We start from the raw sequence: 43,574 nt of genomic DNA on the forward strand, positions 1-43,574 counted from the left end.
TGGGGGGATGGGGGGAAAGAAGAATTATTCTCCTTGTCTCCTTGTCCCCCTTGTCCCCCCCGGACCCACTCCCCCACTCCCCCACCCCTCAAACGTCGTGCCTTTTGATACGGTGCAGCGGCTCTTAAGGTGGCATCTATGGCGATACGTCGCACTTTTCCTTTGGGTAGCATCGGCTTAATGTAGCGTCCCCGGTCTTCAGAGAGAATTAAGCTGCGACTGCCAGATTTACCCATACGCTGCGCCATTTGAGCAAAATAAAGCACGCTGGGATCAAGAATTACACCTTCAGGATCAAAGATGAATTCTTCGGGAATGCTGGGTGGTTCTTGTTCTTGTTGATTTTCTTCTTTTTCGTCTTCTTCCTTCTCTTCTTGTTCCGACTCGTCTTGATTTTCTGGTGGTGCTGGTGGTGGTGGGGGTGGAGGTGGTTGTTGTTCTGGTGGTGTCTGCAACACCGTTGCTCGTGGTACAATTACCATCTCTACTGCACGGCGTAAATCTTCGGCATTTACTGTGGTGCGTCCATCTAAAGCCGCAGATGCTTTAGCCACACGCATGGCGAATAATTCAGCGCGATGTCCTTGCACTGCCCCACGAATTGCTTCATCTACTAGGTAGGCGATTTGTTCGTGGGTGATGGTAACTTCTTTGAGCCATTCTCGTGCGAGGAGGATTTGAGTTTTTAGGTTATCGATGTCTTCGTTATATTGCTTTATAAATTCTTGGGGAGATTTAGAATAGGCGATCGCTTGTTCTACCGCTTCGACTCTTTGATCTAATCCGAGTACCCCATCAGCCGAAAGTGCGATCGCTATTCTATCAAGCAAATGTTCTCGCAGCGTTCCTTCTTCTGGGTTATAAGTCGCAATAAACAGCGGTTTGCTCGGATGCTGAAAACTAATACCTTCCCGCTCAATTCGGTTGCGTCCGTCAGATAATACTGTTAAAAGCTGGTTGCTGATTTGGTCATCTAATAAGTTAATTTCATCCACATACAGCACACCTCGGTTTGCGGCAGCGAGCAAACCTGGCTGAAACACCGTTTCTCCTTGTTTTACCGACTGTTCCACATCCACAGAACCCAAAAGTCGGTCTTCAGTCACTCCTAGAGGAATTTGCACAAAGGGTGCGGGGATGACTTCGGTTTCTATTGTCTCCCCGACTTCGGCGATAAGCTTATCATCCCATTCTTGTGGGCGATTGGGATCGCAATTGCTCAATCCACCTTTAACCACTTCAATGGGTGGAATTATAGCATGAATAGCACGAGCCATCACAGATTTTGCCGTACCCCGACGACCTGCGATCGCTACTCCTCCTAACTCCGGATCGACCGCAGCTAGCAGCAATGCTAGTTTAATTGCTTCTTGACCGACGACAGCGGACAGCGGAAAGGCAGTAATTGTAGGCGCAGGCATGATTTGCACATTTTAGCTTGTCTCGGCTTTTAGCATATCAATTTCTGGCACATTTATAATAAGTATTATCGCAACTTTGTTTTCGGAGCAAAATGTATGAGTATCGCTCAGGCTAAACGCTTCACATTGGATGAATACCACAAACTCGCAGAATTAGGCTTTTTTCATGAAGATGACCGAATTGAATTAATCAATGGAGAACTTATTGAAATGGTCTCGAAAGGTGTAGCGCACGAAACTTGTTTGCGAAACTTGTTGCGAGAACTCCCAAAGCTGGTAGGAAACAGAGCAACTTTGCAATGTCAAGCACCGATTGTTATACCACCTAAAAGTGAACCAGAACCAGATTTTGCCATTCTTCAAAACCGAGGTGATAATTATTTTTCTGCTCACCCCAATCCTGCTGATGTCCTGCTGGTGATGGAAGTTTCAGATTCTTCTTTAGATTATGACCAAGATGTCAAAATACCTCTTTATGCTCAAGCAGGTATTTCTGATTATTGGATATTTAATTTATTTGATAATTATCTAGAATCTTATAATGAACCGTATCAGAATACTCAAGGTAAATATGGCTATTTGAATAAGCGAATTATCTTACCCAATCAAGTAATAGCGCTACCTTGTTTTCCTGAACTGTCTGTTGATTTAGGCAAAGTATTTCCACCAAAGGTGAGTTTTTAAGGTTTGTGAATGTTAGGCGATCGCGTTGGCGAAGCCGGATAGTAGAGAAGTGACTCCGTAGGAGTATCGCATGAAGCAATTTTTAACAAATAAGGGCATTGACTTAAATCTGATACCATGCGAAACTATAGGTAGACAGCATAATATCCGTAATCTAAAGCGCAGATTTTTTTGTATTGTCTCAGCGGCAGGATTCCTAGTTTTCTGCCAAATTTCGGGTCATCCCGTTTGCTGAATATTCAGCCTGATGTCACGTCAGGTCATTGACATTGATATTCAGTGGGAAGGCAAGATATTTGGATGAATGTTCAGGAAATGGGTTGACTCGGAGTTTGGCAGAAAGCCAGGATTCCTACCGCTGAGACTAGAATAAAAAATGTGCAAGTAGAGAGTTTGGTGACAGAGATGTACTCATTGAGTATATGTTTCTGGCATAAAACTTTAGTACAGCTAGATGCATGATTGACTGATGCTGTCCAGTAAATCAAATCTAAATCTGGACATACTTCAATGACAGACATTCATCTTGGTTCAAGTGGAAAAACAAACCAGCAGAAACGTTTAGTTTCCATTTATTGGGATTATCAGAACGTGTCTTTAAGTCAAGAATTAGCAAGTTTATTGCTAGCTTTTGCCAATTCAAAGGGACGTGTGATTGGCAAAAAAGTCTACTATAATTCACTGTTTGAAAACCAAGCTTCTGCAAAGGATAGCCTACAAAGTATTGGTTTTTGCTGTTATGATGTTACGTGCGTTTTAAAAAACAGTGCAGATAATCAGCTTAAATCTGATTTAATTGATGATGTTTATAACAATCAGTCTCCGAACATAGTTATTCTTGTATCAGGAGATGGAGACTTTGCCAATCCAGTTAAATTTTTGCAAGATAGGGGTAAAAATATCATAGTTTTTGCAAAAAAAGGTAATGTAAAGAAAAAGTTGAAAGAGCTTGCTCATGAATTTTACTTTGTAGATGATTTACCTCAGTTAATTGTAGAAACAAATCAGTCTCAAATAACGTTCATTAATTCCCAAATTAATTATAATGAGGCTATAGAGTACCTTGTCAAAGCTATCAAGATTGCGTTAAGCCAAGGGAAGTCTACAGTATTGGGTTACATTAACAGCCTGATGCGTGAACATTTTTCCAATTATCAGGGAGTTTCGTGTATTTGTACACCTGATGGAAAGAAATTTTCACGCTTTAGTAAGTTTGTTGATGTTGCTGTGAAAGAAGGGAAAGTCCGAATGCAAAATCAGGAGTTGCTTTTAATAGAGTAATATAAATTGGCAGCCTGAAGTTGTTTCCCGGAAATACACTATAGCTTTTGCAAACCCAGTTTATTTAAACAGCTGGGTTTTTTTAAGTTCGCTGCTATTTGCAGTTTTACAACCTTCAATTTTGAACACAATAATACTTGGAAAATTTCCATGCAATTAAGTTCCGCAAACAAAAACGAGATAAACATGCACAAAGTTCTGACATTTCGTGATGAAAAACTTTTACGCAAAGCTTTAACCCATCGTTCTTATGTTAATGAAAATCCAGGAGAAGGAGAACATAACGAACGCTTAGAATTTCTCGGTGATGCGTTGCTCAATTTTTTAAGTGGTGAATATCTCTTTTGTCATCACCCAGAAAGAGGAGAAGATGAATTAACTCGTCGTCGTTCAGCATTAGTAGATGAAAAACAATTAGCAAAGTTCGCTATTGAAGTAGGTTTAGACTTTAGAATGCGGTTAGGAAAAGGTGCAATTCGAGATGGAGGCTTTCAAAATCCCAACTTACTTAGTAGTACTTTTGAAGCGGTTATTGCTGCTTATTATTTAGATAATAATTCAGATATTGAAGCGGTTAGAGCTATTGTTGAACCATTATTTGATTCTGTACCTGAAAATATTGTTGTATCTCGCTCTAATGTAGATTCAAAAAATCGTCTTCAGGAATGGGTACAACGTAATGTAACTCCAAATCCCCCTAAATATGACGCAGTTCAAATAGGTGGTTTATCTCACGCACCAGAGTATCTTGCCAAAGTCTTTGTCGGTGAAAAAGAGTATGGACAAGGTAAAGGACGCAATAAAAAAGATGCGGAAAAAGCTGCGGCAGAAGATGCGATCGCCCTTTTGAAAAAACAAGGTTTGTTGTTAAGTTGAATCATGAAACTTTGACTGACAAAGGCAAAATGACAGTAAAAGTAGGATTAACTCCTGCTTTTTGAATCTAGCTTAATTTTGCCTTTCCCTGCTCGGTCTAGCTTTGAAAACAGCGAGCGATCGCTATTTGGATTTTCTAGCTATTTATCTATATTTCATCTGTCTAAAGACATAATCTGATGATTTATTATTTTGCTTGTTTTCTATGGAAAATATAAGAAATATTTAATTTAAATATTTTAAGATAAATATAATATTTACCAAAGAACCATGTTACGATTTATATTCAAATTGAGTAAGTCAGCTTAATCTAGCAAATTTCATTACCCAAAGTGTTTAGGTGGGAGATGATGCTAGAGCGGAGGAACCATATTTTGGGGCGTATTTTCTAGAAAGTTAAGAGTGAGGAGTGAAAAGTGAGGAGTTTTGAACTCATAACTTTCGTAGAGACGTTCCGGCAAAACGTCTCTACATAACTCATAACTCATAACTCATAACTCATAACTTTCTTAAAAAGGGTATTTCTCAACCCTAGCCCGTCAGCTAACTTCGTAGGCATTGAGAAGAGACTGAAGAGGCAGCCAACATTCTTATATAATGTTATGACCTCATCAGTGTCCAAGGCTGGTGCTGCTCAGATTTTTTGTACCTGCACTTAAATCTGTTGAGGTGAAAATGATATTTCAATTAAATTTGGCTGCAATTGTTGCAGTTGCGGGACAGACTATATGGAAACAGGCAAAACCTACGATTTTCAAAGATGTAGTTCTGTTACCTGTGTTTGGGTTCTTGGGGATAATCTTATTGTGGTGGGTTATTGCCCTTGCCAACCATGAATTGATGCCCACCCCGCCTGAGGCATTAGCAGCGAATATGGACTACATATTACACCCTTTTTACCAACGCGGACCGGGCAACTTGGGAATTGGTTGGTTATTGCTAGCAAGTCTGCGTCGGGTAATACTTGGCTTTTTATTAGGTGCTGTAGTCGCAATTCCTTTGGGTTTTTTGATTGGCATGTCGAAATCGGCAATGTTAGCTTTTAATCCGATCATTCAGATTTTTAAACCCGTATCACCTCTAGCGTGGTTGCCTATTTCCTTAGCCATATTCAACTTAGCAGATCCGTCAGCGATTTTTGTTATATTCATTACTTCATTGTGGCCGACAATTATTAACACCGCTCTGGGAGTTTCTAGCGTTTCCAAAGATTATTTAGATGTAGCGCGGGTGTTAGAAATGCCTCGTTGGAGACGGATTACAAAAATTATCTTGCCCGCCAGTTTGCCGTATATTTTTACAGGTTTGCGAATTAGTTTAGGCATTGCTTGGCTAGTAATTGTTGCTGTAGAAATGCTCACAGGTGGTATTGGAATCGGCTTTTTTGTCTGGGATGAATGGAGCCGTTTAAACCTGAGTTCAGTGTTTTTAGCTGTGTTCGTAATTGGCATAACTGGACTACTACTTGACTTCGCCGTCGGCAAAGTCCAAGAATTAGTAACTCATCGTCCAACAGCTTCAAATTAGCAATTGGATAGTGGATAGTTGATGGTGGATAGTGGTTAGTCGTTAGTGGGTCGTTGATAGTGGTTATACCAATTTTATGTGAGGCTGCATATAATGCCCTCAGGCTGAAGCCTGGGGCTACACAAACAAAGCCTGTCTTGTCTACGACACGCTACGCGAACACAGGCTAATAATATGCATCTTTAAATAAAATTGGTATTAGTGGTTAGTTGTTGGGTATCAACCATCAACCATCAACCATCAACCATCAACCATCAACTATCAACTATCAACTATCAACTATCAACTATCAACTATCAACTATCAACTATCAACCATCAACCATCAACTATCAACGAACAACGAACAACCATCGGTGAAAATGACATATGAGTAACACCGACAATAACAACTGGACTCGACGAGACTTTATATTAGGAATCGGAGCAACCACAGCGGGAACTCTGCTGTCTTCGTGTGCAATTTCAGGCGATCGCTCGGCTAAAGGACTGACTGAAGAAGCTTTAGCGATAAAACCAGTAGTTAGATCCCAAGACTTAGAAAAACCGGATATCACCGTTGGTTATGTGCCGGTAAATGATTGTGCACCATTTGCGATCGCCTGGAAAAAAGGCTTCTTCCACAAATATGGCTTGAACGTCAAACTCAACCGCGAAGCTAGTTGGGCAACCTCCCGCGACGGCTTAATTTTTGGTCGTCTTGATGCCTCACCCGTGGTATCCGGTGCCGTCACCAACGCCAGAATCGGTGCTGAAGGGGCACGTCACGCTCCCTTGTGTGCGGCAATGACCATTCACCGTCACGGCAACGCCATGACCATGAACAAAGCCATGTGGGATTTCGGGTTGCGTCCGTGGTATGAATACAACGGCGATTTAGAAGCATTTGGCAAACAATTCCGGGCATACTTTGACAGCCAACCCCCAGAACGCAAAGTTTGGGCTGTGGTGCTAAGTTCCGCCATTTACGAATACTTTGTCCGCTACGTATCCGCTGCCGCAGGTGTCGATCCCCTGAAAGAGTTTCGCGTCATCATCGTTCCACCCCCGCAGATGGTAACAAACATGCGGATTGGGGCAATGCAAGCTTACATGGTTGCGGAACCTTGGAATACACGGGCAATTAAAGGCAACGAGGGTGTTGGCTTTACCTTCGCACAAGGCAAAGAAATTTGGCAGGGACACCCAGATAGGCTTTTAGGGGTAATGCAATCATTCATCGACCAATACCCGAAAACCTATCGTTCTCTGGTGAAAGCGATGATTGAAGCCTGCCAATATTGCAGCAAACCAGAAAACCGCCAAGAAGTTGCCGAACTGATTACAGATCGCTCCTTTACCGGTGCAAAACCGAAAAAGAAAGGTGCAGCGATCGCGCTTTTTACCAGCCCCGGAATTGTCGGCAACTACAACTATGGTGGATTTGATGGCAAAGACCGCATCATCAAAGCTGCCGATACTACGATTTTCTACGATATTCCTGACAACATTCCCAAACAGCCTGGAGAACACTCGACATTTTTATGGAGATCCAGAAGTCTTTGGTTGATGACACAAGCAGCACGTTGGGGACAAATTAAGGAATTTCCCAAAAATGCTGAGAAACTGGCTCAACAAGGCTGGAGAACCGATTTATATCGAGAAATTGCCGCAGAAATGGGTATCGATTGTCCCAAGGATGATTACAAAGTAGAACCTCCCGAAGTATTCATCGACAAAAAAGGCTTTGACCCTAGCGATCCTGTGCGCTATCTCAACAGTTTTGAGATTAGGGCAAATGCACCCAACCGTTTTTATTTGGGTTAAAAAAGTGGTGTTGCATAATACGTATTGTAAAGACGTTCCACCGGAACGTCTCTACGATTCATCCCACGGTTATGCAACGCGAAAAATCATTCTTCATCTGGTGAAAAATAGACGTTCCATCGGAATAAATAGACGTTCCATCGGAATAAATAGACGTTCCATCGGAATAAATAGACGTTCCATCGGAATAAATAGACGTTCCATCGGAACGTCTCTACAAGGGTTCGGATAACGCATAATTAATTTCCACATCGTTGTCTATTAGCCATCAGTATTATTTCAGGAGTTAATCGAGATGAAATCTACCTCTTTTTCGGAAAATAACTACAATATCGCTACACCCCGCACTGGATTTTTAGAAGTTGAAAATTTAGTGAAAGCTTATCCTTCACCTGATGGGAAAAAATCTGTCGTTTTAGATAATGTGAATCTCAGTATTGGTGAGGACGAATATGTTTCTATAATTGGTCACTCCGGTTGTGGTAAATCTACTTTATTAAAAATAGTAGCCGGTTTAGAAAAAGCAACTTCTGGCTCAGTGCGGCTTGATGGGAAAGAAATTAACAAGCCGGGAGCCGAGAGAATGATGGTGTTTCAAAACTACTCGTTACTACCTTGGTTAACGGTACGAGAAAACATTCGTCTGGCTGTGGATGAAGTGTTAAAGGGTGCATCTCGTGCCGAGAAAATTAGCATTGTTAACGAGCACCTAGCAATGGTAAATTTAAATGCAGCGGCTGAAAAATATCCCGATGAAATTTCTGGAGGAATGAAACAGCGTGTTGGGATTGCCAGAGCGATCGCCATTCGTCCGAAAATGTTGCTGATGGATGAACCTTTTGGAGCGTTAGATGCTTTAACTCGCGGGAAATTGCAGCGTCAGGTATTAGATATCTGGGAAAATCACCGACAAGCGGTAATGATGATTACTCATGATGTGGATGAAGCAATTTATATGAGCGATCGCATTGTCTTGATGACCAACGGTCCAGCGGCTAATATTGGAGAAATATTACCAGTCATGTTTGAACATCCACGCGATCGCGCAGCCATGCGAAACTCAAAAGAATATTTTGAACTTCGCAACCACGCTTTAAATTTCTTAGACCGCTATTTTACTCAAGACGAGTAAAATACACTATCATTTATCCTAGTGGGTAGCCTAATTCAAATTCATCAAATCTAGATTTGAAGCGGAGGAACCATCTTATGGGGCGTATCTTTTAGTAAGTTAATTAGGAGTTAAGAGTTAATAGTTACTACTATTTAACTCAGTACTGAAAACTCATAACTTTTGGAGAAAGACACCTTCCAGTCTTAGCCCGTCAGCTAACTCCGTCGGCAATGGAAGGAACCCCCAAAACTTTGGCTGTTATAACAGTTGTTATTGGGGTTTCCTTAAATATAAAGATGAATAACAAAGGATGAAGGATTAAAAATATACTTGATTAATTTATACTTCATCCTTCTGCTCCGGAGACGTTCCGCGAATACAATTCAGCCTTTACTTACCCTGCTTCTCGTTCATCGTTCATTTTAGTAGAGAGAAGTTAAAGCTGTGAAAATCAAGCCAATGTTAGTTCGTCTTCAAAGCGCAATAGGTCGTGATGACTTAATTGAGCAAATGGTATTGTTATCACCAAAAACATCTTGTACTGAAAAATCTCACCCAGCAAAATCAATTAACTTAATCGTTGGCTACAACAGTTCTCCCAACAGCCATACCGCACTAGATATTGCCTTTTGGATTACCCATCAAACACGTTTAGCCACTAACGTAGAAGTTATAGTTCAAGCTGTTTATGTAGTAGAGGATAATCAAAAAAATCAGTATTTAGATGTCTTTAATTCCGAAATGCATGAGCCATCATTGGCATGTCCAGTCAACTATGCATCCAAGTCTATTACATCGGTATTATCTGAACCCAAACTCAGATTAAATGCACTTTCTTTAGAAACAAAATTGGTAGACACCCTCACACAAGCAGACCGAATTCTTTGGCAAGCACGGAGTTTGGCTGAAGAATGGCAAGGTTCTTTTAAAGCTCATTTGCGGTTTGGCTGCGTTGCTGAAGAACTTCAGAAAGTAGTTAAATTAGAAGCTGCTGATATCCTGTTTCTGGGTTGTCAGTCTATAAATCATCCGATTATCCAGACACTAGACTCTAATTTACCCTGTGTTGTTCTGGGTATTCCCAATTGTATAAACATTTAAGGCGTTGGATAAATGCGGGATGAATGATATAGGACTACTATTTGATTTTTGAACAAATACGTAGGAGACCTTATTGGGGGATTTTCCACACCCCAATCGGGTCCCCGACAATACCTAACCTTGTTCAAAAATCAAACCGGATTCCTAGAGAAACACGGGTATTTCCCTATACTTCAATTAGGGCTTTTTCGTTAGCGACAACAAGACAATCTTCTCCCTTCGCAAAATAACTTTTCAAATTTATCTGCCATTTTGGCAAGAGATGTCAGATTGTAATTGTTAAAATTAGCATAAATATAAACAACGTAGTCATCCTGAATGATAGAATACTTCCCACTTAAAGAAGAATTCTGACTGCTGAATTCAGCTTGGGCAATCAGTAGGGGATTCAGACTTGCTTACTACTTAAAGCAAGGGTTTTAAGCGATCGCTCCGCCTACTACGTTATCTAAGGTTTATTCAAGTAAAAATTAACACTGTCGTTAATTAATTTACAGACAGCATATTTTTTTCCAGGAATCTTAAACGCGTGTTGTGGCGTCATCAATTTAGTAAAATTAATATTCCAAAAGTTTTCTTGCTCAACATCTGTGGAGATTAAAGGACTTTAATAGTGGCTAATACTGGTCTGAATCAGGGACAATTAATTACTACTTCCCCACAAAGCACAGTTGACATCAGACAATTATCAACTATTTTGTTTCGCCGACGCTTTCTCATTCTTGGTGTTTCTGGTTTAGTTATGTCCCTGGCGATTTTTCTGGCAACAATTGCCAAACCAAAATACCAAAGCTCTATGCAATTATTGGTAAGTTCCAATTTGTATGAAGGCTTACAATCTAGAAATATCCAAGGAAATACAGATAGCCAATTTACCGACCCAAATTTTCAAGTTGTTGATTACACTGCTCAGTTAAGGCTAATGCTGAGTACTAAGTTAATCCAAAAAGCTGTAGATTTAATGCGTCCGGAATATCCAGATATTAAAGTAGAAGATATTTTAGGTAAGAAAGGTAAACAAGCTAAACCAGGTTCTTTAGTTGTGTCCCAACTAGAAGGAGGGACAGGAGTGAATAAAGTTCCTAGTCAAGTATTTGAAATCACCTTCAAAGACGAAGATGCAATTAAAGCCGAAAAAGTACTGCAAGCATTAAAAAAAGTTTATCAAGATTACAACATAGAGCAACAAAAGCAACGTCTGAATAAAGGACTTTCTTTTGTTAACGATCGCCTACCAACAATTAAACAAGAGGTGATTAAATCTGAGAATAATTTAGAACAGTTTCGGCGCAAACATAACTTACTCGATCCCGAAGCACAAAGTAAAATTATCCTCGGTTCTCTAGCCGATACGCAAAAGCAGCTACAAAGCACTCGTGCACAGCTTGAAGATGTCCGCGCTCGCTACAATAACTTGGAGCGAAAAATGGCAGCGTCACCGCAGAATGCCCTTATTTCCTCTCGTTTGAGTCAATCAACTCGCTATCAAGCGCTATTAAACGAGATTCAAAAAACAGAATTAGCTTTGGGTCAAGAACGATTGCGCTATACAGATACCTCGCCGGCGATCGCCAAATTGACCCAGCAACGCTCCAATCAAGTATCATTATTACGACAAGAAATTGGGCGATCGCTCGGAGACAGAGCACCCACCACACCTGCTACCAGCAAATCACTTTTGACACAAGGACAAATGGGAGAAGTTGATGTCAGGTTGCTGGAAGAATTAATACAGGTGCAAACAGCTTCTCTGGGATTAGTTGCCAATGAACAAAGTTTAGCTCAGTCAGAACAGCAACTTCGCTCAGAGTTAAGCAGATACCCCACCTTAATCGCACAGTACAATCGGCTGTTGCCAGAAGTAGAAACTAATCGCAAAACACTCGAACAACTTCTACAAGCGCAACAATCTTTAGGAATGCAAATTGCTCAGGGAGGGTTTGATTGGCAAGTTTTGGAAGAACCCCAAGCGGGAATTTATATCGGTAGCGGGAGAGTATTACGTTTAGCTGGGGGAGCAGTAATTGGACCGATTTTAGGTATTGCGATCGCCCTGATTTGGGAAATGTCTAAAGATGCAATTTATTCTTCACAAGAGTTAGAAAATTTAACAAATCTGCGTTTACTCGGCAGAGTCCCAAAATTATCTTTACCGCTGAAGAAAAAGCGTCTTTCATCGCTGAGAAAGCAAAAGGGCAGCTTCACTTCTGCGTATCGTGACAAACAACTTAATATCTACACTCGGTTGCCCAGCCACGAAACTTTGGATATGAGCTACCAAAACATTCAAATATCAAATCCCTACGCCTTCAAGTCATTGATGGTCACCTCAGCACTACCTGGAGAAGGTAAGACAACTGTAGCACAGGGACTGGCGTTGAGTGCGGCAAGAATGCATCGGCGAGTTTTACTGATTGATGCCAACATGCGGCAGCCTCACCTGCACAACATTTTGGAACTTTCTAACGACTGGGGACTATCTCTGCTATTACTTGATGAGACAAATACCCCAGTTCCCGATTACATCCAGCCAATTCACCCCGCGATCGATGTTTTGACCGCAGGACCGACACCAGAAGATACAGTTAAACTACTGAGTTCTCGACGGATGAAAGAACTAATCCAGGTCTTTGAGCAAACCTATGATTTAGTGTTGATAGATGCCCCAGCAATTTTAGGCACAGTTGATGCCAGGATTTTAGCAACCTACTGTCATCAGATTGTATTGGTGGAAAAAATGGGTCAAGTGACTAGAACTGAATTGATTCAAGCTATAGACATTTTAGGCAAGTTGAATGTAGTTGGCATCATCGCTAATGAAGCGAATAATTGAGCAAATTTACTCCTAATATTTTCCCTCATGAATTTTGCGGAAATGGAAAATCTGAATATTTGTAGTAGACATCTCCATAAATGAACTATACGTTGCCCGAAACCCTTGATTAGACTACCAAGTGCTACGTCTCTACGTCTTTTATGGAGATGCCTAGTGAATGTTTTTAATTCGAGTTCACTTGACCTAATTCATGCTGCATCTGGTGATATTCCCAGAACTTGCCACCTTGGGTGATTAATTCTTGATATCCTCCTTGTTCGACAATGCGACCTTGCTCAAGTACGACGATTTTATCTGCCCGAAAAATGGTGGATAGTCGATGAGCGATCGCAATCACTGTTCGTCCAACTGCTAATTTTTCTAAAGACTGCTGAACTAAGCGTTCGGAAATTGAGTCAAGAGCGCTGGTTGCTTCATCAAGAATCAAAATTTTGGGGTTGCGTAGTAGCGCTCTTGCGATGGCAATTCGCTGACGTTGACCACCAGATAAACGCACTCCGCGATCCCCTAATTGAGTCGCAAATTTTTCGGGCATATCTAAAATAAATTCCAAAGCATTGGCAAGTCTTGCTGCTTCTTCAATTGCGGTGTCGTCCACACCTTCTAACCCATAAGCAATGTTATCGTGAACAGAGGTGTTAAAAATAAAAGTATCTTGACTGACTACCGCAAGTTGAGAACGCAGTGAAGCTAGCTGATATTGCCGCAGGTCAACTCCATCAATCAAAATCTTACCAGCGGTGGGATCGTAAAAGCGCACCAGCAAGTCTGCCATAGTTGTTTTACCTGAACCAGAAGCTCCCACCAGTGCCACCATCTGACCGCGTTCGATTCTCAGCGTAATATTTTGTAATACTAATTTTTCGTCATAGCCAAAGTCTACATCAACGAAGGCGATCGCCTCTTTTAAACTAGAAAACTTCGCTTCTCCATCTCTCAAATAAGTCTTGTCATCAGTCCGCAACATCTCGTGGACATTTTTCACCGACCCATAATGCATCGCAATTATGCCCCAAGAACTATTCATGTGAGCAATAATTGGCAGCAAGCGGAACAGCGCAAACAAAAAAGCTAATAATGAGATTACATGCAGGCTGCCATTAGATACAAGAGTCGAGACTGCCACCAAAATCATCGCAATTAAAATTGTCGTCGCAACTGCCTCAACAAATGGTTGGACAATTCCACTAATTGCGGAAGCTTTCAGCCAAGCTTTTGCGAAGCGTTCAGCTACTTTATGAAAACGTTTGTTTTCAAAATCTTGAGTCCAAAAAGCTTGGATGGTGCGAACTCCCCCGATAAATTCTATCGCTTTTGAGGTCAACTCTCCACCTGCGGATGTCATTTCAAAGCTAGTTTCCCGAACTCGTCGAACTAAAGAAGCTGCGACTACCGCAAGCAAGCTGAATAAAAGTACTGTGAACAGCGTCAGTTGCCAAGAGATGACAAACATGGCGATCGCATATGCGAGAATAACGCAGGCTTTAGTGACAAAATTAATTATTTCATTAAAAGCATAACTAATATAAGTCACTTCATTAGAAAACGTATTAATTAGTTCTCCAGAACGGCTTTGCGTATAATAACTCAAACTAAGTCTTTGAAATTGCTCAAACAGCCGTTTGCGAAGACTGTCTATTAAATTAACTTCACACACTTTGGCAAAATAACGCCCGAAATAGCTGAAGACAGCGCGTAACCAAACCGTGACTAAAATCAACCCAGATATGCGATATATTCGCTCAGGTGCAGCCGCATTTGTTCCTAATAACCAAACATCCAAAAAGTCAATTCCTGTATGCACAGGTGGCTGGTTGGGATTTGTTAATCCTTGTAGTAAAGATGCAATCAGACCAATTCCACCAGCTTCTAGAACCGCTCCCAATAAAGTGAAGATTACAGCTAGAATTGCCGTTTTCGCATAAGGTTTGAACGCACGTAAAATTAAATAGTTTTCCTGCCAAAATTTTGTCGTTAAGAACAGTCTGCGGATAAAAGTTGGTACATGCATTGGCATAAAATTCTCTAATTTTTTGAGGTTTTATTATCAACTATTCAGCAGAAAAAATCATAGTAGTTTTTAACTTATTCGCTTGACAGAAACAAAGTTACTTTCTCGACTGTGAGGTATTGCTGATGTCTGGAATTGCAGTGCTGATTTGAATTTTGAATTAAAATTTAGCAACCAGATAACTACCTGCCACCGTTTTTTATATGGTCTGTATTTGGCAAAAAACTTAAGTGCTGAAATCATGTGCAGCAGCGTTAAGTAGTTCAACTTTGAATTAGTGCTTACCCGCTGGTACAAATGTAGTGCGATCGCTTGGGGTTCAAATAAAACTCTATACCCATTTTGCCATGCATCTACACACAAACTCACATCTTCAAAATATAAGAAAAACCGTTCATCAAACAAACCATACCGCGCTACATACTCTCCCGATACCACCAGAAATGCTCCTATTGCCCAGTTGATTTCTACAACTTTTTCAGGTGCAGGCATTTTCGCATAGTAGTAATCAAAGGGATGCAGTAAACTTTGCAATTCCCCCCCCAATAAATGCTTGAGTAATAAGTAGGTAAAAGTGGGAAATCGCCGAATCGAGGGTTGAACTGAACGGTCGAGATAAAGTAGTTTTGGACAAACAATCGCAATATCTTTAGCTGAACTCAAAGTTGCCGATAGTTGAGTAATTACCTCAGGTTTAAATGTCACGTCAGGATTAACTAAAACATACATATTGCTTGGTGAAGCTTCTACTGCTCTATTGTTAGCTTTACCAAACCCCAAGTTTTGCTCACCCTTAATACCGATAAACGTCTTTGGATATCTTTTGGCAAAATCATCGATAATTTGCAAAGAGCTATCCTCAGAAGCGTTATCGTAGACTACAACTTTCCCTGTATCGGGATAGTACGTCTCAACTGCTGTTAAGCAAGATTCAATTGCACCCCGCAAACTTTTGCCAGAGTTGTAAGAAACTATTACAAACGTTACATCAGTTTTAATCATCCTAGAAACCCCCCTTTATGTGAACCCGATTATATGTCTCAACAACAATTATTTTCTCAATTATTTCTACAGCCAATATGCAAAAACTTTCTTGGTTAAATTCTCATTTAAAAAGCACAAATTCAATTTTACTTTAGCTAAAAATTCTAACATTAATTACCAGTACATCCAACCTGAGAATATAGCCTCTATCTGAACATATACTCAAAAAATATCAGTGCGTTTAGCAATAAATAATACAATAAATCTCAGTTGTTTTTGGTAAAAAGTATTTTTAATTAATATTAAAATTTAATAATTTGAGTATATCTTTAGGTGTCATTATTAGCAAATTATCTACTAGTTATATTATGATTTTTTATACAATGTCAATCAAATATTTTTTGGATCGTAATTTTTGTGTAGTACAAACTTTCGCAGAAAAACGATACAGGTATAAAACATAACTATAATAAAAAAAGGGATATTGTTAGCTGATAGCGATCGCTACTGAATTATTACCACCCCTTCCTCTGACACAGCAAAAGTTAAACATCTACTGTTGAATAACAAAGTAAAAATTGACTTAATAATTACAAGTAGTAGCTACAAGTTAATTGAATTATTTTTATACACTAAATTTAAGTAAAACAACTTGAATAACCTTCTTGAGTCTCTGACAAAAATAAAGATTTTGTAAATTTTGCGAGAATTTACGGAACACGAGTTGACTTCTTCGTATATATGAACTTATTATTTTTTAAAGATATATTTTGTATCTCCATCATCCAAGTGACTCTGTAATCACTCTAATCTGCGTTGCAAGAAAAATTTTCTGAGTTGACTAGGCAGATTTTTGGGGTTTTTCAACTGGGGACTGGGAGTTGAAAAAAAGTTGTCCACTCATTTGCCGGAATTTTTTGAATGTGTGTGCTGATATCTTTGCTTTGACTTCAAAGCAGGCATTTTTGTCACCAGATTGAGTGATATACCATCAAAAACAACTTGTGTATCTAGGCTCATTTAAAATGACACCAGATGTCAACAACTTACTCACCAAATTATGGCTAATTTCCATCAAGAAAACGTACCTTAATACATAGTACTTAACTATACAGACTGTGAATGAAAAACTTTTAGAATCGGATTACCAAGTTATTAGTGCCGAAGGATATGTTTCTAAGCATTCAAGACAAATTTATCCGAGCTACAAAATCAAATTGCGACTTGGGCAACTGCTAGTTAGACAAGGAAGTATAGCTCAAGAACTTCATCTGCTGTCTTCTCGAAACGAACAGTTTTTAGCTGAGTGGTTGCAATATTGTCCCGCACATTTGGTTCGGATAGATCCAGTTTTCGGTGAATGCAAACTGAAAACATGGGCAAAGCTTTGCTATGCTGTTGACAAAAAGATATTTTTGTGGATACCACGACATCGGGAACTACCTGAATATCGTCATCCGATTCTTTGGTTGCTGAAGCGATCGCTCGATTGGATTATTGCCTTTGTATTGTTGATTATACTCAGTCCTGTTTTAGGAGCGATCGCACTAAAAAGTCTCTACTTAAAAAAACCCATCTTTGCCGAAGAATGGTGCGTCGGCAAACAAGGCAAACTTTTCCTTCTTTATAACTTTCAAGATTTGCAACAGCCTGATTATAGCAGTAAGCAATTGTCCCGAAAATTTGGGATGCGTAAGTATAATTTAAAAAAGTTGCCCCAGTTATTTAATGTACTCAAAGGTGATATGAGCTTAGTGGGACGACAGCCAATAATGTTGCATGATGCTATTAAAATTGGCTCAGAAAGCAAGAATTTGTTGAATGCCTTGCCTGGTATCACAGGAGCGTGGCAATTGAAAGAGAAAATTGATAACTGCGATCAAAGCTACATAAAATATTGGTCTTTATCGCAAGATTTAAAGATTTTACTGCTGACGATATTTTAAAGCGGGAATTTTTCGGGTGCATTTTCTTTTATTGATAGTATCGAAGTATTATGGGAGATAAATTATGTCAGTGTCTTTTCTACCACATCAAACCAAAGATATTAATAATTATTACGAAGAGTATGGATATGTTGTTGTCAAAAACGTAATATCAAATGAGCAAATTGACTTCTTCGCTAAAGGCTACCACACTTTAAAAAACTCTAAAAATTATTATTTTCTCTCTCAAGATACGAACCGAATAGAAAAGTTGGTAGTTAACGAACAAAATTTTATAGAACACTCTATTCTCGATCCAATCGACTTAAGTTTTCCAAAATATTTTCAACAATCCGCATTAAATATAGTAGCTTCTAATTCTGTTTCTCAGTTGTTAAATATCTTGACATGTCGCAAAAAACATACTATATGGCAGACCATGTTTTTTGATAAATCTACTGGTACTGTTCCTCACCACGATCATTACTATCTTGACACCGATCCACCGGGTAATTTAATAGCCTGCTGGTTTGCACTTGAGACAATTCACGCAGATGCAGGACCTTTTTTTGTGATTCCCAAAAGTCATAAAGTACTTTTAATTCCCAGAAATTCGGATGTTTCCGAGTTCAGCGATCACGAAGATTTTGTCAACAACATACAAGAATTAATTCAAGAGCAAAATTACTCTTTACAACCAATGTTATTAGAAAAAGGCTCTGTTTTATTCTGGCATCCTTTTTTAATTCATGGGGCTTTCAAAAATATTAACCCAGAATATTCAAGAAAGTCTTTTACTGCACATTATTTGCCAGAAGGTTATGGGAGATTAGGAAAAAATTTGCCTGCAACTGTAAGTTCATTCAATCCAGAAATTCTAGTTTGGGAAAAAAGTTTGCTGGATCGTGCGAAAGCTAGAGTTAGACATATACGTTACTGGGCAAAATTCAAGTTAAGACTCAGCGACAAGCGTCCGAAAATGGAAATGCGTTCATCTCAATATTCAGATTTGTAAGTATTTTATTCAGAACATCAACAATGAAACTAATCGATGTCGCAAAAAAAGCTCTGAAAAATTTCGGATATCATAAATTAGGTAAATGCAATATATGCGGCAACATCACAATTTTTGTTTGTATTGATTCAAATAATGCTCGCAACAATATGTACTGTCTTTTTTGTCGGAGTTCATCACGCAAAAGACACGTAATTAAAGTACTTCTTAAAGAAGTTATTAAAACTGACTCAACCCTTGCCAATATTTTTAAGACACAGGAAATAAATATTTATAATGCTGATGTAAATGACGCTATTTCTCAAGTATTACAAAACTATCCCTTATACACTTGTTCTAGCTTTTCTCCAGACATTAAACCCGGAACTGAAATTAGGAAAGGTGTATTTTGTCAAGATTTAGAAAATTTAACCTTTGCAAATGAGTCATTTGATGCTGTCATGACTGAAGATGTATTTGAACATGTCAGACATCATGAAAAGGGATTTCGTGAAGTTCATCGGATTTTAAAATTGGGTGGTTATCATATTTTTACGATTCCTTGCAACTTCGATCAAACTACTATTGTTCGTGTAGATACTTCGGGTGAAAAAGATGTTCATATTTTACCACCTGAGTATCATGGGGATAAAATTCGCGGTCAGATTTTGGCATATAGAACATTTGGAATTGATATTTTTGATTTTTTGAAATCGATTGGATTTCAAACCAGAGTAGATTTCTCTAGCTATCTTGATAAAGATATGGGAATATTTGATAGCTACGTTTTCTGTTCTCAAAAAGTATTGAACAATATAAATGAAGGTATTTGGCAATGAATCCTTTAATTATTAGTACTTTTGATGTGAATGGGGGAGCTGCTCGTGCCGCATTTCGTCTACACAAAGGTCTAAGGGGGATGAATGTTGATTCCCGAATGTTAGTTCAGTACAAATCTAACGACGATCAAACAGTAATTGGTTCACAAAATAAATTAGAAAAGTGGATTAATCAAATGCGACCCACTTTAGATAACTTACCACTTGCTTTTTATCCTAAAGATAATTATGCTACTTTTTCGCCACAATGGTTTCCTGACTTAATTGATGATAAAATAAAGCAAATATCTCCAGATATCATTAATATTCATTGGATTTGTGGCTACCTTCAAATTGAGAGCATTACCAAATTTACTCAGCCGTTAATTTGGACTCTTCATGATATGTGGGCTTTTACAGGAGGATGCCAATATAGTTTAGATTGCGATCGCTATCTCAATTCTTGTGGTGCATGTATTCAACTTCACTCTCAAAAAGAGCAGGATCTATCCCGATGGGTGTGGGAACGCAAAGCTAAAGCATGGAAGCATCTCAACTTGACAATTGTCACACCGAGTCAATGGTTAGCTGACTGTGTTCGCAAAAGTTTTTTATTACAAAACTATCCCGTAGAAGTCATCCCCAACGGTATTGATATTCAAAGGTATAAACCAATTAACCGTTCCATAGCAAGAGAATGGCTGAATCTTCCTCAAGATAAGCAATTAATTCTTTTTGGTGCTGCGTCAACTAGTCAACCAAGAAAGGGGTTTCACTTACTAAAGTTAGCTTTACAAAGCTTAAGTCAAACTGGGCTACAAGACAATCTAGAATTAGTTGTATTTGGGGCTTCCCAACCAACGGAGCAAAGCAACTTTGGCTTTAAGTGTCACTATTTGGGAAACTTCAACGATGATGTCTCCCTGGCTCTGGTATACGCAGCTGCGGATGTTTTTGTTGCACCGTCAACTCAAGATAATTTGCCGAATACTGTGATGGAAGCGCTAGCTTGCGGTACTCCCTGCGTCGGCTTTGATATTGGCGGGATGCCTGATATGATTGAACATCAGCGCAACGGTTATTTGGCTAAACCAATTGATGTGGAAAGTTTAGCTGCTGGTATCGACTGGGTGCTGTCAGATAGCGATCGCTCTTTATGTTTGCAACAACGTGCTCGTGAAAAAGTCGAACAAGAATTCTCTTTAGAACTGCAAGCTCAACGTTACTCCAAACTATTTGCAAAAGTTCTCAGCACACTCTCAATTAAATAGTAGAGGCAACAAAGTGAATCTTAACGCAAACATCATAAAAGGAGAAAAAAATTACTTTTTTTATGGACTCATCCTCTACAGCATAGTTGCAATATATATCATTCCTTACGAACTACAACTGCCACATGTAAAAGTCGCTCTACCTTTGTTAACGATAATTTTACTTTGGCAACTCTATTATTACAGAAGCAAGCTGCGAAATATCGATATTCTCGCTGTTTGCTTGATAATTATAGAAACTTTTCTCAATTTTTCCAGCTATCACTTATTTAGATATAGTTTGCCAATTTGTCTGATGGCAATAGGCTTTAGTGGTTCTCCACCTATTAAAATTAAAAGAAGCTATCTAGTAGGCTTGTGTTGGTTTACAAATGCAGCAATGATTTATCAAATGGCTGTATATAGATTAGTCCAGTTTGATGGAAGTAAAAGAATAACTTTAAGTGTTGGAGATCCAAATATCTCCGGATTATTCATGCTGCTCTTCTTTTTCCTTTGCGTTAAAATCAAGTTTAAGCCGGGTATCATTATCGCTTTAGTTTCTACGTTACTTTTTGCTAGCAGAAATTATTTCTTCACTCTGATATTTTTCTTTTTAATTAGAATTTTTGAAAAAGGATTTACAAAAATAGCCAGTCGGATGAATTTTGTTATATTATTTATTATATCTAATTTTATTGGTATTTTCGTCGGAGAATACTTTTTAAACAATGTCGAAGTTGGCATTGGCTATAATACAGATTCAAGTCGGTTATTTTCTTTTAATGATAAATCTAATTTACTCAGATTTGAAGCCAATAGATTGTTAATTCAATCTTATTCTAATAATTTGGATTTAGCTTTAAAAGGCTATGGGGCTGATTATGAATCTGTCTTTAGACCGATTGGTGCTATTATCCATAATTCCTTTCTGGAGGTGATTGCATATACTGGTCTTCCCCTTGGTATTCTTTATTTCTTTGTTATTTTAAGAGTAGTTAGCGGATACTACAAACCAGAAAATTTTAAATTTATTTTCCCATATTTATTTTTCTGTCTTTTCCTGCACACCGGACTACAAGGACTTAGCCCTTTTCTTTTCGTCAGCATTCTAGCGATGTCAGTTGAAGATGATACTAGAAGTATATTTTAGATTGCCCTCAGACTGGAAGTCTGGGGCTACACAAGCCAAGTCCACCTGCGCGGACTATGGAAAATTAAGGGTTTCAGCCCACAGAGGTGGGCTTTGTTTGTATAGCCTCACCCTTCCAGGGTGTAGGTGCAAAATATTAGTTAATATACTTTTATATATACTATGTCAATACCTCTAAAAATATCTATCATTTCACCAAGTTTTAACTCAGAAAAAACTATTGAAAAAACAATATTAAGTGTTGTTTCTCAGCAAAAAAACTGTCATCTGGAATATATTATTATTGATGGTGGTTCTACAGATAGAACCTGTGAAATTATCAACAAATATATCAACTCTATAAATCTATTTATTTCTGAGGCAGATGCAGGTGCTTACGATGCTATAAATAAAGGAATTAGCCTTGCAACCGGAGACATAATAGGTATTATAAATTCTGACGATTGGTATCAAAATGACGCAATTAAGATAGTAGAGCAAATATTTAGCAACTACTTAGATATTGATGTACTTTACTCTCCTATAGACAACTACTTTGAAGGAGAATATGTTGCCACTTTTTCACCTGGGGACTTAGATAAATTACCAATCAGATTTACATTAAACCATCCATCATGCTTTATCAAAAAATCGGCATATGATTTGGTTGGTTTATATGACTTACAATATAAAATTGCTGCGGATTATGATTTGATTCTGCGTTTATTTATTTCGGGTTTTAAGTTTCATTATATTGATACTCCCCTTGCAGCTTACTCTCTGAATGGGATGAGTTCTGCTGCTAATTTCTTGGAGAGAGCAAAGTTAATTAAAGAGTGCTGGAGAATAAGTAAGCAAACTACAAGATATCAGGGAGAAAATTTAGATTATCAACGTAATCAAGCTTATCTAAGATGGGTTTTAAATGAAGTATTTGCTATTCCTGCGAGGTATTTTCTTAAACCACCAACGGCAAGAAAAGTAAAAACTTTTATTAACAAATATATCAAAAAGCCAGTTTCGGATGACTACGGTAAGTGGTAATGATATCATATTAAATTGCCTATATTGTTGTAGAGACGTAGCAATGCTACGTCTCTACAAAGTTTGAGAATTTTTTATTATGGTTGATTTGCGCTCCCATCATATGATTCTATGTCAAAGATTTTATTTATTTCGGCTCATGCACCCACAAATGAGTACCCGCAAGCTGGGCAAAAAATAGCGTTTAAAAATCTCGAAGAGTATGCGAGTTATGGTATAGTTGATGTAGTAGTTATAGCTAATCAAGCCGAAATAATTGCGGGAAAAGATTTAAGAGAAAAATATAGCGATCGCCTTTACACTCATCCCCTTTTCAAACTAAACAAAATTAGCGCTTGCTTAACTTATTTTCAGATACCTTTTAAGTTCTCTTCACGTCGGCAAACAGCAGTTATCAAAAAGCTGCAAGAATTACTCAAACAAAATACATACGATATAATTCACTTTGAATATTCTCATGCTGCGGTGTATCTAGACTTGATCGAGCCGCAAATTAATTCAAAGCAAACTAAAACTATAATCAGTATACATGATGTTGTCTCTCAATCCTTTTTAAGAAAGGCAGAGAATAACTTGATTTTAGGTATTGAAGTAGCAAGAATTTTTCATTATGAAAAAACTCTTTACTCCACAGCAAATGAGTTATGGGTTCTATCTCAAAAAGACCGCGATATTTTGACTTCTTTGTTTAGTATTCCTCAAGAAAGAATTATTGTCAAACCTCCCCAACTTAGTAACTTTATTTATCAAGTCAAGCGTCATCCAGAAAAAATCGAGAAAAAAAGCTTATTATTTTGGGCAGCGATGAGTAGACCAGAAAATGAACAAGCTATTCTCACATTTGTGGAGAATTGCTTTTCTAAATTGCGGCAAAAAGACCCAGAATTTAAACTTTATATTGTCGGTTCTAGTCCAACTAAGAAAGTTTTGGCACTGAAGAGTGATAATATTATAGTAACTGGATTTGCCCTTGACCCTACCGCATTTTTTGAGAAAGCTGAGATAGGTATTGTTCCTTTACTAAAAGGGGCTGGAATTAAACTAAAAACTCTGGAAATGTTAGAAGCGGGTTTACCTGTTATTAGCACTAGTGTAGGCGCAGAAGGTGTATACTTGACAGGAAAAAAATTGGTGGTCAATGATAACTTTGATGAATGGGTTAATTTGATATCATGTCCCCTTAATTAACATTAATAAAAACATTTTAACCGTCGTAAAGACGTTCCGCCGGAACGTCTCTACAACATGTGTGATTATGCCTGATTGATATGATTTGATAAATTCAAACTCCTGCCTTAATTAACTCTACTTCCCGGCGTCTGGGTACTTGATAGGTGAAAAAATCATAAGCCATGTCTGTCTTCGGAAAAATAGCACGGGCTTCTAGAAGCAGATCCTTTAACTCTACGGAATTTCCCGGAGCGTAGCGGGGACTAAAATGAGTCATAATCAGTCGATGTGCCCCTGCACCTAAAGCTGTTTGCGCTGCCATTGTAGTTGTCGAGTGCAACCGTTGAAAAGCCATGTCTGCGTCTTGATGGGCAAAAGTAGCTTCATGAATTAACACATCTGCATCGTGTGCTAATTCCACCGCACCATCACAAAAAACTGTGTCAGTACAATAAGCAATTTTGCGTCCAATTTCTGTCGGTCCACACAATTGATTGCCGTCAATAACTCGTCCATCGCTCAGGGTAACAGTTTCACCCCGCTTGAGTTGACCGTAAATTCGACCGGCAGGAATTTGCAATTCTTTCGCTTTTTCGATATCAAAGCGTCCGGAACGGTCTTTTTCGACGACGCGGTAGCCGAAAGCGGGAATGCGGTGTTGCAAAAGACCGCAGCTAACGGTAAATTCATCGTCTTCGTAAATTATCCCCGGACGGACAACGTGAACTTTTAAGGGGTAAGAAAAGTGAGTGTGAGAGTAGCGGGAGGCAGCTTGCAAATATTCATTCAATCCCGGTGGACCATAAATATCAATTCGGTCTACATTGCCGGCTAAACCGCAAGTAGCCAGAAGACCCATTAAACCAAAAATGTGATCCCCGTGCATGTGAGTGATAAAAATTCGGGAGAGTTGGCTGATTTTTAACTCACTCCGTATAATTTGATGCTGAGTACCTTCACCACAATCAAATAACCACATTTCCGCCCTTTGTGGTAATCTCAGAGCAACGCTAGAAACATTGCGCGATCGCGTGGGTACACCAGAACTCGTCCCTAAAAATGTTATCTGCACTACGTTATGCCTGCCTTCCTATTACTGAATTTGGTTGGCGCTACATATCCTATAGTGGCACGTTTCACTCAAATATGTTAATTGTGACTGGGGATTGGGGACTAGGGACTGGGAAAAATAAGTCAGGAATGAGCGCAAAAACTCTCTAAAACTCTTATCCCTTGGCGTCCTTGGCGCCCTTGGCGGTTCGTTATTTTTTCTCGCACAACATGGGGCGCCGCAACCTGCAAACTCATCTCCTCGCACCTCACCGTTAAAAAAGGCTGACCTAAATTAATCCCCGCAAAAGGACTTTCAGCAGGAACTTCTAACCTAGAGCCAATCAAACCCAAGCGAGACTCAAATTGGGCGCCAAACATCAACAAATCATGACCCATCGTACTAAAAGCAGAACCGCCTAACCACTGTCGCCAAGCCAAGCTTTGTTGCTTATATTCAAGACTACATAAAATCTTCTTACCCTGACGAACAATAACACGTTTATGATCTTCCCAGGTAAACTCAGCCATTTCCTTTGGAAGTCCCCAAATCTCTCGACCACCAGCCACAGAATCAGGATTATCTACATAAATATGCGAAACCCAACCACCGAATTTACCTTGATAACTAACCATTGCGGGGGCGACAATTAACTCACTGTATTCCAACACCGAACCCGCACCGTAATCAGATACATATACCACACTTAAAGTTTTCCCAGGCAATACAGAAATAATATTTAACTCAGAGGGGATAAGCGATCGCACTTTGTCAACATCGACTAAATGCACAGTTGAGATAGCGTAGCCTTTTAGCATCCAAGGTGCTTGTGGATATCCCACTTTTTCTCTCCTTCTTTCCTTTGCGTCTCTGCGGCTTTGCGTGAGCTTTTCATACTTCTAACCATGAATTAATTAACAAATAAAAATAACCACCCAAGGATAGACCTTGGATGGTTTTGTTATTAGCGATTAGCTATTACTTAGATTCAGTGAAATCAGCATCAATCACATCATCACCGCTGCCGCTACCAGAAGAGGTAGAACCAGCGCCATCTTGAGGTTCAGCACCTCCAGTAGCACCACCACCTTGTTGATAAAGATTACTACCAACAGCAAATAGCGCTTGTTGTAATTCTGGCATCAGCTTCTTGATTTGCTCGTCGTCTTCTTTAGAGACAGCATCTCGCAAGTCTTTTACCAAACCTTCAACTTTGGTTTTGTCAGCTTCGGGAACTTTATCGCCTAATTCTTGCAACTGCTTCTCAGCTTGGTATGACAACGAATCGGCTTGGTTCTTGCGTTCAATTTTCTCACGACGGTCTTTGTCAGTAGAAGCATTTTGTTCAGCTTCTCTGACCATCCGCTCAACATCGGTTTTGTCGAGGGTAGAAGCGCCTGTAATGCTGATAGACTGCTCCTTACCAGTGCCTTTGTCTTTAGCGGTAACGTTGAGAATACCGTTAGCATCAATGTCAAAGGTAACTTCAATTTGAGGTACACCGCGAGGTGCTGGGGGAATACCATCAAGTCGGAAGGTTCCCAAACTCTTATTATCGTTGGACATCTCCCGTTCCCCTTGGAGGACGTGAATTTCCACGTTGGTTTGACCATCCACGGCAGTAGAGAAGACTTCCGATTTCTTGGTAGGAATGGTGGTGTTGCGAGGGATAATCTTAGTCATCACACCGCCTAAGGTTTCTACACCCAAAGACAAAGGTGATACATCTAACAACAGAATGCCCGTGACATCACCAGCAAGCACACCCGCTTGAATAGCAGCACCAACGGCTACAACTTCATCGGGGTTAACGGTTTGGTTAGGTTCTTTACCCAAAACAGTTTTCACCACCTGTTGCACGGCGGGAATGCGGGTAGAACCACCAACTAAGACGACTTCATCAATATCGGTTTTGCTTAATTTAGCATCACGCAGCGCATTTTCAACAGGAATGCGGCAGCGATCGATTAAGTCGGAACACAGTTCTTCAAACTTAGCGCGAGTCAACGTCATCTCCAGGTGCTTGGGACCATCCTGGGTAGCGGTGATAAATGGCAAGTTGATTTCTGCTTGGCTGACGCTAGAAAGTTCAATTTTTGCCTTTTCTGCGGCTTCTGTCAAACGTTGTAAAGCTTGTCTGTCTTTACGGAGTTCGACACCTTCGTCTTTTTTGAATTGGTCGGCTAAATAGTCAACGATTTTTTTATCGAAGTCGTCACCACCAAGGTGAGTATCACCAGATGTCGCTAGTACTTCAAATACACCGTCACCCACTTCCAGGACAGACACGTCGAAAGTACCACCACCAAGGTCAAATACTAAAATGGTTTCGTTACTTTTTTTGTCAAATCCGTATGCTAGTGAAGCTGCGGTAGGTTCGTTGATAATCCGCAGAACTTCGACCCCGGCAATTTTACCAGCATCTTTGGTGGCTTGGCGTTGCGAGTCGTTGAAGTAAGCGGGAACGGTAATTACAGCTTGGGTGACAGTTTCACCAAGATATTTACTTGCGTCTTCAACTAGTTTGCGAAGAACTTGGGCAGAAATTTCTTCTGGTGCAAATGCTTTGTTCAGTCCGGGACATTCTATTTTGACGTTGCCGCTGCTGCTGACGATTTTGTAAGAAACTTCAGTAGTTTCTTTGGTTACTTCGTCGTAACGGCGTCCGATGAAGCGTTTCACCGAGTAAAAGGTGTTTTCCGGGTTCATCACCGCTTGACGCTTGGCAATTTGTCCAACCAAGCGATCGCCATTTTTGGCAAATGCTACCACACTAGGCGTTGTCCGAAATCCTTCTGCGTTGGCAATAACTGTGGGTTTACCACCTTCCATCACTGCGACGCAGGAGTTTGTCGTACCTAAGTCAATTCCTACTACTTTTGCCATTTTAAGTGCTGGCTCCGTATAACTACAAACGAATGAAAATGAATGGGAGAATTAGTACTAAATTTTGAACCAACTGGGTTAAGAGAACAGCTAGTTCAGCATGAATACCTTTTTTTGGGAATCCTTGGGGGTTTTAATCCCAGGCTATGCTGATATATATACTGAGCCTGTGCAGGCAGTCTATGAAGGAGGGTTTCCCGAACCTTGTTTAGGACGGTTGCTTCAAAGCTGGTCTAATCGGCTCATTGATTTATTTGCTCTCACTTCGTCTAATGTATGAGAATAAGTACTTTCAGTAATTAGGGTGAACCGTAACTATCTAGTGGTGTTTGCCGTCTTTAAGTCTGGTTAGGGTTGATTTTTAGTGGTTATTTGCTTTAAACACATATCGTCACGGTGTTTAAAGGTAAACAATCATGATATTCGCTAGTTATAATCGCCAATATATTTACTGTGTGTGAAATTCAGCACTAGGAATAAACCCCGTCTCTTTCAGCAGAAGCCGTAGTTTTGCGCGATCGAGTTTCGTGTCCTTGTTGTTATTTCCCCACATATCAGCAAAGAAGTCTTGCATCAGCGTAATGATGCTGCGGTATTTGACGATGCTGGCAACATAGAACTCGTCTAACTTCATCACCCCGTCAGCATGTATCTGCTCAATGTTGTCGAGTAATATCGACCCCACCTCATAAGGCTGTAAGCCTTCTTTTATGCCATATTTTTCCATTATCCTGCGTTTATCGTTCTCCGAACATGAATAATAGGACGGTCGAATCAGGTGTCCAAAATTCCGCAGGACTTCTCCGTAGTCGTAAAATGTGTTCTGCTCAAAGAAAGACTCTTCATCTGAAGTCAAGGCAAAGCTCTTGTCAAGTACCAAACCAAAATCGGTCAAATATATCTGCTCACCGTCGGTCAGGACGTTGCGAAAATGCGCGTCGAAGTGGATGATTTTCTTCGTCCTCAAAAAGTCAATCGTCGTGCGTAAGTCATCCAGGGGTTTCTGGAGTTTGTTGGGATTTTCTTGCAGCCATGTTTCCAGAATATGCGGTATGTACTCTTTGACACTCCCCGCGATAAATCGACGGGGATTCTTGGTTCAACGAGACCACTTAAACTAGGTTCCTTACGTTACCTAGCCCAGAGGTGGGACTCTCCCCAAGCGTAACTTTGGGTATGCCCTACCCTAGTTGCATTGCTGCAAGTTCTGTTTAACTGAAACGATTTGTTTCAAAATTCACCAGTCGTCTAGTTCCTATGAATCTTTTACCTACTGCTAGGAGGAAACTAGAACAATGCAGTAGAACCAACAAGATTCAATTGTCAAGGTACAGATTGCTGTTAAGCAGTTAGGTTTTTATACAGGTTGATTACCCTTCCTGTTAAAAATAAGATAACACAAAATCAACCGGGGGATAAATCCCCCGCACGGCTTTCCCGTCCCGTCTTAAAAGACATTAAAACCTAAAAACCCAAAAAGTTTTTAGGTTTTAATTTCGGGGTTTTCAGCTAAAAGTGTTATAAACAGAACCAACTCATAGTTGGCGATCGCTCGAGCCAACACACAATTCCTAACGTTCTCACTATTGCCCCAAGATTCCACATATCCTTGTAGATGCTTTATCTTTGCATCCGTCCGTTGCCAAGAGAAGGGAATAATCCGATAATGGTACATCAGTGGGAAGGTGGCGATCGCCCCCTCTAATACCCAGTTGGTTGTCTTGATATGGGTCACGAGTTCGCGGAAGACCCCAAAACTAGTGGAACCTAAGTTGTAATTACAGTAAGTCGGCAGAACAAATTGTCATATTCGAGGTTCGTCATTGGAACCCGTTTCACAAAGACCTTAGATTCTCCAAGAACGATAACGTGATTTATTCCCCAACCTGTGCTTGACTCATTCGACTCACTATTGTCAAACAGAAAATGCAATTGTGCATTATCCAACTCAGCAATTTGTGAACTAAGTTTGAAGTATTTATTTCTTCTAAGTTCAATATGATTCTTCGCCATTTTCTGCGTCCAGCCACAGCATGAAAAACCACATAAATATGATAACAGCCGCGCTACACTTAATATCTCTAAGCTACAACAATAGATAAATACAGTTAAATATTTACCTTTTGAAATTAAGAATTGTTTATGCTATCTCCCGAACTCAAAGCTAGACTTTCAACACCCCTAAAAATTGGCTCCCTTGAGGTCAATAGCCGCGTTTTACAGTCGCCTTTGTCTGGGGTGACAGATTTGGTGTTTCGCCGTTTGGTGCGTCGTTATGCGCCAGAATCGATGATGTATACGGAGATGGTGAATGCTACGGGGTTGCACTATGTCAAGCAACTGCCGAAAATTATGGAGGTAGACCCCAACGAACGACCAATCAGCGTTCAACTATTTGATTGTCGTCCGGATTTTCTCGCAGAAGCAGCGATAAAAGCGGTACAAGAAGGCGCTGATACTGTTGATATCAACATGGGTTGCCCGGTAAATAAAATTACTAAGAATGGTGGTGGTTCTTCGCTGTTGCGTCAACCAGATGTGGCTGAGGCAATTGTCCGGGAAGTGGTGAAGGCAGTAAATGTACCAGTGACGGTGAAAACACGCATCGGCTGGAATGACCAGGAAATCACGATTCTTGATTTTGCCAAACGCATGGAGGACGCAGGAGCGCAAATGATTACGGTGCATGGACGCACCCGCGCTCAAGGTTACAATGGTAACGCTCGCTGGGAATGGATTGCGCGTGTGAAAGAGGTGCTTTCTATACCCGTGATTGGGAATGGCGATATTTTCTCGGTGGAAGCTGCGGTACGTTGCTTGGAAGAAACTGGTGCCGATGGGGTAATGTGTTCACGGGGGACTTTGGGCTATCCGTTTTTGGTGGGAGAAGTCGATCACTTCCTGAAAACGGGGGAATTATTAGCGACACCGACGCCAATTCAACGTTTGGAATGTGCTAGGGAACATTTACAAGCGTTGTATGAATATAAAGGCGATCGCGGTGTGCGTCAGGCACGCAAGCATATGACATGGTATGCTAAAAACTTCGCCGGTGCTGCTGATTTACGCGGACAGTTGAGTGTGGTTGACAAAGTGCAGCACGGTTTAGATTTGATTGACCGGGCAATTGAGAAACTGGCTAATGGTTATGAAGTTATTGAAGAAAAGAGAATCGCGATCGCACAATGAAAAAGAGGGGGAAAGGGTAAAGGGAAAGGGGAAAAGGGTAAGAAATATAGAGTTATAGTGAATAAATCCGTATTTTATTTCCGTACCAATCATAGGCAGATGCTCCACCCAGGTCCGACACCAAGACCGCACTGCCTCCCCTTTAACCTTTCCCCCTCTTAAAAAACCCCTTACTGATAAGTTTTGCGAATTTGATTCCAGGCTTTGACAACTGCCTGTAGATTCTTGGGTAGGTTATTTTGAGACACATCGTTGTAGCGAACTGTAGTATCATCGCTGGTGAGTGTGTAGGTGATATAATCAGCAGAACCCTTGGTTGCTGGGTAACTTAGATTTTCTAATTCCCTGAATCTATGGTCTTTGAGCAGTTGTTGAAACTCTCGCACCTTTTGCTTAGAAACCTGCCAAACTCGACGCTCGGAATCATTCGCATCACCAATGGAGTATTGCATCAAACGCCCATCACTAAGCAGAATAGTTTCGTAGGTTTTGCCGATCAAGCCACCGCTATAAATTTGTCGAAAAACCACATTGCGATCTAATTGTGGTGGTAACTCCCTTAGAGGAATAGGTAAAGGTTTAATTTCATCAGGAATTTGGTTAGCGATCGCAATATTGCGAATATCATTCCAAGCTTTGACGACTGTCTGCAAATCCTTAGGCAGATCCCACTGCGAAACATCGTTATACTGAATTGTACCTTCTTTGGTGGTAACAGTGTAGGTGATGTAATCCCCAGAACCTTTTGTTGCTGGGTAATTCAGATTCTGGTATTCACTCAATTTATTCTTTTCTAACAATCGCTGAAATTGTCGCATTTGTTCGGGAGAAACCTGCCATACTTGACGTTTTGAATCGTTAGCATCACCCATCTGATAGCGCATCAAATGTCCGTCATTCAACAATACAGTTTCGTAGGTTCTCGCAAACAAGCCACCATTGGAGATTTGCCGAAAAATAACATTCTTATTCAAAGCAGGTGGTAACTCACTTGTGGGAATCGTTATCGGTGTAATTCCGTTGTCAGCAATTTCGCTATTTTTTTCATTTAGCCTAAGTGCAGAACCAGATGCATTGGTATGATAAACTAAACTTTGGTCAACTGCGCCTACAACTACCTTCCAACCGTTAGCGATCGCCTGAGTACAAACCTCATCAGGACGCGGTAGATTCAAACAATTATTATTCCAAGTGCGCTGTTTCACCTGAACGATATTTAATTGAGAAATCGGCAGATTCAAACGTTGGGATGCAGCTTGGAAAACAGCATTTTTCAGTGATTCTGGTAATTTTGTTTCGGAGTTTCTCCCAGTCTGGGTAGAAGCTATTCGTAACAAACGTCCGTTACTATTGGTGTGATAAACCCATTTTTGTTTACCGTCAGACACCACAACCTTCCAACCAGGAACTAACGCTTGGGTGCAGATTTCATCAGGTTGAGATACTCCCAAGCAACCATTATTCCAAGTTCGTGGAGTGGATTCAACAATTTCCAATTCTTTGAGCGAAATTTGCGATCTTTTTGATGCATCTTGCAGCACTGCTGCTTTGACTCGACGTGGCAAGTTGTTTGTTCTCAGATTTTCTTTAATGAATTCATTTGTGCTTTCTGGCATTAAATTCCCAGGCGCTGCGGTAGCATTCTTGATGAGGGTGAAATTGCTACCAATCGACAAAAAGCCAGTCAAAATTAAAGCGGTGAAAATTCGCGCTCTTTTTGTGGTAAGATAAACCTTGATGATTGTTTTCATAGCGAGAGTGAAAATTTAGTAGTTAATTAATAGTTATTAGCCAATCATTAAGCGCTAGTTGAATATTTAATAATTTATAACTAGCGAATAAAGATAAAAAAGTATATTATCCCACAATACAAGTAGCTGGGATTAACTTAACCACTATTTTCAGTGGTACATGTGAAGACAGACACCGTTATACGGGGTATTAGTTCCTAACTTTTACATTAAATTTATATTTGCCAAATCACATCACCCAATTGACTGACCCGGAAGGGTGATTTTGGCGCTTCGACAATCCACTAAAGCTTCAAACGAGCGTTAATTGACTTTGATTAGGATATCACGCCGAAAGTGCCGTATGATCGACAAAGTGATGATTTGGCGCATCAAATCTAATAGTACTACCTGCCCAGTCTTTTAAATCAGGCGCTAACCAAACTAGCTTTCGCACAATTTCATCATTAACCCAGAGCACCACCGGAAAGGGAAACTGTTTTCTCAACTCATCTCGCATGAGATTGGTAGAGATCATAAGTTGATTAATTTCTAGCACCGATTCTAAACCTCTGACTATCAAAGCTTCGGGTGGTGTAGTGCCCATCGCGTTGATTAAGGGTGTATAAAGTGTCGTAGCACAAGGTGGAATCAGGACTTCTCGGATATCTGCTGAGGAAAATTCTTTTAACCAGCTGACTATTTGCTGTTGCTTTTTGACATTGCAGGACGCTAACAGTAGTGAAAACTCTCCATCAGACATCATAATTGCCCGCGTCAGACGAGTAATAGCTGCTGTGTAGTTTGTCGTGCTTTCTTGGTTATTAATTAAGCTAATCATTGAGAATCCTAAATTAAATTTTTAGGACTTACGCATTCACATAAATTTGATCTTATGCATAAACCCTTACTTGATTTGCAACAACAGAAGTTAAGTATGAATTCCCCTCTGTATTGAGAATAGGTATAGCATCATCAAATTATGCAGTTTTGGAATAGAAATGGAAAAAATTCCCACTATTCTGGTCAGATACTTCAAGCTTGTGAGGGTAGTACCGCTGATCCACATAAGCGCCTCTTTGTAAAGTAAGTAAGTCCTAATTTTTATAATTCAATTGTTATGAGCGGGAAAATTACCTCGGCTTGCGATTCTGACAAGCTGGCGTAATTTTGATAAACTAATACTACTCGTGATGCTGTTCTTGACTGTGTGGTGTTAGACCCCGCATTTACGAATTTGGAAAGCCTTGATCGCTAAATGTGGTGTATCAAATTGAGGGGTTTGATAAACGAATTAAAGATAGAATCAGAAAAATTATCCCAACTTCATTATCTACGTCTTGGTCGTCCAGAAAAGTCAGCAGATTTTGGAGTCTGCCGACAGATAATTGAGAAAGTGGATGTACCACTCGATGTGTTAAGAATCTTCGCACCGTGATAGTCGGAGAGTATCAAATTACTGAAAGTAGATGATGAAGCTTGTGAGTAAACAAAAGGCGTTCTTTTCTGCGGTGCTAGCTTTAAGTATAATAGCGGCGGTGATGTTGTCTTTTCCTTTAAACGCGCAAAATCCGTCTGTGGGAGCTGCGGAGTTACGCTCTGTGTGGTTAACTAATATTGATAGCGATGTTTTGTTTGAGCGATCGCGTCTGAATAAAGCTTTGCAACGCCTAGACGAATTAAACTTTAATACTGTATATCCGACTGTTTGGAATTGGGGCTGGACATTATATCCAAGTTTAGTAGCTCAAAGTGTAATTGGGCGATCGCTCGATCCCACACCGGGATTGCAACAACGTGATATGCTCAAAGAAATTGTCCATGTCGGACATCAAAAAGGCTTAACAGTCATTCCCTGGTTTGAATTTGGCTTTATGGCACCGGCTGATTCACAATTAGCCAAACGTCATCCCCAATGGCTAACGAATCGCGTTAACGGTACTCGGATCGTCAAAGAAGGTAAAGACGATCGCGTTTGGTTGAATCCCTTTCATCCAGAAGTACAGCAATTTATCCAAAACTTAATTGTCGAAATCGTCAGAAATTACAACATCGACGGAATTCAATTTGATGACCATTTTGGTTTACCATCAGAATTGGGATATGATGCCTACACTGTTGCACTCTACAAAAAAGAGCATAATGGCAAAGCTCCCCCAAGAGAGTTTCAGAATCCAGAATGGGTAAGTTGGCGAGCGAATAAAATCACTAACTATATGAAGCGGGTATTCACAGCTATTAAAGCAACGAAAAAGAATTGCATCGTTTCTGTTGCACCTAATCCCCAGCGCTTCTCCTACGACTTCTTTTTAGCAGATTGGCAGAAGTGGGAACAGATGGGACTAATTGAAGAATTAGTTTTGCAGATATATCGCAATGATTTGAATGTGTTTAACAGTGAATTAGAATATCCCGAAGTCAAAGCAGCACGCAGCCATATTCCCGTAAGTATCGGCATTTTATCAGGTTTGAAAGGTCGATTTGTGCCGATGCAACAAATTGAAACACAAGTGCAGAGTGTACGCGATCGCAAGTTTGCAGGTGTGTCCTTCTTCTTTTACGAAACTTTATGGAACCTTGCCAAGGAAAAACCCCCACAACGTCAAACTAGCTTTGCGAAGCTTTTCCCCACACCCAAAGCTTATCCGAACTTGCTTTTAGGTTGGAAAGCATAAGGAAGACAGGGGGAGTGGGGGACAAGGGGACAAGGGGCACAGGGGGACAAGGGGGACAAGGGGGACAAGGGGGACAAGGGGGACTCCTTGGTGACACACAGAACATGGGAAACATCTTTCCCCCCTCTCAAGAACTCTCCCTCTCAAGAACTCTCAAGAACTCCCTATTACCCAATTCCCAAACGTCCAGCCAAAGCGGGAGCTAAAGGTAAAAGGGTCGCTATCATTAAGAATAAAGCTAAAAGACCCAAAGCAGCGCGTGCGTCGTCGGGTTCGCTAATTTCGTTCAAGCTAGGACGTTCTAAATCCCTTTGTAAAAATAAAATCACGATCGCCCAATACATTGCAAGGGGATTCGCTAGAGATGCTATCCCTAAAACAATTAAAGTTGCTACTGTAACTCTTCCTGCGGTTTTGCGTCCATAAATCGCTTGGACAATCCGTCCACCATCTAATACACCAGCTGGCATTAAGTTGATCGCGGTGATGACCAATCCTAACCAACCAATCACCACTAAAGGATGAATACTTACCACAGATGATTGTAACGCGGAACCGAGAATTATCCGCGCCAAGCTTCCTACTAAAATCGAACCTTGGAAAAACTCGCTTGGTAATTGAAACAAGCTACCTTGATGAGAAAGCAGCAAGCCTATTATTAATGTTACCAAAGAAGCAATTCCGCCGGCGGCTGGACCTGCGATCGCAATATCAAATAATACCTTGCGGTTGGGTAATAAAGATTCAAACCGAGTAATTGCCCCAAATGAGCCAATTTGCACAGCAGGAAGAAAGAATGGTAAACTTAAGCGGATTTGGTGCTGTCGTGCCATTAACCAATGACCAATTTCGTGAAGAAGCAAAATCGCCAAAATACCTGCACCGATGGGTAAAGCTTCAGCAAAGCGGGATGGATTGTCAAATAAATCAAATCTTAAGAGTAAACCGGCTGCTTCTAAACAGGTGGCGATGGTTGCTATAAATAAAATACCCGCAAAGATTTTTTGTGATCCTGTTGACGGACGTGGGTCATTACTGCTGGGTAAGACGATAATTACAGGTTTCCCATCTGGGTTTTCGACGAGGAACAAGCGATATTTATCGCCCAAACGTTCTTGTAAACTGATGGTAAGGCGATTGTGAACTTCTTCGGGATCTCCCCGCAAATTACCTTTGAAAATCGCTCCTTGTTGATAAGCGATCGCTTCTGTGGCAAAAAATGTATCTAAACCGAAAATACCTTTAATTGCGTTCAATTCCTCTTCCGGAATTGGCGGATCTTCCAGCTTTAATTCCGCATTAAGTGCATTTGTTGGAGTTTCTGTTGCTAGGGTAGCGGCTAATCTTTCGGTTGCACGCTGTTTTAAAATCGCGTCTTGTCCAGCTGCTCGCAATTTTCTTCCCAAAAATATGTATAAGGCAGTCGATCCCACCAATAAAAATAACACACCGACTATATTGATGTAAATCCCGGCAGCAAACAAGCCAAAAAACAACAGCCAAGGAGTCATCAACACCACCGACTGCAACCAAGCTAAGATGCCAAGTTTACCAAATGGTCTGGCGCGATAAAAGCCCCAAGCCAAAATACCGAAAAAAACCAGCACGATTGCCGTAAGAATAGGAGTTTCTGAAGCAGTAAGCATTTGAAATCTATTTTTTTTAATTTTCGCACGGGCGACGGTCAATTTTGCGGTGACATTACTACTAATCTTAGGGATGAGCGCAAATAAATGGAAAACGAACCGCACTACAAGAGCACAGGACACAGAGTTTAGCTAGGGCAATCATATCGGTCGTAGAGACGTTCCACGCTTTAGGTCTCACTGCGGTAGAGACGCTCTGGAACCGGAGCATCTCGACAATTTCTGACTTTTTTTCATTCTTCTGCGCTAGCTGCCCGCAGACTTTGCACCACGTCTTTATAACCATTAAATTCGGCGATCGCCAAAGCCGTATAACCACCTTGATTTTTTAAATTTACATCTGCACCAGCTTTAATTAACATCTGCACCGCTTCGTTATAACCCCGTGATGCTGCCCACATTAAAACTGTTGCTCCGGCTGAATCGATATAATTGACATCTGCACCCTTATCTAGCAGTTGCTGCATTATCTTTATTTGATTTTTTTCCGCAGCTTTCATCAAAACCGTTTTGCGATCGCTTCCTTGAGTATTAACATCAGCACCGTAGTCTAACAATACTTTCACCGTCTCGGTGTGTCCTTGCGATACACAAAGCAACAAAGGCGTTTCGCTTGATTTTCCATTTACATCCGCACCTTGCCGCAACAGCGCCTCAACAATTTTACTATGTCCCTGCAACGCCGCAACAAGCAATGGTGTATCGCCCAGGTGGTTTTGAGAATGCACATCCGCACCCCGGCTGAGTAACACTTCTACCACATCACCGTAGCCTTCAACAGCCGCAAGGTGTAAAGCAGTTTCACCATCTTTATCTTGGGTATTCACATCCGCACCACAATCTAATAGAATTGAAGCGATCGCATTCCTACCCCCTGCTGCTGCTGCTGATAGTGCAGTTCCCCCATCTTGATTTTGCCGCTTTACATCAGCCCCCGCTGCCAGCAATGCTTGTACAACTGCCAAATGTCCCAAGTCTGCCGCTCCCATCAACAAAGTCTCACCATCTTCATCTTGGCTATTGACATCTGCGCCTGTTTGTAGTAATGTTTTTACAATTGCAAAGTGTCCGTGTTTAACTGCCACTTTCAAAGCAGTGTCATCATCATTATCTGTGACATTGACATTTGCATTTGCGGTAAGTAAGACTTTCACCACATCAAGATAACCTTTCAAGGCTGCTGCCATTAAAGCTGTGCTGCCATCTTCATTAATCGCATTGACATCAGCACCTCTAGATATTAAAAGCTGCACGATATCAACTTGATTGGCACTCGCAGCCAACATTAAAGCTGTCAATTTATAGCGTTTTCTGGGTAAATTGATATTTGCGCCTGCATCTATAAGCGATCGCACAATTTCGGTGTAGCCTAAAGAAGCCGCAAACATTAACGGCGTAGTTCCAGTGCGATCGCACGTATCAGCAAGCGTACCATGAGTCAGTAGCGCTTGCACAAGCTTGAGATCCCCACGAGTAATTGCTTTTATTAACGGAATATCTTGAGTAGAAACCATAAATAACCCTCCGAAGTGCGATCGCTTAACGAGTACAAATGACTGGGTTACTTCCACACTACAAGAGAATCGGAAATAACCACAGATGCACCCCACCCCCTAAACGGCTCAAGGCAGAATACACAAATAGACATTATCTGTGTTTATGTGTGTTTATCTGCGGTTTCTGAAAAATCTTTAGCTTATATCTTCCATCTAGCGATTAAGCGACCATACAAACATTCACAAGCACACACCTGACTTTTCACTCTTATTTCTTCCTTTGCGCCTTTGCGACTTGGCGTGAGATAAAAATAACGTAGTTCACTTACCTAAAAATTGCTGTAACTTATCCCCTGCGACAGCGCTGACAGTCTTGCCATTAATCAGACTAACGCCGATGACAATCGACTCTGGGATACCATCTAAAAGTGCGCGGACAGCGATCGCCAAACCACTACCACTATCTGCGTCTTCCGATGGTTGATGGTTGCCAGATCGCTTGCGATGCTTGGCTCCCTGAGTCTTCTTCTATAAGAAATAGCTTTGCAATCTTTCCTCAAGGGATTATGCTAACTTTTATAAAGATTTAATAACTAGGCGGGAACACTTATGAATATCGCACTTTCTCCATCCGTGAAATATTGGCTGAACTTCTTTCACCCGGTAATGATGTGGGCGCTACTGCTATTCTCAATTTACGCTGCCTATTTAGGGTTGCAAGTACAGCGTACCAGACATGCTGGAGGTGAAGAGAAGAAAGAGCTGATTAAAGGTAAATATAACGTCAAACACTATCAAATCGGGTCAATACTCTTAGGTTTGATGGTGGCAGGTGCCATCGGTGGTATGGCTGTCACTTACATCAATAATGGTAAGTTATTTTTCGGACCTCACCTCCTAGCAGGGCTTGGGATGACGAGTATAATTGCATTTTCTGCGTCCCTATCTCCTTTTATGCAAAAAGGCGCAAATTGGGCGCGGATGACTCACATTTTGTTGAATTTCACACTTTTGGGACTTTTTGCTTGGCAGGCTATTACTGGTGTGCAAATTGTTCAAAGACTTCTTACTAATGCATAGTTAGTTAGTTGGTTGTTGGTTGTTAGTGGATAGTGGTTGGTTGTTGGTTGGATAGTTGGAGCGTTGGAGCGTTGTTAAGATTTACCACTATCCACTATCCACTATCCACTATCCACTCAACGCTTTTTCTGAGAATTAACAGGAAAATCTATTCCTAAAGATTGATGAAAATCTTGCCGAACCTTGCGTGTAAGGCGCTTTGAGACTTGACGGACGATTTGGTTAAGTAAGCGATCGCCTGTAGATTGCACCAAAGACTTAGGCAAACGCTGAATAAACTTGGGAAAGTGAATATCAACAATCAAATCCAATTCCCATTCAACTCGTGTGATCTCAGAAATATTTGTGAGTGCATCGTTTGCCGCACCTTCTATCATACGTAACGATGCCTTATAATCTACGTCATAACCGGGGGGATAGTAGCCGGGGATGGGTATAGTGTGGATGCAGTAAATACCATCAAGGGGAGGTAACAGTTCCAAACCAATTTTTGGCTCCACCTCATAACCAAAAGAGCCAAAACGACCAATTCCTAAAGCATAACCATTTTCCCCTAGCGGTTGCACCTTCATCGGTTCAGCGCAGCGCGAAAACCATGAAGAATGAGCATTGAGATACTCAGCAACCAAGCTTGCTTGGGCATACAATTCCATCGAGTCGTGATAACGACCATAAAATTTTGTTGGTGTTCCACCAATTGCCTGCTCTAAGGCGTCTTCAGTATGTGCTAGTGATTCCACAGGTACAACTGCTTCTTTTATTTCAAAGGATTGATATTCGCGATTTTGTGAAAGCATATAAACGTTCCTGTATAATCTTGCGTTTACCTGTATTAATAATAATTCCCACGTCGGGTCAGACAATTCGCACGCTAGAGTACATTTTGACGGAAACTTCAAAAATCTGCCAGCAACTTCATAGAATCACTAAAATAGTGAACGAAGAAATCAAACATTAGTTTCCCAGGATAGCGTTTATGATGAAAGCATTTGTAGCAGGGGCAACAGGTGAAACAGGTCGTAGGATAGTACAAGAACTAATTGCAAAAAATATACCCGTCCGTGCTTTGGTACGTGACGCAGAAAAAGCGAAGGGTATTTTGCCTCCTGATGTTGAGTTAGTTGTAGGGGATGTATTAACACCCCTAAGTCTGACGACTGCTTTAGGAGATAGCACAGTATTACTTTGCGCTACTGGAGCTAAACCTAGTTTTGACCCCACAGAACCTTATAAAGTAGATTTTGAAGGCACTAAAAATTTAGTAGATGCTGCCAAAGCTAAGGGAATAGAGCATTTTGTTTTCGTTTCTTCGTTGTGTACTTCTAAGTTATTTCATCCTTTGAATTTGTTCTGGCTGATTTTGGTTTGGAAAAAGCAAGCTGAAGAATATATCCAGAAAAGCGGTTTGACTTATACAATTGTCCGTCCTGGCGGGTTAAAAAATGAGGATAATTCCAATCGAATCGTCATGCAAAGTGCTGATACACTGTTCGAGGGCAGCATTCCCCGGCAGAAAGTAGCCCAAGTTTGTGTCGAGTCACTGTTTGAAAGTGCCGCACGCAACAAAATTGTTGAGATTGTTGCTAAACAAGAGGCTACCTCGAAAAGCTTTGGAGAGTTATTTGCTAACGTAGCTGAATAGAAGAGTTGTAGAGACGTTCCGAGGGAACGTCTGTACTAAAGGCACTCCCGTTAGGAGTTAGGAGTTAAAATTCCTCACTTTCGGTAGGTTTGGGAGTGCGTCGATTATTCTTGTTGATTATACGCAAATTGTAAGGAGTCCGAGTCTGAAAAGCGTTGAATCGAAAGGTGTTGAAAAACTGATTGGACCGATAGCTGCACTTCTCGGCTTTGTATATTTGTTGCAGTGGTATGTATTTGGGGATTTGCGATCGCATAACGATCCCGTCTTTGGTCAAAAAAATCCCCCCTTGGTGATGAAAGGTGGCGATCCTTATATTCGTGCTTTAATGCGAACTATATCAGCAAGTGAAGCAAATAGCGATCGCCCTTATTCTCTGTTATATGGTGGACAGCAAGTCAACGATTTAAGCCAGCATCCTCAAATATGCGTCGCAATTGTTACTGGTCCCAATACAGGCAATTGCTCAACCGCTGCTGGGAGATATCAAATCATCAACACTACTTGGTATAGAATTGCCCCTCGCTATCATCCCAACCCGACGCGGTTTGTGTTTTGGGCAAATTATAGTTTTGCACCCGAATATCAAGATGCAGTAGTTTACAGTTGGTTAAGCGATCGCAAAGTTTGGGGAACTGACATTTCTCAACTGCTACATCAAGGAAAGTTAAATGAAGTTTTGAAAAGACTTTCCCCCACTTGGACAAGTCTCGGATATGGCATAGAAACTAATTCCGTCAGTCGATATCTACCCAACATTTATCAAAAAAACCTGCAAGAAGAACTAAACGCTACGAAAAATTGATTCGTAGTAAGCGTTTAAACGCTTATTTCCCTAACCCCGATAAATATAACTTCAAACCTAAATCAAAAACTTCCTGATATATTCTCCAAAAGCCAAAGTACTTTCAAAATGTATATTATGCCCCGAATTACTAATTACTTTTAGCTGGGCTTCACATACATTAACCATTTTTCTATTAACACCTATAAATTTTTCATCGTACTCCCCAACTAATAACAGCAACGGGTTTCTATTCTCTTCGAGTTTTTTCCACAAACAAGGTTGACATCCAGTACCCATAAAGCGCAATGATTTAGCCAATTCTAAAGGATTATTCTGCAACCGACTTTCTATCATGCCCTCAAACTCAGGATGATTTTTTATATAACCAAAAATCCGCTGATTATACCAATTTAAGAGAAAAGCTCTAAAATCACTTTCTTCAACACATCTTGTTAATTTTCTCGCTATTTGTTCATCAGATTTAACTCGCTCTAATCCTTCGGCTTCTGCTATTAAACCAGGAGAAGCTGATTCTAAGATAACTTTAGAAAAACGTTGAGGAAAATGCAAATTTAGGTATAAAGCCAATCTTCCACCCATTGAATAACCAACTAAAAAGCATTGAGCAATTTTTAGGTTATCTAATAAATTAATTAATGCTTGTGCCGTGTTTGCCATTGTATAGCACTCATCACTACCAAAAACTTGAGTTTTCCCATGTCCTGGAAGGTCAATTGTCAGACAATAAAAATCATCTGCTAGTAATTTTATTGTTTCATCAAATTCATGACAATTACCCATAAATCCATGTAAAAAAAGAATTGTTTTTTTTTGATAATTGCCCGTGAAAGAATAGTGAAATTGGTAATTTTCCAGGGACATACTACATCATGTCCGTTTAATTAACAGTAATAAAAACATCGTAACCATTGTAGAGACGTTCCGGCGGAACGTCTTTACAGTATATATCGATTGTTATTTTCTAAGGCAAAAACCGATCCAAAGCAGCTTTAAGTTGTTGAATTTCAGCTTCAATATTGCCTTCTTTGCAAGCTCTACCAATACACTCATTTAAATGTTCATCGAGAACAATTCGCGCCACTTTATCTATTGCACCTCTAACGGCGGCAATTTGCAATAAGACATCAGGACAAGGACTATTTTGTTGCACCATTGTTTTGATGCCACGAACGTGTCCTTCTATACGCGACAGTCGATTAACAATTCGCCGCAATGACTCTTCGCTATGGACGTGTGGATGAGCCGACTGTCCATGCCCATGAGTATGATCTGTGTGGCTGTGGTCTATATCGTTTTGGGAATGTTCTGTTGGTGTTATGGACAAGGTTTCTTCAGCTAATCGGTTTAATCCATTCATAGGTATCAAAGTTCTGGCAATACTAAGATCCTAGCCTAGAG

At 40.4% G+C, this 43,574-nt stretch carries 40 protein-coding genes and 2 riboswitches; of the genes, 23 read left to right on the plus strand and 17 right to left on the minus strand.

Annotation, left to right across the window (positions count from 1 at the left end; translation table 11 throughout):
* Positions 1 to 1,421: magnesium chelatase ATPase subunit I (locus OGM63_RS09970; protein ID WP_263745360.1), on the minus strand; the 1,421-nt coding region annotated here is incomplete at its 3' end.
* A gap of 96 nt (positions 1,422 to 1,517) precedes the next feature.
* On the opposite strand from OGM63_RS09970, the gene OGM63_RS09975 reads away from it, so the two are divergent.
* From OGM63_RS09975 to OGM63_RS10000, 6 genes are all read left to right on the plus strand, one after another.
* Complete coding sequence (locus OGM63_RS09975) at positions 1,518 to 2,105, plus strand: Uma2 family endonuclease (RefSeq protein WP_263745361.1); 588 nt, start codon at positions 1,518 to 1,520, stop codon at positions 2,103 to 2,105.
* A 510-nt stretch (positions 2,106 to 2,615) separates the two neighbouring features.
* Positions 2,616 to 3,386 (plus strand): NYN domain-containing protein, encoded by a 771-nt coding sequence (locus tag OGM63_RS09980; RefSeq protein WP_263745362.1) that lies wholly within the window; start codon positions 2,616 to 2,618, stop codon positions 3,384 to 3,386.
* Between the two features lie 186 nt (positions 3,387 to 3,572).
* On the plus strand, positions 3,573 to 4,262 hold the full coding sequence (rnc, locus tag OGM63_RS09985; protein ID WP_263745363.1) for a ribonuclease III: 690 nt from the start codon (positions 3,573 to 3,575) through the stop codon (positions 4,260 to 4,262).
* A gap of 314 nt (positions 4,263 to 4,576) precedes the next feature.
* Positions 4,577 to 4,835, plus strand: a riboswitch (cyclic di-AMP (ydaO/yuaA leader).
* Between the two features lie 102 nt (positions 4,836 to 4,937).
* Positions 4,938 to 5,789 (plus strand): nitrate ABC transporter permease, encoded by an 852-nt coding sequence (gene ntrB, locus OGM63_RS09990; RefSeq protein ID WP_263745364.1) that lies wholly within the window; start codon positions 4,938 to 4,940, stop codon positions 5,787 to 5,789.
* A 201-nt stretch (positions 5,790 to 5,990) separates the two neighbouring features.
* Positions 5,991 to 6,161, plus strand: a complete 171-nt coding sequence (locus tag OGM63_RS09995; protein WP_263745365.1) for a hypothetical protein — start codon at positions 5,991 to 5,993, stop codon at positions 6,159 to 6,161.
* Positions 6,158 to 7,594 carry a CmpA/NrtA family ABC transporter substrate-binding protein gene (locus OGM63_RS10000; RefSeq protein WP_263745366.1) on the plus strand — a complete coding sequence of 479 codons (1,437 nt, stop codon included), beginning with the start codon at positions 6,158 to 6,160 and terminating at the stop codon, positions 7,592 to 7,594. Before OGM63_RS09995 ends, OGM63_RS10000 begins: the two co-directional genes overlap by 4 nt.
* Positions 7,595 to 7,687: 93 nt before the next feature.
* On the opposite strand, the gene OGM63_RS10005 is transcribed toward OGM63_RS10000, so the two are convergent.
* A complete protein-coding gene (locus OGM63_RS10005) occupies positions 7,688 to 7,831 on the minus strand; it encodes a hypothetical protein (RefSeq protein WP_263745367.1) in 144 nt (47 codons plus the stop codon).
* Between the two features lie 58 nt (positions 7,832 to 7,889).
* Here OGM63_RS10005 and OGM63_RS10010 point away from each other — a divergent pair, with 58 nt between their 5' ends.
* The 3 genes from OGM63_RS10010 (at position 7,890) to OGM63_RS10020 (ending at position 12,642) form a co-directional block, all read left to right on the plus strand.
* On the plus strand, positions 7,890 to 8,726 hold the full coding sequence (locus OGM63_RS10010; protein ID WP_263745368.1) for an ABC transporter ATP-binding protein: 837 nt from the start codon (positions 7,890 to 7,892) through the stop codon (positions 8,724 to 8,726).
* A 32-nt stretch (positions 8,727 to 8,758) separates the two neighbouring features.
* Positions 8,759 to 8,950, plus strand: a riboswitch (cyclic di-AMP (ydaO/yuaA leader).
* A 202-nt stretch (positions 8,951 to 9,152) separates the two neighbouring features.
* Positions 9,153 to 9,809, plus strand: a complete 657-nt coding sequence (locus OGM63_RS10015; RefSeq protein WP_263745369.1) for a universal stress protein — start codon at positions 9,153 to 9,155, stop codon at positions 9,807 to 9,809.
* 613 nt (positions 9,810 to 10,422) lie between these two features.
* The gene (locus OGM63_RS10020; protein WP_263745370.1) at positions 10,423 to 12,642 is read left to right on the plus strand and encodes a GumC family protein; all 2,220 of its coding nucleotides are present in this window, start codon (positions 10,423 to 10,425) and stop codon (positions 12,640 to 12,642) included.
* A 166-nt stretch (positions 12,643 to 12,808) separates the two neighbouring features.
* Here the strand turns inward: OGM63_RS10020 and hepA are convergent, their stop codons facing one another.
* Positions 12,809 to 14,662, minus strand: a complete 1,854-nt coding sequence (gene hepA / locus OGM63_RS10025) for a heterocyst formation ABC transporter subunit HepA (protein ID WP_263745371.1) — start codon at positions 14,660 to 14,662, stop codon at positions 12,809 to 12,811.
* A gap of 63 nt (positions 14,663 to 14,725) precedes the next feature.
* On the minus strand, positions 14,726 to 15,658 hold the full coding sequence (locus tag OGM63_RS10030) for a glycosyltransferase (protein ID WP_263745372.1): 933 nt from the start codon (positions 15,656 to 15,658) through the stop codon (positions 14,726 to 14,728).
* 1,100 nt (positions 15,659 to 16,758) lie between these two features.
* On the opposite strand from OGM63_RS10030, the gene hepC reads away from it, so the two are divergent.
* From hepC to OGM63_RS10065, 7 genes are all read left to right on the plus strand, one after another.
* Complete coding sequence (gene hepC, locus OGM63_RS10035; RefSeq protein ID WP_263745373.1) at positions 16,759 to 17,586, plus strand: heterocyst development glycosyltransferase HepC; 828 nt, start codon at positions 16,759 to 16,761, stop codon at positions 17,584 to 17,586.
* 64 nt (positions 17,587 to 17,650) lie between these two features.
* Positions 17,651 to 18,580, plus strand: coding sequence for a phytanoyl-CoA dioxygenase family protein (locus OGM63_RS10040; RefSeq protein WP_263745374.1), 930 nt, complete (start codon positions 17,651 to 17,653; stop codon positions 18,578 to 18,580).
* A gap of 23 nt (positions 18,581 to 18,603) precedes the next feature.
* Entirely contained in the window at positions 18,604 to 19,398 is a 795-nt protein-coding gene (locus OGM63_RS10045; RefSeq protein WP_263745375.1) for a class I SAM-dependent methyltransferase, read from the plus strand.
* Positions 19,395 to 20,648 carry a glycosyltransferase family 4 protein gene (locus OGM63_RS10050; protein ID WP_263745376.1) on the plus strand — a complete coding sequence of 418 codons (1,254 nt, stop codon included), beginning with the start codon at positions 19,395 to 19,397 and terminating at the stop codon, positions 20,646 to 20,648. Before OGM63_RS10045 ends, OGM63_RS10050 begins: the two co-directional genes overlap by 4 nt.
* A 13-nt stretch (positions 20,649 to 20,661) precedes the next feature.
* Complete coding sequence (locus OGM63_RS10055; RefSeq protein ID WP_263745377.1) at positions 20,662 to 21,780, plus strand: hypothetical protein; 1,119 nt, start codon at positions 20,662 to 20,664, stop codon at positions 21,778 to 21,780.
* A gap of 162 nt (positions 21,781 to 21,942) precedes the next feature.
* Positions 21,943 to 22,803 (plus strand): glycosyltransferase family 2 protein, encoded by an 861-nt coding sequence (locus OGM63_RS10060; protein WP_263745378.1) that lies wholly within the window; start codon positions 21,943 to 21,945, stop codon positions 22,801 to 22,803.
* A gap of 111 nt (positions 22,804 to 22,914) precedes the next feature.
* Entirely contained in the window at positions 22,915 to 23,991 is a 1,077-nt protein-coding gene (locus tag OGM63_RS10065) for a glycosyltransferase family 4 protein (RefSeq protein ID WP_263745379.1), read from the plus strand.
* Positions 23,992 to 24,085: 94 nt separating this feature from the next.
* Here the strand turns inward: OGM63_RS10065 and OGM63_RS10070 are convergent, their stop codons facing one another.
* From OGM63_RS10070 to dnaK, 3 genes are all read right to left on the minus strand, one after another.
* A complete protein-coding gene (locus OGM63_RS10070; protein WP_263745380.1) occupies positions 24,086 to 25,045 on the minus strand; it encodes a ribonuclease Z in 960 nt (319 codons plus the stop codon).
* A gap of 122 nt (positions 25,046 to 25,167) precedes the next feature.
* Positions 25,168 to 25,866: an acetoacetate decarboxylase family protein gene (locus tag OGM63_RS10075; RefSeq protein ID WP_263745381.1), complete on the minus strand. Its 699-nt coding sequence runs from the start codon at positions 25,864 to 25,866 to the stop codon at positions 25,168 to 25,170.
* Between the two features lie 136 nt (positions 25,867 to 26,002).
* The gene (gene dnaK / locus OGM63_RS10080; protein WP_263745382.1) at positions 26,003 to 27,910 is read right to left on the minus strand and encodes a molecular chaperone DnaK; all 1,908 of its coding nucleotides are present in this window, start codon (positions 27,908 to 27,910) and stop codon (positions 26,003 to 26,005) included.
* A 100-nt stretch (positions 27,911 to 28,010) separates the two neighbouring features.
* Here dnaK and OGM63_RS10085 point away from each other — a divergent pair, with 100 nt between their 5' ends.
* Positions 28,011 to 28,190, plus strand: coding sequence for a hypothetical protein (locus OGM63_RS10085; RefSeq protein ID WP_263745383.1), 180 nt, complete (start codon positions 28,011 to 28,013; stop codon positions 28,188 to 28,190).
* Positions 28,191 to 28,358: 168 nt separating this feature from the next.
* Here OGM63_RS10085 and OGM63_RS10090 read toward each other — a convergent pair whose 3' ends face one another.
* Positions 28,359 to 28,805, minus strand: a complete 447-nt coding sequence (locus OGM63_RS10090; protein WP_263745384.1) for a hypothetical protein — start codon at positions 28,803 to 28,805, stop codon at positions 28,359 to 28,361.
* A 588-nt stretch (positions 28,806 to 29,393) separates the two neighbouring features.
* Positions 29,394 to 29,645 carry a hypothetical protein gene (locus OGM63_RS10095; protein ID WP_263745385.1) on the minus strand — a complete coding sequence of 84 codons (252 nt, stop codon included), beginning with the start codon at positions 29,643 to 29,645 and terminating at the stop codon, positions 29,394 to 29,396.
* Positions 29,646 to 30,046: 401 nt separating this feature from the next.
* Between OGM63_RS10095 and dusB the strand changes: the two genes are divergently transcribed.
* The gene (gene dusB / locus OGM63_RS10100; protein ID WP_263745386.1) at positions 30,047 to 31,099 is read left to right on the plus strand and encodes a tRNA dihydrouridine synthase DusB; all 1,053 of its coding nucleotides are present in this window, start codon (positions 30,047 to 30,049) and stop codon (positions 31,097 to 31,099) included.
* A gap of 170 nt (positions 31,100 to 31,269) precedes the next feature.
* Here dusB and OGM63_RS10105 read toward each other — a convergent pair whose 3' ends face one another.
* On the minus strand, positions 31,270 to 32,850 hold the full coding sequence (locus OGM63_RS10105; RefSeq protein WP_263745387.1) for a DUF8738 domain-containing protein: 1,581 nt from the start codon (positions 32,848 to 32,850) through the stop codon (positions 31,270 to 31,272).
* Between the two features lie 325 nt (positions 32,851 to 33,175).
* Entirely contained in the window at positions 33,176 to 33,670 is a 495-nt protein-coding gene (locus OGM63_RS10110) for a hypothetical protein (RefSeq protein WP_263745388.1), read from the minus strand.
* 441 nt (positions 33,671 to 34,111) lie between these two features.
* On the opposite strand from OGM63_RS10110, the gene OGM63_RS10115 reads away from it, so the two are divergent.
* Together OGM63_RS10115 and OGM63_RS10120 are read left to right on the plus strand one after the other, a co-directional pair.
* Positions 34,112 to 34,267 carry a hypothetical protein gene (locus OGM63_RS10115; RefSeq protein WP_263745389.1) on the plus strand — a complete coding sequence of 52 codons (156 nt, stop codon included), beginning with the start codon at positions 34,112 to 34,114 and terminating at the stop codon, positions 34,265 to 34,267.
* A 34-nt stretch (positions 34,268 to 34,301) separates the two neighbouring features.
* Positions 34,302 to 35,504 (plus strand): glycoside hydrolase family 10-like protein, encoded by a 1,203-nt coding sequence (locus OGM63_RS10120; RefSeq protein ID WP_263745398.1) that lies wholly within the window; start codon positions 34,302 to 34,304, stop codon positions 35,502 to 35,504.
* Positions 35,505 to 35,671: 167 nt separating this feature from the next.
* Here OGM63_RS10120 and OGM63_RS10125 read toward each other — a convergent pair whose 3' ends face one another.
* The 3 genes from OGM63_RS10125 to OGM63_RS10135 all read right to left on the minus strand — a co-directional run bounded on the left by OGM63_RS10125 (position 35,672) and on the right by OGM63_RS10135 (position 39,096).
* A complete protein-coding gene (locus OGM63_RS10125) occupies positions 35,672 to 37,150 on the minus strand; it encodes a site-2 protease family protein (protein WP_263745390.1) in 1,479 nt (492 codons plus the stop codon).
* 233 nt (positions 37,151 to 37,383) lie between these two features.
* A complete protein-coding gene (locus tag OGM63_RS10130; protein ID WP_263745391.1) occupies positions 37,384 to 38,664 on the minus strand; it encodes an ankyrin repeat domain-containing protein in 1,281 nt (426 codons plus the stop codon).
* Between the two features lie 303 nt (positions 38,665 to 38,967).
* Positions 38,968 to 39,096: a hypothetical protein gene (locus OGM63_RS10135; protein ID WP_263745393.1), complete on the minus strand. Its 129-nt coding sequence runs from the start codon at positions 39,094 to 39,096 to the stop codon at positions 38,968 to 38,970.
* A gap of 159 nt (positions 39,097 to 39,255) precedes the next feature.
* Here OGM63_RS10135 and OGM63_RS10140 point away from each other — a divergent pair, with 159 nt between their 5' ends.
* Positions 39,256 to 39,726, plus strand: coding sequence for a DUF4079 domain-containing protein (locus tag OGM63_RS10140; RefSeq protein WP_263745394.1), 471 nt, complete (start codon positions 39,256 to 39,258; stop codon positions 39,724 to 39,726).
* A gap of 116 nt (positions 39,727 to 39,842) precedes the next feature.
* Here the strand turns inward: OGM63_RS10140 and OGM63_RS10145 are convergent, their stop codons facing one another.
* Positions 39,843 to 40,523: a DUF1997 domain-containing protein gene (locus OGM63_RS10145; protein ID WP_263745395.1), complete on the minus strand. Its 681-nt coding sequence runs from the start codon at positions 40,521 to 40,523 to the stop codon at positions 39,843 to 39,845.
* Between the two features lie 182 nt (positions 40,524 to 40,705).
* On the opposite strand from OGM63_RS10145, the gene OGM63_RS10150 reads away from it, so the two are divergent.
* Both OGM63_RS10150 and OGM63_RS10155 read left to right on the plus strand, forming a co-directional pair.
* Positions 40,706 to 41,368 (plus strand): NAD(P)H-binding protein, encoded by a 663-nt coding sequence (locus tag OGM63_RS10150; RefSeq protein ID WP_263745399.1) that lies wholly within the window; start codon positions 40,706 to 40,708, stop codon positions 41,366 to 41,368.
* 217 nt (positions 41,369 to 41,585) lie between these two features.
* Entirely contained in the window at positions 41,586 to 42,173 is a 588-nt protein-coding gene (locus OGM63_RS10155) for a glycoside hydrolase family 24 protein (RefSeq protein ID WP_318528440.1), read from the plus strand.
* Between the two features lie 57 nt (positions 42,174 to 42,230).
* Here the strand turns inward: OGM63_RS10155 and menH are convergent, their stop codons facing one another.
* Positions 42,231 to 43,037 (minus strand): 2-succinyl-6-hydroxy-2,4-cyclohexadiene-1-carboxylate synthase, encoded by an 807-nt coding sequence (menH, locus tag OGM63_RS10160; protein WP_263745396.1) that lies wholly within the window; start codon positions 43,035 to 43,037, stop codon positions 42,231 to 42,233.
* A gap of 100 nt (positions 43,038 to 43,137) precedes the next feature.
* Positions 43,138 to 43,533 carry a metal-sensing transcriptional repressor gene (locus tag OGM63_RS10165; protein ID WP_263745397.1) on the minus strand — a complete coding sequence of 132 codons (396 nt, stop codon included), beginning with the start codon at positions 43,531 to 43,533 and terminating at the stop codon, positions 43,138 to 43,140.
* Positions 43,534 to 43,574: the final 41 nt, after the last annotated feature.

Source organism: Plectonema radiosum NIES-515 (assembly GCF_025753815.1).
Taxonomy (GTDB): domain Bacteria; phylum Cyanobacteriota; class Cyanobacteriia; order Cyanobacteriales; family Nostocaceae; genus Hassallia; species Hassallia radiosum_A.

What these genes read in the sequence shown, in the direction of transcription:
- OGM63_RS09975 (WP_263745361.1), top strand. Translation starts at nt 1,518, where the DNA reads ATGAGTATCGCTCAGGCTAAACGCTTCACATTGGATGAATACCACAAA.
- OGM63_RS09980 (WP_263745362.1), top strand. Translation starts at nt 2,616, where the DNA reads ATGACAGACATTCATCTTGGTTCAAGTGGAAAAACAAACCAGCAGAAA.
- rnc (WP_263745363.1), top strand. Translation starts at nt 3,573, where the DNA reads ATGCACAAAGTTCTGACATTTCGTGATGAAAAACTTTTACGCAAAGCT.
- ntrB (WP_263745364.1), top strand. Translation starts at nt 4,938, where the DNA reads ATGATATTTCAATTAAATTTGGCTGCAATTGTTGCAGTTGCGGGACAG.
- OGM63_RS10000 (WP_263745366.1), top strand. Translation starts at nt 6,158, where the DNA reads ATGAGTAACACCGACAATAACAACTGGACTCGACGAGACTTTATATTA.
- OGM63_RS10005 (WP_263745367.1), bottom strand. Translation starts at nt 7,831, where the DNA reads ATGCGTTATCCGAACCCTTGTAGAGACGTTCCGATGGAACGTCTATTT.
- OGM63_RS10010 (WP_263745368.1), top strand. Translation starts at nt 7,890, where the DNA reads ATGAAATCTACCTCTTTTTCGGAAAATAACTACAATATCGCTACACCC.
- hepA (WP_263745371.1), bottom strand. Translation starts at nt 14,662, where the DNA reads ATGCCAATGCATGTACCAACTTTTATCCGCAGACTGTTCTTAACGACA.
- OGM63_RS10030 (WP_263745372.1), bottom strand. Translation starts at nt 15,658, where the DNA reads ATGATTAAAACTGATGTAACGTTTGTAATAGTTTCTTACAACTCTGGC.
- OGM63_RS10040 (WP_263745374.1), top strand. Translation starts at nt 17,651, where the DNA reads ATGTCAGTGTCTTTTCTACCACATCAAACCAAAGATATTAATAATTAT.
- OGM63_RS10045 (WP_263745375.1), top strand. Translation starts at nt 18,604, where the DNA reads ATGAAACTAATCGATGTCGCAAAAAAAGCTCTGAAAAATTTCGGATAT.
- OGM63_RS10050 (WP_263745376.1), top strand. Translation starts at nt 19,395, where the DNA reads ATGAATCCTTTAATTATTAGTACTTTTGATGTGAATGGGGGAGCTGCT.
- OGM63_RS10060 (WP_263745378.1), top strand. Translation starts at nt 21,943, where the DNA reads ATGTCAATACCTCTAAAAATATCTATCATTTCACCAAGTTTTAACTCA.
- OGM63_RS10065 (WP_263745379.1), top strand. Translation starts at nt 22,915, where the DNA reads ATGTCAAAGATTTTATTTATTTCGGCTCATGCACCCACAAATGAGTAC.
- dnaK (WP_263745382.1), bottom strand. Translation starts at nt 27,910, where the DNA reads ATGGCAAAAGTAGTAGGAATTGACTTAGGTACGACAAACTCCTGCGTC.
- OGM63_RS10085 (WP_263745383.1), top strand. Translation starts at nt 28,011, where the DNA reads ATGAATACCTTTTTTTGGGAATCCTTGGGGGTTTTAATCCCAGGCTAT.
- OGM63_RS10105 (WP_263745387.1), bottom strand. Translation starts at nt 32,850, where the DNA reads ATGAAAACAATCATCAAGGTTTATCTTACCACAAAAAGAGCGCGAATT.
- OGM63_RS10110 (WP_263745388.1), bottom strand. Translation starts at nt 33,670, where the DNA reads ATGATTAGCTTAATTAATAACCAAGAAAGCACGACAAACTACACAGCA.
- OGM63_RS10120 (WP_263745398.1), top strand. Translation starts at nt 34,302, where the DNA reads ATGAAGCTTGTGAGTAAACAAAAGGCGTTCTTTTCTGCGGTGCTAGCT.
- OGM63_RS10125 (WP_263745390.1), bottom strand. Translation starts at nt 37,150, where the DNA reads ATGCTTACTGCTTCAGAAACTCCTATTCTTACGGCAATCGTGCTGGTT.
- OGM63_RS10130 (WP_263745391.1), bottom strand. Translation starts at nt 38,664, where the DNA reads ATGGTTTCTACTCAAGATATTCCGTTAATAAAAGCAATTACTCGTGGG.
- OGM63_RS10140 (WP_263745394.1), top strand. Translation starts at nt 39,256, where the DNA reads ATGAATATCGCACTTTCTCCATCCGTGAAATATTGGCTGAACTTCTTT.
- OGM63_RS10145 (WP_263745395.1), bottom strand. Translation starts at nt 40,523, where the DNA reads ATGCTTTCACAAAATCGCGAATATCAATCCTTTGAAATAAAAGAAGCA.
- OGM63_RS10150 (WP_263745399.1), top strand. Translation starts at nt 40,706, where the DNA reads ATGAAAGCATTTGTAGCAGGGGCAACAGGTGAAACAGGTCGTAGGATA.
- menH (WP_263745396.1), bottom strand. Translation starts at nt 43,037, where the DNA reads ATGTCCCTGGAAAATTACCAATTTCACTATTCTTTCACGGGCAATTAT.
- OGM63_RS10165 (WP_263745397.1), bottom strand. Translation starts at nt 43,533, where the DNA reads ATGAATGGATTAAACCGATTAGCTGAAGAAACCTTGTCCATAACACCA.